The sequence below is a fragment of the Stenotrophomonas sp. WZN-1 genome (assembly GCF_002192255.1).
Taxonomy (GTDB): domain Bacteria; phylum Pseudomonadota; class Gammaproteobacteria; order Xanthomonadales; family Xanthomonadaceae; genus Stenotrophomonas.
Map to the genome: position 1 here is coordinate 4,234,561 of NZ_CP021768.1, position 56,753 is coordinate 4,291,313.

Annotated in this window: 49 protein-coding genes and 2 pseudogenes (1 of these 51 running past the window's edge); 24 read left to right on the forward strand and 27 right to left on the reverse strand. The window is 66.1% G+C overall.

The window, feature by feature from the left end; genetic code table 11:
* The first annotated feature begins 99 nt into the window (after positions 1 to 99).
* The 7 genes from CCR98_RS19770 (at position 100) to CCR98_RS19800 (ending at position 7,497) form a co-directional block, all read left to right on the forward strand.
* Positions 100 to 630: a gamma carbonic anhydrase family protein gene (locus CCR98_RS19770; protein ID WP_014038860.1), complete on the forward strand. Its 531-nt coding sequence runs from the start codon at positions 100 to 102 to the stop codon at positions 628 to 630.
* Between the two features lie 123 nt (positions 631 to 753).
* Positions 754 to 1,443 (forward strand): RDD family protein, encoded by a 690-nt coding sequence (locus tag CCR98_RS19775; protein WP_087923927.1) that lies wholly within the window; start codon positions 754 to 756, stop codon positions 1,441 to 1,443.
* A complete protein-coding gene (locus tag CCR98_RS19780) occupies positions 1,440 to 2,432 on the forward strand; it encodes a stage II sporulation protein M (RefSeq protein ID WP_087923928.1) in 993 nt (330 codons plus the stop codon). The genes CCR98_RS19775 and CCR98_RS19780 overlap by 4 nt, the downstream gene beginning before the upstream one ends.
* Positions 2,422 to 4,038: a DUF4129 domain-containing protein gene (locus CCR98_RS19785; RefSeq protein WP_087923929.1), complete on the forward strand. Its 1,617-nt coding sequence runs from the start codon at positions 2,422 to 2,424 to the stop codon at positions 4,036 to 4,038. The genes CCR98_RS19780 and CCR98_RS19785 overlap by 11 nt, the downstream gene beginning before the upstream one ends.
* On the forward strand, positions 4,035 to 5,219 hold the full coding sequence (locus tag CCR98_RS19790; RefSeq protein ID WP_087923930.1) for a DUF4350 domain-containing protein: 1,185 nt from the start codon (positions 4,035 to 4,037) through the stop codon (positions 5,217 to 5,219). The genes CCR98_RS19785 and CCR98_RS19790 overlap by 4 nt, the downstream gene beginning before the upstream one ends.
* Entirely contained in the window at positions 5,216 to 6,202 is a 987-nt protein-coding gene (locus tag CCR98_RS19795; RefSeq protein ID WP_005411535.1) for a MoxR family ATPase, read from the forward strand. Before CCR98_RS19790 ends, CCR98_RS19795 begins: the two co-directional genes overlap by 4 nt.
* On the forward strand, positions 6,199 to 7,497 hold the full coding sequence (locus tag CCR98_RS19800) for a DUF58 domain-containing protein (RefSeq protein WP_087923931.1): 1,299 nt from the start codon (positions 6,199 to 6,201) through the stop codon (positions 7,495 to 7,497). The genes CCR98_RS19795 and CCR98_RS19800 overlap by 4 nt, the downstream gene beginning before the upstream one ends.
* Before the next feature lie 139 nt (positions 7,498 to 7,636).
* Here CCR98_RS19800 and CCR98_RS19805 read toward each other — a convergent pair whose 3' ends face one another.
* The gene (locus CCR98_RS19805) at positions 7,637 to 8,815 is read right to left on the reverse strand and encodes a glutathionylspermidine synthase family protein (RefSeq protein WP_087923932.1); all 1,179 of its coding nucleotides are present in this window, start codon (positions 8,813 to 8,815) and stop codon (positions 7,637 to 7,639) included.
* Positions 8,816 to 8,822: 7 nt separating this feature from the next.
* A complete protein-coding gene (locus tag CCR98_RS19810; protein ID WP_014038869.1) occupies positions 8,823 to 9,395 on the reverse strand; it encodes a DUF1190 domain-containing protein in 573 nt (190 codons plus the stop codon).
* A 328-nt stretch (positions 9,396 to 9,723) separates the two neighbouring features.
* Between CCR98_RS19810 and ilvD the strand changes: the two are divergent.
* Positions 9,724 to 11,553, forward strand: a pseudogene (ilvD, locus tag CCR98_RS19820) (dihydroxy-acid dehydratase); the annotation flags it as partial.
* Positions 11,554 to 11,700: 147 nt separating this feature from the next.
* Complete coding sequence (locus CCR98_RS19825) at positions 11,701 to 12,357, forward strand: hypothetical protein (RefSeq protein WP_087924249.1); 657 nt, start codon at positions 11,701 to 11,703, stop codon at positions 12,355 to 12,357.
* Positions 12,358 to 12,402: 45 nt separating this feature from the next.
* On the opposite strand, the gene dinG is transcribed toward CCR98_RS19825, so the two are convergent.
* The 3 genes from dinG to aroE form a co-directional block, all read right to left on the reverse strand.
* Positions 12,403 to 14,505: an ATP-dependent DNA helicase DinG gene (gene dinG, locus CCR98_RS19830; protein WP_087923934.1), complete on the reverse strand. Its 2,103-nt coding sequence runs from the start codon at positions 14,503 to 14,505 to the stop codon at positions 12,403 to 12,405.
* Between the two features lie 167 nt (positions 14,506 to 14,672).
* Positions 14,673 to 15,026: a hypothetical protein gene (locus CCR98_RS19835; protein ID WP_087923935.1), complete on the reverse strand. Its 354-nt coding sequence runs from the start codon at positions 15,024 to 15,026 to the stop codon at positions 14,673 to 14,675.
* A gap of 3 nt (positions 15,027 to 15,029) precedes the next feature.
* Positions 15,030 to 15,875, reverse strand: coding sequence for a shikimate dehydrogenase (gene aroE / locus CCR98_RS19840; protein WP_087923936.1), 846 nt, complete (start codon positions 15,873 to 15,875; stop codon positions 15,030 to 15,032).
* A gap of 48 nt (positions 15,876 to 15,923) precedes the next feature.
* Here aroE and CCR98_RS19845 point away from each other — a divergent pair, with 48 nt between their 5' ends.
* Positions 15,924 to 16,787, forward strand: coding sequence for a PD40 domain-containing protein (locus CCR98_RS19845; RefSeq protein WP_087923937.1), 864 nt, complete (start codon positions 15,924 to 15,926; stop codon positions 16,785 to 16,787).
* 87 nt (positions 16,788 to 16,874) lie between these two features.
* Here the strand turns inward: CCR98_RS19845 and CCR98_RS19850 are convergent, their stop codons facing one another.
* The 4 genes from CCR98_RS19850 to CCR98_RS19865 all read right to left on the reverse strand — a co-directional run bounded on the left by CCR98_RS19850 (position 16,875) and on the right by CCR98_RS19865 (position 19,475).
* Positions 16,875 to 17,144, reverse strand: a complete 270-nt coding sequence (locus tag CCR98_RS19850; RefSeq protein ID WP_087923938.1) for a hypothetical protein — start codon at positions 17,142 to 17,144, stop codon at positions 16,875 to 16,877.
* Positions 17,145 to 17,176: 32 nt separating this feature from the next.
* Positions 17,177 to 18,166 (reverse strand): porphobilinogen synthase, encoded by a 990-nt coding sequence (hemB, locus tag CCR98_RS19855; protein WP_087923939.1) that lies wholly within the window; start codon positions 18,164 to 18,166, stop codon positions 17,177 to 17,179.
* 19 nt (positions 18,167 to 18,185) lie between these two features.
* Positions 18,186 to 19,103 carry a bestrophin family ion channel gene (locus CCR98_RS19860; protein WP_087923940.1) on the reverse strand — a complete coding sequence of 306 codons (918 nt, stop codon included), beginning with the start codon at positions 19,101 to 19,103 and terminating at the stop codon, positions 18,186 to 18,188.
* 123 nt (positions 19,104 to 19,226) lie between these two features.
* Positions 19,227 to 19,475: a hypothetical protein gene (locus CCR98_RS19865; RefSeq protein ID WP_005420185.1), complete on the reverse strand. Its 249-nt coding sequence runs from the start codon at positions 19,473 to 19,475 to the stop codon at positions 19,227 to 19,229.
* 186 nt (positions 19,476 to 19,661) lie between these two features.
* On the opposite strand from CCR98_RS19865, the gene CCR98_RS19870 reads away from it, so the two are divergent.
* The gene (locus CCR98_RS19870; protein ID WP_014038879.1) at positions 19,662 to 20,126 is read left to right on the forward strand and encodes a hypothetical protein; all 465 of its coding nucleotides are present in this window, start codon (positions 19,662 to 19,664) and stop codon (positions 20,124 to 20,126) included.
* Between the two features lie 85 nt (positions 20,127 to 20,211).
* Here the strand turns inward: CCR98_RS19870 and CCR98_RS19875 are convergent, their stop codons facing one another.
* From CCR98_RS19875 to CCR98_RS19890, 4 genes are all read right to left on the reverse strand, one after another.
* Positions 20,212 to 22,014 carry a DUF885 domain-containing protein gene (locus CCR98_RS19875; protein WP_087923941.1) on the reverse strand — a complete coding sequence of 601 codons (1,803 nt, stop codon included), beginning with the start codon at positions 22,012 to 22,014 and terminating at the stop codon, positions 20,212 to 20,214.
* 67 nt (positions 22,015 to 22,081) lie between these two features.
* The gene (locus CCR98_RS19880; protein ID WP_087923942.1) at positions 22,082 to 22,597 is read right to left on the reverse strand and encodes a cytochrome c oxidase assembly factor Coa1 family protein; all 516 of its coding nucleotides are present in this window, start codon (positions 22,595 to 22,597) and stop codon (positions 22,082 to 22,084) included.
* Between the two features lie 25 nt (positions 22,598 to 22,622).
* Positions 22,623 to 24,848 (reverse strand): S9 family peptidase, encoded by a 2,226-nt coding sequence (locus CCR98_RS19885; protein WP_087923943.1) that lies wholly within the window; start codon positions 24,846 to 24,848, stop codon positions 22,623 to 22,625.
* 153 nt (positions 24,849 to 25,001) lie between these two features.
* Positions 25,002 to 25,691: a glutathione binding-like protein gene (locus tag CCR98_RS19890; RefSeq protein ID WP_087923944.1), complete on the reverse strand. Its 690-nt coding sequence runs from the start codon at positions 25,689 to 25,691 to the stop codon at positions 25,002 to 25,004.
* Between the two features lie 112 nt (positions 25,692 to 25,803).
* Between CCR98_RS19890 and CCR98_RS19895 the strand changes: the two genes are divergently transcribed.
* Together CCR98_RS19895 and CCR98_RS19900 are read left to right on the forward strand one after the other, a co-directional pair.
* Positions 25,804 to 26,424, forward strand: a complete 621-nt coding sequence (locus tag CCR98_RS19895) for a TIGR00645 family protein (protein ID WP_087923945.1) — start codon at positions 25,804 to 25,806, stop codon at positions 26,422 to 26,424.
* Positions 26,425 to 26,623: 199 nt separating this feature from the next.
* The gene (locus CCR98_RS19900) at positions 26,624 to 27,637 is read left to right on the forward strand and encodes an energy transducer TonB (protein ID WP_049442832.1); all 1,014 of its coding nucleotides are present in this window, start codon (positions 26,624 to 26,626) and stop codon (positions 27,635 to 27,637) included.
* 83 nt (positions 27,638 to 27,720) lie between these two features.
* Here the strand turns inward: CCR98_RS19900 and CCR98_RS19905 are convergent, their stop codons facing one another.
* Positions 27,721 to 27,975 (reverse strand): hypothetical protein, encoded by a 255-nt coding sequence (locus CCR98_RS19905; protein ID WP_087923946.1) that lies wholly within the window; start codon positions 27,973 to 27,975, stop codon positions 27,721 to 27,723.
* Positions 27,976 to 28,053: 78 nt separating this feature from the next.
* On the opposite strand from CCR98_RS19905, the gene CCR98_RS19910 reads away from it, so the two are divergent.
* Positions 28,054 to 28,839 (forward strand): helix-turn-helix transcriptional regulator, encoded by a 786-nt coding sequence (locus tag CCR98_RS19910; protein WP_087923947.1) that lies wholly within the window; start codon positions 28,054 to 28,056, stop codon positions 28,837 to 28,839.
* A 65-nt stretch (positions 28,840 to 28,904) separates the two neighbouring features.
* Positions 28,905 to 29,333, forward strand: coding sequence for a hypothetical protein (locus CCR98_RS19915; protein ID WP_087923948.1), 429 nt, complete (start codon positions 28,905 to 28,907; stop codon positions 29,331 to 29,333).
* A 72-nt stretch (positions 29,334 to 29,405) separates the two neighbouring features.
* On the opposite strand, the gene CCR98_RS19920 is transcribed toward CCR98_RS19915, so the two are convergent.
* The 3 genes from CCR98_RS19920 to CCR98_RS19930 are packed head-to-tail and all read right to left on the reverse strand — an operon-like array spanning position 29,406 to position 32,856.
* The gene (locus tag CCR98_RS19920; RefSeq protein WP_087923949.1) at positions 29,406 to 30,590 is read right to left on the reverse strand and encodes an ABC transporter permease; all 1,185 of its coding nucleotides are present in this window, start codon (positions 30,588 to 30,590) and stop codon (positions 29,406 to 29,408) included.
* Complete coding sequence (locus CCR98_RS19925) at positions 30,587 to 31,333, reverse strand: ATP-binding cassette domain-containing protein (RefSeq protein WP_087923950.1); 747 nt, start codon at positions 31,331 to 31,333, stop codon at positions 30,587 to 30,589. The genes CCR98_RS19920 and CCR98_RS19925 overlap by 4 nt, the downstream gene beginning before the upstream one ends.
* The gene (locus CCR98_RS19930) at positions 31,330 to 32,856 is read right to left on the reverse strand and encodes an alpha/beta fold hydrolase (protein WP_087924250.1); all 1,527 of its coding nucleotides are present in this window, start codon (positions 32,854 to 32,856) and stop codon (positions 31,330 to 31,332) included. The genes CCR98_RS19925 and CCR98_RS19930 overlap by 4 nt, the downstream gene beginning before the upstream one ends.
* Positions 32,857 to 33,154: 298 nt before the next feature.
* On the opposite strand from CCR98_RS19930, the gene CCR98_RS19940 reads away from it, so the two are divergent.
* From CCR98_RS19940 to CCR98_RS19950, 3 genes are all read left to right on the forward strand, one after another.
* A complete protein-coding gene (locus tag CCR98_RS19940) occupies positions 33,155 to 33,640 on the forward strand; it encodes a DUF1203 domain-containing protein (RefSeq protein WP_087923951.1) in 486 nt (161 codons plus the stop codon).
* Between the two features lie 233 nt (positions 33,641 to 33,873).
* Positions 33,874 to 35,043 (forward strand): lytic polysaccharide monooxygenase, encoded by a 1,170-nt coding sequence (locus tag CCR98_RS19945; RefSeq protein ID WP_087923952.1) that lies wholly within the window; start codon positions 33,874 to 33,876, stop codon positions 35,041 to 35,043.
* Positions 35,044 to 35,221: 178 nt separating this feature from the next.
* Positions 35,222 to 36,397 (forward strand): lytic polysaccharide monooxygenase, encoded by a 1,176-nt coding sequence (locus CCR98_RS19950; RefSeq protein WP_087923953.1) that lies wholly within the window; start codon positions 35,222 to 35,224, stop codon positions 36,395 to 36,397.
* A gap of 1,017 nt (positions 36,398 to 37,414) precedes the next feature.
* On the opposite strand, the gene CCR98_RS19960 is transcribed toward CCR98_RS19950, so the two are convergent.
* Together CCR98_RS19960 and CCR98_RS19965 are read right to left on the reverse strand one after the other, a co-directional pair.
* On the reverse strand, positions 37,415 to 37,873 hold the full coding sequence (locus CCR98_RS19960; protein WP_232463130.1) for a protein-tyrosine phosphatase family protein: 459 nt from the start codon (positions 37,871 to 37,873) through the stop codon (positions 37,415 to 37,417).
* A gap of 830 nt (positions 37,874 to 38,703) precedes the next feature.
* The gene (locus CCR98_RS19965; protein WP_157721548.1) at positions 38,704 to 42,369 is read right to left on the reverse strand and encodes an autotransporter outer membrane beta-barrel domain-containing protein; all 3,666 of its coding nucleotides are present in this window, start codon (positions 42,367 to 42,369) and stop codon (positions 38,704 to 38,706) included.
* A gap of 373 nt (positions 42,370 to 42,742) precedes the next feature.
* Here CCR98_RS19965 and CCR98_RS19970 point away from each other — a divergent pair, with 373 nt between their 5' ends.
* From CCR98_RS19970 to CCR98_RS19980, 3 genes are read left to right on the forward strand one after another with little or no spacing between them, the layout of a single operon-like run.
* Positions 42,743 to 43,363 (forward strand): hypothetical protein, encoded by a 621-nt coding sequence (locus CCR98_RS19970; protein WP_157721549.1) that lies wholly within the window; start codon positions 42,743 to 42,745, stop codon positions 43,361 to 43,363.
* Positions 43,364 to 43,402: 39 nt separating this feature from the next.
* Entirely contained in the window at positions 43,403 to 43,618 is a 216-nt protein-coding gene (locus CCR98_RS19975; protein WP_087923957.1) for a hypothetical protein, read from the forward strand.
* A 58-nt stretch (positions 43,619 to 43,676) separates the two neighbouring features.
* A complete protein-coding gene (locus tag CCR98_RS19980) occupies positions 43,677 to 43,856 on the forward strand; it encodes a hypothetical protein (RefSeq protein WP_087923958.1) in 180 nt (59 codons plus the stop codon).
* Positions 43,857 to 43,858: 2 nt separating this feature from the next.
* Here the strand turns inward: CCR98_RS19980 and CCR98_RS19985 are convergent, their stop codons facing one another.
* Genes CCR98_RS19985 through CCR98_RS20015 form a run of 7 tightly spaced genes read right to left on the reverse strand, consistent with a single transcriptional unit; the run spans position 43,859 to position 51,202 of the window.
* Entirely contained in the window at positions 43,859 to 44,506 is a 648-nt protein-coding gene (locus tag CCR98_RS19985; RefSeq protein ID WP_087923959.1) for a response regulator transcription factor, read from the reverse strand.
* Positions 44,507 to 44,558: 52 nt separating this feature from the next.
* A complete protein-coding gene (locus CCR98_RS19990) occupies positions 44,559 to 44,933 on the reverse strand; it encodes a type IV pilin protein (RefSeq protein ID WP_232463058.1) in 375 nt (124 codons plus the stop codon).
* A 4-nt stretch (positions 44,934 to 44,937) separates the two neighbouring features.
* On the reverse strand, positions 44,938 to 48,669 hold the full coding sequence (locus CCR98_RS19995) for a PilC/PilY family type IV pilus protein (protein WP_157721550.1): 3,732 nt from the start codon (positions 48,667 to 48,669) through the stop codon (positions 44,938 to 44,940).
* Positions 48,670 to 48,679: 10 nt separating this feature from the next.
* Positions 48,680 to 49,240: a PilX N-terminal domain-containing pilus assembly protein gene (locus CCR98_RS20000; RefSeq protein WP_087923961.1), complete on the reverse strand. Its 561-nt coding sequence runs from the start codon at positions 49,238 to 49,240 to the stop codon at positions 48,680 to 48,682.
* The gene (locus CCR98_RS20005) at positions 49,237 to 50,193 is read right to left on the reverse strand and encodes a PilW family protein (protein ID WP_157721551.1); all 957 of its coding nucleotides are present in this window, start codon (positions 50,191 to 50,193) and stop codon (positions 49,237 to 49,239) included. Before CCR98_RS20005 ends, CCR98_RS20000 begins: the two co-directional genes overlap by 4 nt.
* A gap of 14 nt (positions 50,194 to 50,207) precedes the next feature.
* The gene (gene pilV / locus CCR98_RS20010) at positions 50,208 to 50,684 is read right to left on the reverse strand and encodes a type IV pilus modification protein PilV (protein WP_087923963.1); all 477 of its coding nucleotides are present in this window, start codon (positions 50,682 to 50,684) and stop codon (positions 50,208 to 50,210) included.
* Positions 50,681 to 51,202 (reverse strand): GspH/FimT family pseudopilin, encoded by a 522-nt coding sequence (locus tag CCR98_RS20015; RefSeq protein WP_087923964.1) that lies wholly within the window; start codon positions 51,200 to 51,202, stop codon positions 50,681 to 50,683. The genes pilV and CCR98_RS20015 overlap by 4 nt, the downstream gene beginning before the upstream one ends.
* 215 nt (positions 51,203 to 51,417) lie before the next feature.
* Between CCR98_RS20015 and CCR98_RS20020 the strand changes: the two genes are divergently transcribed.
* The 3 genes and pseudogenes from CCR98_RS20020 to CCR98_RS20030 form a co-directional block, all read left to right on the forward strand.
* Positions 51,418 to 53,787 (forward strand): transporter substrate-binding domain-containing protein, encoded by a 2,370-nt coding sequence (locus CCR98_RS20020; RefSeq protein ID WP_198361040.1) that lies wholly within the window; start codon positions 51,418 to 51,420, stop codon positions 53,785 to 53,787.
* A gap of 502 nt (positions 53,788 to 54,289) precedes the next feature.
* The gene (locus CCR98_RS20025) at positions 54,290 to 54,997 is read left to right on the forward strand and encodes a response regulator transcription factor (RefSeq protein WP_087923966.1); all 708 of its coding nucleotides are present in this window, start codon (positions 54,290 to 54,292) and stop codon (positions 54,995 to 54,997) included.
* Positions 54,998 to 55,338: 341 nt separating this feature from the next.
* Positions 55,339 to 55,577: pseudogene (locus CCR98_RS20030) on the forward strand (transposase); the annotation flags it as partial.
* A gap of 104 nt (positions 55,578 to 55,681) precedes the next feature.
* Here the strand turns inward: CCR98_RS20030 and CCR98_RS20035 are convergent.
* Positions 55,682 to 56,753, reverse strand: partial view of a S8 family peptidase gene (locus tag CCR98_RS20035; RefSeq protein ID WP_157721553.1) — the 3' portion only. It continues 755 nt past the right edge of the window; only the last 1,072 of its 1,827 coding nucleotides appear in the window; the start codon falls outside the window, past its right edge — the gene reads right to left on this strand; its stop codon occupies positions 55,682 to 55,684.

Genomic DNA, 56,753 nt, shown 5'->3' on the forward strand with positions numbered 1-56,753 from the left:
GGTTGCCGGCCAGCGGCCGACACTACCCCGTAGCACGCACGCGGCCTGCGGACCACGCGGGTATCATCGCGGTGAACGCCCTGATTTCCGGAGACACCGATGAACCCGCTGCGCCCCTTCCGCGACAAGATGCCCGTCCTCGGCGAGCGCGTGTACATCGATCCGGCCTGCACCCTCATCGGTGACGTGGAACTGGCCGAGGACGTGTCGGTGTGGCCGGGCACGATCATCCGCGGCGACGTCAACTACGTGCGCATCGGTGCGCGTACCAATGTGCAGGACGGCACGATCATCCACGTCAGCCACCACAGTCCGTACAACAAGGCCGGCTACCCGACCCTGATCGGCGAGGGCGTGACCGTCGGCCATGGCTGCATCATCCACGCGTGCACCATTGGTGATTACAGCCTGATCGGCATGGGCGCCTGCATCCTCGATGGCGCCCGCGTGGAACGTCATGGCTTCGTCGGTGCCGGTGCGGTGGTCGGCCCGGGCAAGGTGGTCGGCGAAGGCGAGCTCTGGGTGGGCAACCCGGCCCGCCCGGCGCGCACGCTGAGCGACAAGGAGATCGAGTCGCTGCACTACTCGGCCGACCACTACGTGCGGCTGAAGGACGAATACCTGGGCTGAGCGGCCAACGCCGCCATGCGGCTCTGCTAAAGTCTGGGCCCGACCAGGACCTGTCGAGACCCCCATGCCTGTGGCTGCCTGCCGGAGAGGACTCCGCCGCCCACAACCAAGGCCATCGCACTGATGGCCGTACCGATGCTCGATACCTACCGCGAGGTGGTGACGCCGGAGGGTGTGCCGCTGCAGTTGCCGGCGGCCGGCCCGGTGCCACGGGCGATGGCCTGGCTGGTGGATCTGGGCGTGCGCATCGCGGTCCTGGTGGTGATGTCGATTCCCCTGGCACTGCTGGATTCGTTCGGCTCCGGCCTCTACCTGGTGCTGATGTTCCTGGTCTACTGGACCTACCCGATCGTCTGCGAAGCACTGTGGGGCCGCACCCTGGGCAAGCGCGCACTGGGCCTGCGCGTGCTCGCGCGCGATGGCGCGCCGGTGGGCTGGATGGCCGCCATCACCCGCAACCTGCTGCGCACCGTGGACATGCTGCCGTTCGGCTATGCACTGGGCCTGGTCAGCAGCCTGTTCGATCCGCACGGCCGCCGCCTCGGCGACCTGGTGGCCGGCACCGTGGTGGTGCATGCACCGGTGCTGTACCTGCCGCCTCCGCCCACCATCGACAGCGTGCTGGCCCCACCGCAGCCGCTGCGGCCGGAGGAACAGGCCGCACTGATGGCCTTCGCCGAGCGCGCGCCGCGGCTGTCGGCGGCACGCCAGCAGGAACTGGCCGGCATTGCCGAGCCACTGACCGGCACCCACGGCCAGGTCGGCGTGCTGCGCCTGTATGCCATGGCCAACTGGCTGCTGGGGCGGCGATGAAGCAGGAACAGTTCGTCGCCCGCTACCAGCAGGAATGGCAGGACCTGGAACACTGGCTGCTGCTGCGCGCCGGTGTTTCGCGCCGCACGCGGCGCAAGGCCAGCGCGCTGGCGCTGGACGATACCGCTTTCCCGCAGCGCTACCGGCGCCTGTGCCAGCAGCTGGCGCTGGCCCGCGAGCGCGGCTACAGCCCACAGCTGGTGCAACGCCTGCAGCAGCTGATGCAGCAGGGCCACAGCGTGCTGTACCGCACGCCGCCGACGCGCTGGCGCAGTGCACTGGAATTCCTGGTCGCCGACTTCCCGCTGCTGGTGCGCAGCCAGGCGCGCAGCATGTGGGTGGCGCTGGCGATGTTCGCGCTGCCGGCACTGGCCTGCTTCGTGCTGGTACAGGTCTATCCGGACCTGATCCACATGGTGATGGACAACCGCCAGATCGCCGAAATGGAGCGCATGTACGATCCCGCCGCCGAGCGCCTGGGGCGCGACAGCGGCACCGACTGGATGATGTTCGGCCACTACATCCTGAACAACATCAGCATCGCCCTGCGTACCTTCGCCAGCGGCCTGCTGGCCGGCCTGGGCACGTTGCTGGTGCTGCTGTTCAACGGCGTGATCATCGGTTCGGTGGCCGGCCACCTGCAGCACATCGGCCATGGTGATCCGTTCTGGCGCTTCGTCGCAGGCCATGGTGCCTTCGAGCTGACCGCGATCGTGATCGCTGGCGGTGCCGGCCTGCAGCTGGGCATGAAGCTACTGGCACCCGGCCGGCGCAGCCGCCTGGATGCACTGGTCGAGGGTGGCCGCATCGGTGCGCGCCTGTGCCTGGGCGTGGCGTTCATGCTGCTGGTGGCCGCCTTCATCGAGGCCTTCTGGTCGTCGATTGCCGAAGTACCGGCGTGGGGCAAGTTCAGCGTGGCCGGCGTGCTGTGGGCCGGCGTGCTGCTGTGGCTGTGGCGCGGCGGACGCGGAGGCGGCAATGCGCATTGACCACCTGGACGTGGTGCTGCGCGCGCGCAGTGGCTGGGAAGCGATGGAGCTGGGCAGCGCCCTGTCGCGCCGCCACGCGCGCGCGGTATGGGGCAGCTGGCTGCTGGCCAGTGCGCCGCTGTTCGTGGTCTTCAACGCACTGGGCTGGTGGTTGGATGCGTTCGGCTGGGCCTGGCTGGCGTTGTGGTGGTGCAAGCCGCTGTTCGAACGTGCGCCGCTGTATGTGCTGTCGCGTGGCGTCTTCGGCGAGCCGGTCGGTGCGCTGGCTGCCCTGCGCGCGCAACGCAGCTGGGGCAATGCAGGATTCTGGGGCTACCTGGGCTGGCGCCGTTTCAGCGTGCTGCGCAGCCTGTGCCTGCCGGTGAACCTGCTGGAAGGCAACGCACCGGCCCAGCGCGGCGCACGCCGCCGCGCCGTGGTCGCCGGTGCAGCGGGCGCCGCTGTCGTGCTGACCGTGGCCTGCATGGCCTTTGAAGCGGTGCTGGTGTCCGGCGTGATCGGCGCGGTGTTCATGTTCATGCCACTGGAGCTGATGTCCGAATCGTGGCGCGCCGCATGGGACATGATCGGCCAGGACACACCCGCATGGGCGCGGCTGGGCTTCAACCTGGCGTGCTGGCTGGCGTCGGTGCTGATCGGGCCGTTCTACGTCGGCGCCGGCTTCGGCCTGTACTTGAACCGGCGCACCCAGATGGAAGCGTGGGACGTGGAGATCGCCCTGCGCCGCCTGCGCGAGCGACTGCTGCCGGCGGCGTCGACGCTGGCCCTGCTGCTGTGCCTGGCCCTGCCGCTGGTGTCCGCGCCAGTGCATGCGCAGGACGCGCAGACGGTCGCGGAGCAGGCGGACGATGCCGACGAGGACGAGGACAGCGCGGAGGAACCGGCCACCGCGGCGACCGATCCGGCCAATGCACCGGCCATGATCTTCGGTGCGGCGCCAGTGGACACCGCCGGCTTCCGCCAGGCGGTGAACCGCGCCTATGAAGATCCGCTGCAGCGCCCGACCCGCCAGGTCACGCGCTGGAAGCCGATCGAACAGGCCGAGGAAAAGAAGAAGGAAGACACGTCGCCGCAGGGCGACAGCAGCAACAAGGGCGAGCGCAGCAACCGCAAGGCCGGCATCGCCTGGCTGGCGCGCCTGGCCGAGTGGGGCCTGTGGGGCCTGCTGGGCGTCCTGCTGCTGGTGCTGCTGTTGACCGCACGGTTGTGGCTGCCGTGGCTGCGCGGCAGTGGCCGGCGCAAGGCCGAGGCCGCACCGCAGGTGGTGGAAGAACAGGTGGAGCTGCCGGTGGTGCTGCCGCCGGACGTGGCCACCCAGGCCGGCCTGCTGTGGGACCAGGGCCGGCCGCGGCAGGCGCTGGCCCTGCTGTACCGCGCCAGCGTGCGCACGGTGGGCGAACGCAGCGGCATCGCGCTTCCGCCCGGTGCCACCGAAGCGCAATGCCTGCGTGCGTCGCGGCGCATGCCCGATGCCACCGACCGTGACCTGTTCGCGCGCATCGTGCGCATGTGGCAGTACGCCGCCTACGGTGGCCGCCTGCCCAGCCGCGCCGATTTCGATGCATTGGCCGATACCCTGCGCCAGCAGTACAGGTGGCTGGCATGAGCCCGCGCCTGTTCTGGTCGCTGCTGCTGGGTGCGCTGGTGCTGTTCGGCGTGCCGCTGACGATCCTTTACCTGCGCACGCACGAACGCGTGACCGAGACCGTGCAGCTGCCGCCGCAGGGCGAAGCGGGCTACAACCCGCTGTACGTGCTTGGGCAGGCCCTGCGCGCTGACGGCATCGACGTGCACGCGCGGCCGCGGCTGGACCTGCAGCAGATGGCGCTGGGCCCGCACGATACGGTGGTGCTGCTGCAGGACAGCAGCGAGCTGCCGGCGCCAACGGCCAGGGCCCTGCTGGCCTGGGTCGATGGTGGTGGCCATCTGCTGGTGCGCACGCCGCCACCGGCCGAGGACGACGCCAGCAGCACGCAGGGTCCGCTGCTGGACCAGCTGGGCGTTGACAGCCTGTACCAGCAGAGCGACTGCCAGCCGTTCCACGTCATCGACGATCCCAGCCATGTGGAGTTCTGCGGCGGCCGTCGCTTCACGCTGGGCTTTGCCGCCAGTGCGCAGGCCGAACGACGCTGGGGCAACGAGCGCAACCTGGTGTTCGCGCGACTGCGCCATGGCCAGGGCAAGGTGAGCGTGCTGGCCGACATGGAATTCATGCGTGGCGAGGTGGATTCGCCGGCGGCCCGCCTGGCGTCGGCTGCGGGCAAGGCCAGCGACGGCCTGCACGATCTCTCGCACCGCGACCTGACCCGTTACCTGCTCGATCCGAACTACGGCAAGGGCGCTTTCTGGCTGGTCTACGCCAGCCGCCCGCCATCGCTGTGGGCGCGCGTGTTCTACCAGGGCTGGCCGGTGTGGGCGCCGCTGCTGCTGGCCCTGCTCGGCTGGCTGTGGAGCCGCTCGCAACGCTTCGGCAGCCGCCTGCCGTCGCCGGTGCTGGAACGCCGCTCGCTGCTGGAACACGTGCGTGCCAGCGGCGAGCTGCTGCTGCGATTCGGCCACGGCGCGCGCCTGTATGACGCCGTGCTCGCCCTGTTCCTGCATCGCCTGCGCCTGCGCGCACCGGTGGCCGCCGCACTGGATGGCGCACCGCGCGAACAGGCCATCGCCGAACTGCTGTCCTGGCCGCAAGTCCGCGTTGCCAGCGCGCTCACGCCCCCTCCGCCGCACGATTCCTCCGCCCTGCGCGAGCGCATCCGCTTGCTGCTCCAGATGAGATCCCTGCTATGACCGAAGTCCCCGAGCTGCCGGCGGCCGCCAACGCCCGCCTGATCGAACGCGTCGATGCCATCCGCGATGCCGTCGGCCACGCCTTCATCGGCCAGGCCGATGTACTGGACCAGATCCTGGTGGCGCTGCTGGCCGGTGGCCACGTGCTGATCGAGGGCGTGCCCGGGCTGGGCAAGACCCTGCTGGTGCGCGCACTGGCACAGGCCCTGGAACTGGACTACGGCCGCGTGCAGTTCACCCCCGACCTGATGCCCAGTGACGTCAGTGGCCATGCGGTGTACGACCCGAAGAGCGAGAGCTTCAAGATCCGCCGCGGCCCGGTGTTCACCAACCTGCTGCTGGCCGACGAGATCAACCGTGCGCCGGCCAAGACCCAGTCCGCGCTGCTGGAAGTGATGCAGGAAGGCCAGGTGACCATCGAAGGCAAGGCCTTCACCCTGGCGCCGCCGTTCATGGCGCTGGCCACGCAGAACCCGCTGGAACAGGAAGGCACCTACCCGTTGCCGGAAGCACAGCTGGACCGTTTCCTGCTGAAGGTGCTGATCGACTACCCGCAGCTGGAGGACGAGAAGCGCATGGTGACCGCGATCACCAGCGGCCGTGCCGCCAGCGATTTCGACCTGAGCCAGGTGCCGCGTGTGTTGGGCGCTGGCGAGCTGCTGGAACTGCAGCGTGCGACCGCGGCGATCACGGTTGATGACGAAGTGATCGACTACGCGGTGCGGATTGTGGCAGCCACGAGGCAGTGGCCCGGCATCGCGGTCGGCGCTGGCCCGCGCGGCAGCATCGCGCTGGTGCGTGCCTCGCGCGCGCAGGCGGTGCTGGCCGGCCGTGACTTCGTCACGCCGGACGATGTACGCGACATCGCGCGCCCCGCGCTGCGCCACCGCATCGCGCTGGCCCCCGAACTGCAGATCGAAGGCCAGGACGCCGACGATGTGCTGGGCGCTTTGCTGGCCAAGGTGGAAGCGCCGCGCCGATGAGGCCGGCCCCGCTGCTGCTGGTGCTGCTGCTGGCCTGGGCTGCCCTGGGTGGCCTGGTGCTGGGCGGGTTGCTGCCGCGTTGGAGCTGGGCGCTGGCGGCGCTGGCGATTGCCGTGCCGGCGCTGATGGATCTATGGCGCCAGTCGCGGCGTCCGTCGCCGCAGGTACAACGCGAACTGCCCGAGGCGCTGGCGCTGGGCGTGCGCCGCGAGGCAGCGCTGCGGCTGCAGGCCGAGCAATCAATGATGGTGCAGGTGTTCGACCTGGTGCCCGGCGGCTGGCCGCTGGAATCGCTGCCGCAGCGCGTGCACCTGCAGGCCGGTAGCGCCTCCACGCTGCACTACCACCTGCAGCCGCTGCAGCGGGGGCACTTCCGCTTTGAAGGCGTGCACCTGCGCATGCGCTCACCGTGGCGCCTGTGGTGGCAGCAACGCACGCTGCCACCGGCGCTGGACGTGCGGGTCTATCCGAACTTCGTGCCGCTTACCCGCTTCGCCCTGTTCAGTGCCGACCAGGCCTCGCGGCTGGTCGGCGCACACGTGAAGCGCCGCCGCGGCGAAGGCACCGACTTCCACCAGATGCGCGAATACCGCATCGGCGACAGCCTGCGCCAGCTCGACTGGAAGGCCACCGCACGCGCGCGCAAGCTGATCTCGCGCGAGTACCAGGACGAGAAGAACCAGCAGCTGCTGCTGATGCTCGACAGCGGCCGGCGCATGCTGGCCAGCGAAGGCGGGCTCTCGCACTTCGACCATGCCTTGAATGCCTCACTGGTGGTGGCCTACCTGGCGTTGCGCCAGGGTGATGCCGCCGGCCTGTTCGCTGCTGGTGGCGAACGCCGCTGGGTGGCACCGCAGCGCGGCATGGGCACGGTCGAGCACCTGCTGCGCGCCAGCTACGACCTGCAGCCGCGCGCGGTGGCCACCGATTACCTGGCCGCCGCCACCGAAGTGTCGCTGCGTCAGCGCCGGCGTGCGCTGGTGATGCTGGTCAGCAACGTACGCGACGAGGACATCGAAGACCTGCTGGCGGCAGTGCGCCTGCTGCAGCGGCGCCACCTGGTGTGCGTGGCCAGCCTGCGCGAACGCGAGCTGGACGGCGCGCTGGACAGCGAAGTGCAGACACTGGAAGACGCCACCCAGGCCGGTGCCGCGGCGCTGTACCTGCAGCAGCGCGCCAAGGCGCATGAGGCGCTGCGCAGCGAGAAGGTGATGGTGCTGGACGTCACCGCCGACGCCCTGCCCGGCGCGCTGGTGGAGCGCTATCTGGCAGTGAAGCGCGAAGGGTTGCTCTGATACCAGCGATCGCTCTGGTGGGTGCCAACCTTGGTTGGCACAAAATCCACAGCGCCGACCAAGGTCGGCCACTACCTACAGCGGTTGTTCTACGACCGGCGTCGGTCGCCCACGCCGGCCCTGAGGTGCCGCACCACCATCAGACGTAGATCCGCGTCGGCGCCTCATCAACGATCGCGTGCGGCACGAAGCGCGCACTGTCACGGGTGATCGCGCTGTCGTCCTCGCGGATGCCGATGCCGCAGGCGTGGTCACCCACCACCCAGCTGCCGATCAGCGGATAGCCGCCTTCGAAGCGGGTCAGCGGATGCGCGCGCTGGATGATCGCCGGGCCGTCGTAGGGACCGTCGCTGCGCTGGGTGCTGCCATCGGCCAGGTGCATCTCGATGTTGGCACCTTCGCGCGAGAACAGCGGCTTGCGCACCCAGCCCGACGCCAGCGTGCTGCCGTCGTCGAAGTGTGCCTCCAGCAGGTTCGGATGGCCCACGTTGCGCTGCCACAGCAACGGCAGGATACCCTTGTTGCTCAGCACCGCCTTCCACGCCGGCTCCAGCAGCTGCACGCCCGAGCCGGGCAACGCGCGGCCGAATTCCTCGGCCATCAGGTCTTCCAGCGGATACAGCTTGAACAGCGTACCGATCACCGAATCGTCCAGCGCGGTGAAGCGGCCGTCCTCGGACAGGCCGATATCCTCGATGGCGATGGCCTGGCCATGCAGGCCAGCCTGCGACGCACAGTCGCGCAGGTAGTCGACAGTGCCACGATCTTCTTCAGAGCTTCCCACGGCGCTGAAATACAGCGGCGGCGGCAGCCGCGTGGCCAGTTCGCCGAAGCGTTCGACCAGCGCCTCATGGATCGCATTGAACTGGTCGGCGTGCTGCGGCAGGCGACCGGCATTGCGCTGGTCTTCCAGCCACTGCCACTGGAAGAAGCTGGCCTCGAACAGCGAGGTCGGCGTGTCGTAGTTCAGCTCGTACAGCTTGGCGGGGCCGGTGCCGTCGTAGGCCAGATCCAGGCGACCGTACAGATGCGGCTGGCGCTGGCGCCAGCTGTCGGCGATCCAGTCGCGGTAGTGCGACGGAATCGCCAGCTGGTCCATCAGGCGTTCGCTGCCGACGACATCGCCGACCAGGTCCAGCGCCATCTGGTGCAGCTCGGCGCTGGGGTCTTCGATGTCCTGTTCGATCTGGCGCAGGGTGAAGGCGTAGTACGCGCTTTCATCCCAGTACGGCTGGCCGTCGATGGTGTGGAAGCGGAAACCCGCCTTTTCCGCGCGTGCCCGCCACTGGGCACGCTCGGCAATCCGGATGCGCTGCACGGGTCGATCAGCCGCCGTAGCTGCCGCTGGTGCTGCGGCGTGCGCTGGTGTTGCCGAAGCCACCACGGCTGGCGGTGACCGCACGGTTCGGCTCGCTGGTGACCGGGGCCAGGCCCGCCTTGCCGGCGCCGATGCCGCTGGCGGTGTTCAGGCCACCGCTGCCGCCCGGAGCCGGGCGCGCCCAACCGGCGCTCTTGTCCTGGTAGGCCGGCGACGCGGCCGGCGCCTGCGGGGCGAGGCCACCGCGGTTGCTCAGCATCTGCGACATGAAGAAGCCCATCATCATCGGGCCGATGAACGAAGTACCGGCCGAGGTGTGCTGCTGCACGCACTGCTCCGGCTTGTAGTCCTTCTCGCAGGCTTCCTTGCTGGCGTACTTCGGCGCCGCATCGGCGGCCTGCTTCTGCGCTTCGGCGAAGGCATTGCGGCACGACGACGGATCGCCGGTGGCCTCGGTGCAGGCCTCCACCGAGGTATACAGGCCTTCCTGCACCTTCACCTCCGGCTCCTTCTGGCAGGCGGTGAACAGCAGCGGCGCGGCGCTCATCAGCAGCAGCGCGGTGGTGCGGGAACGTTTCATGGCCTCATGCCCTGTCGACGGATCAATGCCCCAATGATGCCAAATCCGGGCCAGCAACCGGAATCGGCAAAGTGGGAAAGATGAACGGACTTTCATTTTCGTCGTTCCGCATCATCCACGCATGGCGTGGATCTACTGTGTCGACCAAGGTCGACACCCACCAACAGCTTGCAGCCGGCCATCCGACGGATAGCCCAGCCGTTGCCGTTGCTTCAGCCGGTGCCGGGCGCAGCCGGCCGGACCACCTCCGGTGGTTGCAGCAGCAACTGAAAAAATTGGCCATGATCGGGCGACCCCCACGTCGTACGGCCCGCCCGTTCCGCCAGCCATGCCCGAATACCGCTCCCGCACCTCCACCGCCGGCCGCAACATGGCCGGCGCCCGCGCCCTGTGGCGCGCCACCGGCATGAAGGACGGCGACTTCCACAAGCCGATCATCGCCATCGCCAACTCCTTCACCCAGTTCGTGCCCGGCCACGTGCACCTGAAGGACCTCGGCCAGCTGGTCGCGCGCGAGATCGAACAGGTCGGCGGCGTCGCCAAGGAATTCAACACCATCGCCGTGGACGATGGCATCGCGATGGGCCACGACGGCATGCTGTATTCGCTGCCCAGCCGCGAGATCATCGCCGACGCCGTGGAATACATGGTCAACGCGCACTGTGCCGACGCGCTGGTGTGCATCAGCAACTGCGACAAGATCACCCCCGGCATGCTGATGGCCGCGCTGCGCCTCAACATCCCGGTGGTGTTCGTCTCAGGCGGGCCGATGGAAGCGGGCAAGACCAGGCTGTCCGAGCACAAGCTGGACCTGGTCGACGCGATGGTGGTGGCCGCCGATGACAGCGCCTCCGACGAGAAGGTCGCCGCGTTCGAACGCAGCGCCTGCCCTACCTGCGGTTCCTGCTCGGGCATGTTCACCGCCAACTCGATGAACTGCCTGACCGAAGCGCTGGGCCTGTCGCTGCCCGGCAACGGCACCACGCTGGCCACCCACGCCGACCGCGAAGCACTGTTCCGTCGTGCCGGCCGCCTGATCGTCGAACTCTGCCACCGCTGGTATGGCGGCGAAGACGCGAGCGCGCTGCCGCGCGGCATCGCCACCCAGGCCGCGTTCGCCAACGCGATGACCCTGGACATCGCCATGGGCGGTTCCACCAACACCATCCTGCATCTGCTGGCTGCCGCGCAGGAAGCGGAGGTCGACTTCGACCTGACCCACATCGATGCGCTGTCGCGGCGCGTACCGCAGCTGTGCAAGGTGGCGCCGAACACACCGAAGTACCACATCGAGGACGTGCACCGCGCCGGCGGCGTGTTCGGCATCCTCGGCGAACTGGACCGCGCCGGCCTGCTCGAAACCACGGTGCCGACCGTGCACAGCGCCAGCCTGGCCGAAGCACTGGAACGCTGGGACGTGGTGCGCAGTGACAACGAGACCCTGCATACCTTCTTCAAGGCTGGCCCGGCCGGCATCCCCACCCAGGAGGCCTTCAGCCAGGCCACGCGCTGGCCGACGCTGGACGTGGACCGCGCCGAGGGCTGCATCCGCTCACTGCAGCATGCGTACTCACTGGAAGGTGGCCTCGCCGTGCTGCGCGGCAACCTGGCCGTCGATGGCTGCGTGGTGAAGACCGCCGGCGTGGACGAGTCGATCCATGTGTTCGAAGGCCCCGCGCGCGTCTACGAAAGCCAGGACGCCGCCGTCGCCGGCATCCTCGCCGACGAGGTGCAGCCGGGCGAGGTGGTGGTGATCCGCTACGAAGGGCCGAAGGGCGGCCCCGGCATGCAGGAAATGCTGTACCCGACCAGCTATCTGAAGTCGAAGGGGTTGGGCAAGCAATGTGCGCTGCTCACCGATGGCCGCTTCTCCGGCGGCACCTCGGGCCTGTCGATCGGCCACGTCTCGCCGGAAGCCGCCAGCGGCGGTGTCATCGGCCTGGTGGAAAACGGCGACCGCATCCGCATCGACATCCCGGCGCGCCGCATCGACCTGCTGCTGGACGAGGCCACGCTGGCCCAGCGCCGCGCCGACGCCGATGTCCGTGGCTGGAAGCCGCGCGCGCCGCGCCCGCGCAAGGTCACCAGCGCGTTGAAGGCTTACGCGCTGCTGGCCACCAGCGCTGACAAGGGTGCCGTACGCAACACCGCCCTGCTCGGCGATTGCCCCCCGTGCAGTAGTGCCGGCCGCTGGCCGGCATCTGCACTGCGACGCCCCACATCAATGAGGTTGCCGGCCAGCGGCCGGCGCTACCCCTCCTGATCCGTTATGGTGGTCCAGGAAGTCACCAACACGGAGGTTGAGATGATGTTGCTTTCCTTTGCGCTGGCCGCTGCCATGGGGACGTCGGCAGAACCGTCCAAAGCCCCCGACTGCAGCTACGACCGTGCAGCGATGCTGGCGATGGAACCTGGCCGATTCGATCAGGACCTGGCAGGTGGCTGGCGCCCGCTGGCCGACCGTGGCTGTACCCGCGAAGCGGCCGACCTGCTGTCCGCCTACGGCGCTCTGCCCAAGGCAGAAGGCAACGTCATCATCACCTGGCACGAGGGCCAGCTGCGCGCGGAGCTGGGGCAGACCGCGCGGGCGATCACGCTGATGGAGCGCAGCCACAAACCCGTGAACGCGGACGACCCGGGTTACTGGAATGCCTACGTGGACGGCATGGTCGCGTTCCTGCGCCAGGACCGCAGCGCCCTGGAGAAGGCTCGTGCGAGGCTGGTCGCGATACCGACGCCCACCGCGATGGCGGAGAACATCAAGGACGGTCGCTACCACTTCACCACCGAAGGCGGGCAGCAGGTGCAGATGCCGTGGCCACCGAACCTGGATGTGCTTGATGGGCTACTGCGCTGCTTCGGCAAACCCTACACGGAGGCTTATGGGCCAGGCTGCCGGACGCCTGAAACAGGCACCCGGAACCACCAAGCGCCGCTGTCCGATCGTCAGCCCGTGCGGTAGTGCCGGCCGCTGGCCGGCATCTGTACAGTGCTCGCAAAAAAGGGGTCAGCCGATCACGCGCTTGAACGGCGGCAGCGCGTCGATGATGCGCTTGCCGTAGCGGCGGGTCAGCAGCCGCGAATCAAGAATGACCACGCGGCCGGTGTCGGTGGAGGTGCGGATCAAACGACCGGCGAACTGGGTCAGCGTGCGCAGCGCATGCGGAATCGCGATCAGGTTGAAGGCATTGAGCCCGCGCCCCTCGAACCATTCGCTGAGGGTGGCAGTCTGCGGATCGGTCGGCACCGCGAACGGCACCTGGGTGATCACCACCGTGGTGCAGGCCTCGCCGGGCAGGTCGAGGCCCTCGCCGAACGAATTCAGCCCGAACAGCACCGAGCCTTCGCCTGCCGCCACGCGGCGCAGGTGCTCGTCGATCAGCCGGGTCTTGGACATCTCGCCCTGCACCAGCACCTGCTTGCGGCGCGCGGCCGACATCAGCCCGGCCACCTTCTCCATCTTCCAGCGCGAGGTGAACAGCACCATCGAGCCCTTGGCCCAGTCCAGTTCGGCGTCGAGGTAACGCGCCACTTCGCGCGGGTGGCCTTCGCGGTCGTCCGGCGTGACCGGGAACTTCGGCACGACCAGCTCGGCCTGGTTGGGCAGGTCGAACGGCGACGACAGCGAGACCATCTCGGCCTCTTCGGGAATGCCGTTGTCGATCGCCAGCGACTGGAAGTCACCGCCACCGGTCAGCGTCGCCGAGGTCATCACCACCGAATCCACTTCATCCCACAGCAGCTTGCGCAGCACGTGCGCGGCCGACACCGGCGAGCCGTGCAGCACCAGGTCGCCGTCGCGGGTGGCGGTGACCCAGCGTGCCATCGGCGGCGCGCCGTCCTTGTCCTCGCGGCGCCACGCCTGCCACAGGTTGTACTGCTGCTCGATCATCTCCAGCGCCATGCCCAGGTTGCGCTGCAGGCGCTCGCGCGCGGCATCGTCCGGCTTGCCTTTGGCCACCTGCGCAGTAGCGGCATGCGCCCAGTTGTAGAGGCTGCGGGTATCGTCGGCCAGCGCTTCGATCGGCTCGCGCCAGGCCTCGGGCAGGCGCCCATTGGCCGCGCGCCACATCGGTTCCTCGTCGGCCGGGGCCGGCATCCACACCCGTTCGATGTGGTCGCGGAACGCGCGCAGCTGCTTGGCCACGTTGCTGGCCACCTCGATCGCTTCATTCGGCAGCAGGTTGCCGAGGCGGTCCTTGTCGACCGCGCGATAGGCACCGGCGATCAGGATCTGCAGGCGGCCGGTGCGCTTGGCCATCTCGTCCAGCGCCAGGCTGGCCGCACCCTGGTCGATCGCCACGTTGCCGATGTGATGGCCTTCGTCCAGCACCAGCAGCATGTCCGACGGCGGCGCGATCAACGGCTGGCCGTTGTCGCTGTCACCGATCGACAGCGCCGACAGCAGCAGTGCGTGGTTGGTAACCACGATCTGCGCATCGCGCACCGTATTGCGCGAACGCAGCACCGCGCACTGCGCCGAATAGGCACAGCGGCGCCCGGCGCAGCCCGAAGCCGGCGTGGTGATGCGGCTGCGCAGGCCGGGGCTGATGGTCTCCGGCGCGTTGTCGATGTCGCCGTCCCAGCTGCCGCCGGTGAAGGCGTCGGTCAGGCGCTTGGCGATGTCCATCTCGATCGGCGCCAGCGGCCGGTCGAACAAGGGTGCGTCATCCTCGAACATGCCGCCCTGCGAACCCTCGCCCTGCGCCTCGGCGGCATTGCGCGTGCACAGGTAGCGGGTGCGGCCCTTGGCCAGCGCCACGGTCGCTTCCAGGCCGGTGGCCTTGAGGAAATTCGGGATGTCACGCTCGACCAGCTGCGACTGCAGCGCCACCGTGCCGGTGCTGATCACCAGCTTCTTCTTGCTGGCCAGTGCGATCGGTACGCCCGCGGTGAGATAGCCCAGGCTCTTGCCGACGCCGGTCGGCGCCTCGACCACGCCGACGCCGCCACTTTTCGACAGCGCACGCGACACCACGCCGATCATCTGGCTCTGCGAGCGACGGGTGGAGAAGCCGGGGGTATTGGCCTGCAGCGTCGTGTACGCCTTGCGGATCGCGTCCTTCAAGGTGTCATCGAGCGTGCGCGGAGCGGCGACGGTTTCGGTCACGCCGGGAACTACCGTAGCTGGATCAGGCCGGCCATTGTCGCATGGCCGGCCACGTCCGCCGCCGCTGGCTGCCTGAACGGGGCAGCGGCGACGCCCGGCGGCGGTCACGGTCAGGTGGCCGGACTGCTCAAGGGCCAGATACGCCGGACATGGCCCGGCGCGACCGGTCAGGCCGCCGGGATCGTGCGGGTACGCAGCAGGCGCACCAGCGCCCACACCAGCAGCACCACACCGATGGCCTCGACCATCGCCAGCGCGAAGTGCACCACGCCGAAGATGGCGCTCATGCCCGAGATGGCGCTGAAGTTGCCGCTGCTGACCAGCCACATCGGCAGCATGCCCGCCGCCAGGCCCCCCAGGCTGGACAGCAGCAGCAACAGCAGGCCGACCAGCGCACCGGTGCGGGTGGCATCGCGCGGCGCGCCCACCACCCAGACCAGACCTACGCACAGCGCGATCAGCACCGGCAGGCGCACGCCGACCATGCTCAGCACGGTCACCATCAACGTTGTGCTGTCCATCGGTCAGTCCTCGCCGGCCAGCACGGCCGAGCCCTGGCGCAGCGACTGGTAGACCTCGTCGGTCTGCGGGCGCACGCCATGCCACTGCAGGAAGCTCTCGGCCGCCTGCTCGACCAGCATGCCCAGGCCGTCGACGGTATTGCGGCACTGCGCCGCACGGGCCCAGGCCAGGAAGGCGATGGCGGCCTCGCCGTAGTTCAGGTCGACAGCGGTGGTCATCGAATTGACCAGTGACAGCGGCAGCTTGAATTCGACGTCGCGGTCGCGACCGGCCGAGGTGGCGTTGACGATCAGCTCGAAGTCGCCCAGGTCGCGCAGGTCTTCCCAGTAGCGGCTGATCGCGCGGCCCGGTTCACCCATGGCATCGATCAGTTCGTCGGCACGCTCCGGCGTGCGGTTGACCACCACCAGTTCGGTGATGCCGGCATCGAGCAGCGCCGGGGCGACGCTGCGCGCCGAGCCACCGGCGCCGATCATCAGCACGCGGCGGCCGCGCAGGTCCAGGCCGTGGCGGTCGGTCAGGTCACGCACCAGGCCGATGCCATCGGTGGTGTCGCCGTGCCAGCGGTCGCCCTTGCGCAGCAGCGTGTTGACCGAGCCGGCACGGCGCGCGCGCGCGGTCAGCGTGGTGCACACCGAGAACGCGGCTTCCTTGTGCGGCAGGGTGACGTTGGCACCGACACCGCCCTCGGCAGCGAAGGCCTCCAGGCCGGCCAGGAACGCATCCGGGGCCAGGTCGATCGCACGGTAGTCGATGGCGATGCCTTCCTGGCGACCGAACGTCGCATGGATCTGCGGCGACTTCGAGTGGGCAACGGGGTGTCCGAAGACGGCGTAACGGTCGGTCATGGAATCCTCAAGCTGGCTAGACTGATGCTCTTTCGTGCACGGAACCGGATGATGCGCATCACCCCGCCCCTGCTGGTGCTCGCCGCCAGTCTACTCTCTGCCCCCGTGGCGATGGCGTTGAACGAGTACGGCATCGAAGGCATGGGCGTGGTCTCGACCCGCGCCGACGAGGGCCGCGCCACGATCAGCACCGATGGCCAGCGCATCGTCTTCGCCCGCCGTGGCGAGGCCGGCTGGGGCCTGTGGGAGGCACGCGTGGTGGACGGTCGCTGGCAGCAGGCACAGGCGCTGCCGGTAGGCGTGGCTGGCGAGGCCCGCGATCCCTACTTCAGCCGTGACGGCCGCTGGCTGCTGTTCGCGGCCGGCCACGAGGGCGCGCTGGCGCTGTACCGGGCCGCGTTGGTCGCCGACGGCCAGCTGGGCCCGGCGCAGCCGCTGGCCGGTGACGGCGGGCGCCGGGAAGAGCGCGGGCCGGCCCTGAGCGCGGATGGCAAGCAGCTGTTGTTTGCCCGCCAGCAGGGCCGTGGCGCCGGCTGGGACCTGTTCGTGGCGACGCTGGATGCACGGGGCCTGCGCGGCCCGGCCAGCGCACTGAGCGCGTTGAACAGCGCCGACGACGAGACCAACGGTGACTGGCTGGGCCATGACGGCGCCGTGGTATTCAGCCGCGGCAGCGGCACGGCCGCGCAGGTCTGGAGCAGCGGCTGTGCGTGGAGCGGCGTGGCGCTGCAGCCGCTGGGGCTGTCGTTCAACCAGGCCGGCGGCTGGACCGGCACGCCGGTGATCGACAACGCCAAACCGGGCGAGATGATGGTCGCCAGCAGTGCGGCGAAGGCGCCGCGTGCCGGGGGCGTGGACGTGTACCGGTTGGCGGTGCCGAAGGTGGTGGCGGTGCCGGGATGCGTTCGGTAGATCCACGCCGCGCGTGGAGGGCCGTCTGGTAGATGCCAACCTTGGTTGGCATGCGGGAAAGCGCCAACCAACGTTGGCACCCACCCGTCAGCGCGACAGCACCTTCGCACGCTGCTGCTCGTACTCCATCTCGCTCAGCTGGCCGTTGTCCTTGCGCTGGTTCAGCGCGGCCAGCTCGGCCTGCACGCTGTCCGGCAGCGCCTGCTCACGGGCCACGTGACGGGCGGCGGAGAACTGTTCCGGCGGGCGCTTGCCGGCCCGCCAGGCCGCGATGAAAACACCGACGATGATGGCCCCGAACACCAGCGTACCGATGCCCCAGATCAACCATTGCACCCATCCCAGTTCGGGTCCCATCGCGTAGTCCTCCGTCTATCGTGGCGGTATTGTCAGCGCTCGCGCAGCCATCGCGCCACCTGCGGCGCGAAATAGGTCAGCACACCATCGGCGCCGGCCCGCTTGAAGCCCAGCAGCGACTCCATCACGCAGGCGCGTTCGTCCAGCCAGCCGTTGGCGAAGGCGGCCTTCATCATCGCGTACTCGCCACTCACCTGATAGGCGAAGGTCGGCACACCGAATTTTTCCTTCACCCGGCGCACTAGGTCCAGATAGGGCATGCCCGGCTTGACCATCACCATGTCGGCGCCCTCTTCCAGGTCCAGCGCGATCTCGCGCAGGGCCTCGTCGCCGTTGGCCGGGTCCATCTGGTAGGTCTTCTTGTCGGCCTTGCCGAGGCTGGCGGCGCTGCCCACCGCATCACGGAACGGACCATAGAACGCCGAAGCGTACTTGGCCGAGTAGGCCATGATGCGCACGTTGATGTGGTTGTCGGCATCCAGCGCACGGCGGATCGCGCCGATGCGGCCGTCCATCATGTCCGACGGCGAGACGATGTCCACACCGGCCTCGGCATGCGATACCGACTGCTTGACCAGTGCTTCGACAGTGATGTCGTTCAGCACATAGCCCTTGTCATCGATGATGCCGTCCTGGCCGTGAGTGGTGTACGGGTCCAGCGCCACGTCGGTCATCACTCCCAGTTCCGGGAAGCGCGACTTCAGCGCGCGGATCGCACGCTGCGCCAGGCCGTCCTCGGCCCACGCCGTCGACGCGTCCAGCGACTTCAGCGACGGGTCGATCACCGGGAACAGGTCGATCACCGGAATGCCCAGTTCCAGCGCTTCCTCGGCCACCTTCAGCAGCTCTTCGATCGACAGGCGCTCCACGCCCGGCATCGACGGCACCGCGGTGCGGCCGGCAAGCTCGTGCACGAACACCGGGTAGATCAGGTCGTCGGTGGTCAGCGTGTTCTCACGCATCAGGCGGCGCGAGAACTCATCGTGGCGCATGCGGCGCGGGCGATAAAGCGGGTGGGACATGGCAGGCTCCGAGGAGTGGCTATTGCAACAGGTAGCCCTGCGGCAGCAGGGGTTCGGGCAACGGGCGTTCGCCGAGCGCGTCGAGCTGGTCGATCTCGATCGTGCGCACCAGCGCGTCCAGCGGCAGGTCGTTCGGCTCCAGGCCGAACGGGTCTTCCATTTCTTCGCCCAGCTGGTCCAGGCCGAAGAAGGCATACGCGAGCACCGCCGACAGCACCGGCGTGCCCCAGCCCAGCGAACTGGCCAGGCCAAACGGCAGCAGCACGCAGAACATCCACGCGCAGCGGTGCAGCAGCAGGGTGTAGGCGAACGGCAGCGGCGTGGTGAGGATGCGCTCGCAGCCCGCCTGGATCGACGACATCGCGTGCAGGCGCTCTTCCAGCTGGGTGTAGAGGATCGGGTCGAGGTCACCGGCACGCAGGGCCTGGGCCAGCTCGGCAGCGATCATCGAGAGCAGCGCGTCGGGGACGTTCTCGCGCTGCCCGAGTTGCTCGCGCTGGCGCTTGTCCAGCCAAGGCAGGGCCATCAGCGCCACGATGCGCCCGCGCAGGCGTCCGGCCAGGGCATGGGCGAACGCGGTGGTGAGGTAGGCGATGCGGCGACGGCGGCCGGCGTCATCGGCCAGCAGCAGGTTCACCTGGCGGGCCAGCGAACGCGATTCGTAGACCAGCTGGCCCCACAGCTTGCGGCCTTCCCACCAGCGGTCATAGCAGGCGCTGTTGCGGAAGCTGAGGAAGATCGACAGGACCAGGCCGAGCAGGGTGAACGGCGTGACGGAAACGCGTTCGATGCCGGTCGGCGGCGCCAGTTCCACCACCGCGGCCACCGCGATGGACAGGATCAGGATGGCCAGCACCTTCGGCGCGATCGCTTTGACGATCGAGCCGCGCAGGATGTACAGCAGTTGCCAGCCGTGGGGACGGGGTCGGATGATCATGGGGCAGCCGCGCCGGGCGCGGATTCACAGGCACGCGGGGGGCTCGCGCAGCCGTTCATTGTACGCCCCTGCCCGGCCCGCGGCCGTGCACCTGCGACGCCCTGTCGCACCCGGCGACGCGGCTCAGATCACGCCGCCACCCAGGCCCAGGCGCAGGATGCCGACCACCACCACGATACCGTTCAGCACCAGCCCGGCCCAAGCCCGGCCGCGCTTGGTCGGGTGCGTGAACAGGATGCCCAGCGCGGCGATCACCGCGCCCACGGCGGCGAACGGGATCAGGAACCAGTTGCCCCAGCCCAGCAGCGGAATCAGCGCCAGGATCATCCACAACAGCGCCAGTACGCCCCACAACAGACTGATCACACCCATTCCGCTCTCCCGCAGTTGGTTCCTGTCTGTCCACCATAGTCGTTCCCGCGGTCGCCGCCTACTGCCGTTGGCGGGGCTGTCACCGGCACCGTGCTAGCGTGCTGCCGTGCGTGCTCTGGCCCGGGTGTTGGCGCCGATTCAGAGTGGCCCGCCGATGATCGCAACCAGTCCTACAGGGGTCGTGCCATGAACATCCGTTGGGCCGCGTTGGCGGCCATCCTGCTGGTCGCCGCCGGCTGTGCCAGCACCTCCAAGGTCATGTTGGGGCGCGCCCGCGCGCCGATCGATCCGGCACTGGTGCAGATCTATTCGACGCCGCCGGCCGGCTCCCAGGAAATCGCCCAGCTGGAATCGGCGTCTGCCGTGGGCTTCGGTACGCAGGGCCAGACCGATGCGGCGGTGGCGCGCCTGAAGCGCGAGGCCGCAGCGCTGGGCGCCAATGGCGTGGTGCTGATGGGCGTGGGCAGCAGCGGCTCGCCGGTGGGCATGTCGGTGGGTGCCGGCACGTTCGGTTCGCATGTCGGCGGTGGCGTCGGCATTGGTATTCCGACCACGCAGAAGCGCGCCGCCGGCGTAGCGATCTGGGTACCGAATCCTGCACCGCCGGCACGGCTGCCGACGCAGGTGATCACACCTCAGCCGCAGCGTTGACCCTCCCGGGACAACGCTGGTAGCGCCGGGCCATGCCCGGCGAGCGTAGCGGAGAAATGCCGCCGGGCATGGCCCGGCGCTACCGTTATTTCTTCTGGTACGTCGGCACGAACACCTTGTTCACCGCATCGGCCAGCTGGTCCGGCGGCAGCAGGCCCTGGTCGAGCAGGAAGTTGTTGAACGCCAGGCGGTCGAACTTCGCACCCAGTGCCAGCTCGGTCTGCATGCGCAGCTCCAGGATGCGGGTGTAGCCGTAGAAGTAGCTGCCGGCCTGGCCCGGCATGCGCACCATGTAGCGGTCCAGTTCCTGGGTGGCCATCGCCTTGGACAAGCCGACCTGCTCCATCAGTACGCGCTCGCCGTTGGCACGGTCGGTCAGGCCGAGGTTGAGCATCGGGTCGAGCATCGCGCGTGCGGCGCGCAGCAGGCGGAACTGCAGGGCGATCATCTGCCCGTCCAGCGGCTCGTACGGCACCATCTCGGCTTCGGCATACAGCGCCCAGCCTTCCACGTTCACCGAATTGAACGCGAACATGGTGCGTGCCAGCGACACGCCGCGCTCGACCATGGCGGTGAACTGCAGCTCGTGGCCGGGGCGGCCTTCATGCGCGCTCAGCGTCCACGCCGCCGCACCGAAGTTGAAGTCGTCGTACTGCGCACCCGGGCCCGCGGCCGGGTTGCCCAGCGGCAGCACGAAGGTGCCCTGCTGCCCGGTGTTGTTGACCAGCGGCGCCGGCAGGAAATGCGGTGCCGGGCTGGCCGCGCTCTCGGCCGCCGAGCCCAGGCGCATCTGCATCGCGCGCTTGGGCACGTCGACGATGGCGTGCTCGCGGATCAACGGATCGATAGCATCGATCACCTTGCGGTAGTGGCCTTCCAGATGGTCGTCGGCGATCTTGTCGGCCTTCAGCGCGCGGATCACCGCCACCGGGTCGCTCGGGTCGGCCACCTTCAGGCCCTTGTCCTTCACCACCAGCGGCGCCAGCTGCTGCATCGCCGAGCGGGTTTCCATGAACTCCAGCTGCGCGCGCTGCATCAGCAGCTTCGGGTCGATGTCGATGCCGACCTGCTTGAGCTGGTAGGCGTACAACGGCGCCGGCAGCCGTGCGTCGGTACGCGCCTTCGGCAGCACCTCCTTGCGGGTCCAGGCAGCGTAGTCCTTCATCTGCCCGGCCAGGGTCTTCATCGCCTCGTCGGCACCGGCGATCTGGTACTTCTTCAGCAGCGACTCGATACCGGTGATATAGGTCTCGACGTTGTCCAGCGACTGCTGCACTTCGATCTTCGTCGGCTGCAGCAGGCTGCTGTCCTTCAGGCGTTCCTCGTAGCGCTGGCGGGCCAGCGTGGTGAAGGCGGTGCCGCCCGCTTGCAGGCCGGCATAGGCCTTGAGGCGGTCGATCGCCTTGGCCCGGCGCTCGGCCGGCACCTGGTCGGACAGCAGCAGGTTGAGGCCGCTGAACACCGTCTGCGGCGCATCGCTCCACGGCAGCAGGTACTTCTCGTTGAGCTCGCTGCCTTCGATGTTCTGGTTGGCGGCGTGGATCATGATCTCCAGGTCCTGGCGGACGTTGGGATCCTTCTCAGCGGCCAGCTTCGCCTTCAGTTCGTCGCGGGCCTTGGCCATCGCGGCGCGGTAGCGCTTGCCGTTGTCCGGGCCGAGATCGGCCACCTTGTCGTCGTAGCCGGGCACGCCGAAGAAGCCAGTTTCTTCCGGCTGGAACGGACCCTGCGCATCAAGCAGGATCTGCGCCAGTGCATTGCTGCGGGCGACCCAGGCCGGGCTGGCCGGGGTGGCGGCCTTGGCGGCGGGTGCAGCCAGCGCCGGCGGTGCGGACAGCAACGGGGCGGCGGTCAGGGCCAGGGCAACGGCCAATGCAATCGGCTTCATGGGACACTCCAGCAAAGGGTTGTCCGCAACTTACGCGCTCAGCGCGATGGCGACAATCGGCCGGAGGTCACAACGCCGCAGTCAGCGGGCATTCGCCGCGATCACGGCAGGCCTGCAGCTCGCATTCCTGCGCGGCTTCATCGTCATCCAGCGCGGTCAGGTCGAAGGTCTGCTTGTTCTCGCCCAGCACGTACATCACCGGGTAGTCCCACACGTCGTCACTGCGGGTGCCCTTCACGAACAGCCTGCCGTGCGCGTTCGGTCCTTCCAGGGCCACGGTCAGGCCGACATCGCGCTGGCCGTTGAGCGCGGTCTGCATGCTGCCCAGCGGCATCGATTCGGTGCGCAACGGCTCGCCGAAGGCTTCCACCAGTTCGATGCTGCACCCCGCGCGGCGCATCGCTTCGCGCATCGGCGGGCTCTCGCGTGCCGCCTCGCTCCAGCGCAGCACGCTCCAGGCCACCACACCGCCGGCCCCGGCCAGCACCAGCAGCACGGTCAGCGGCATCGCCCAGCGCCAGTGACGGCACCACCAGCCGGCGGGCTTGGGGCCATGGGTGGGAATCGGCGGTGGCAGGGTCATCGGCGGGCTCCTTCCCGTTTGTCCATCAGGGCTTCAGGCAGCGTCCCAGGAAGGCTTCGGCCACACGGTAGCGATGCAGCGCATCGGCACCGGAGAGGCCATGCTTGGCACCCGGATAGGTCATCAGTTCGAATGGCTGCGCACGCTTCTGCAGCGCGCTCATCAGGCTGGTCGAGTTGGTGAACAGCACGTTGTCATCGGCCATGCCATGGATCAGCAGCAGCGGCGAACGCAGGCCATCGATATGGGTCAGCACGCGCGCTTCGCGGTACCCCGCTTCGTTGCGCGCCGGCAGGTCCATGTAGCGTTCGGTGTAGTGGCTGTCATACAGGCCCCAGTCGGTGACCGGCGCGCCGGCCACGCCACAGGCGTACTGGTTCGATGCCTTGGCCAGCAGCATCAGGGTCATGTAGCCGCCGTTGGACCAGCCCTGCACGCCGATGCGCGCCGGGTCCACCCACGGCTGCTGCTTCAGCCAGGTCACGCCGCGCAGCTGGTCGGTCACTTCCACCGTGCCCTGCCTGCCGTACAGCGCGCCACCGAAGTCACGGCCACGTCGCGGGGTGCCGCGGTTGTCCAGCGAGAACACCACGTAGCCCTGCTGGGCCAGGTACTGGTTGAACAGGTGGTCGCCACGGCCAGGCCAGCTGTCGGTGACGGTCTGGCTGGCCGGGCCGCCATAGACGTACACGGCCACCGGGTAGCGCTTGGACGGATCGAAGCCGGCCGGCTTGATCAGGCTGTAGTTCAGCGGCGTCTTGCCGTCGGCAGCCATCAACGTGCCGAACTCGACCGGGCGCTGCGCATCGCGGTAGCGCGCATACGGATGCTTGGGATCGGCCAGGTCGTTCTCCACCAGCGTAGCGATCTTCTGGCCATTGGCGCGGAACAGCTCGATCTGCGGCGGCGTGGTGCTGTTGGACCAGCTGTCCACATAGACGCTGGCGTTGCGGGCGAAGCTGGCGCTGTGCATGCCCGGAGCCTTGGACAGGCGCTGCGGCTCACCGCCCTGCAGCGGCACCGCGTAGATCTGGCTTTCTCGCGAGCTCTCGATGCCGGCGCGGAAGTAGGCCTTGCCGGCCTTCTCATCGACCGCCAGCAGCTCGTCCACCGGCCAGTTGCCGTGGGTCAGCGCGGTGGACTTGCCCTTGCTGTCGATGCGGTACAGGTGCTGGAAACCGGTGCGCTCGGACGACCACAGCACGCTGCCGTCTTCAAGGAAGCGCAGGCTGTTGTGCAGCGGCACCCAGGTCGGGCTGGTCTCGTGGGCGAGCACGCGCTGGCGGTTGGACTCGAGTGCCACTTCCACCAGGTCCAGCTGCTTCTGGTCGCGCGACTGGCGCTGGAAGCTCAGGTGCTGCGCATCGCGCCAATCGACGCGGGCCAGGTAGATGTCCTGTTCCTTGCCCAGGTCGACCCAGCGCGGCTGCGCGTCGGCGGCCGGTGCGATCACACCCAGCTGCACACGCACGTTGGCGTCGCCGGCGGCCGGGTAACGCTGTTCGATCACATCGGTGCGGTCGGCGTAGACCTCGTAGCGCTTCTGCACCGGCACCGGTGCCTCGTCGATACGGGCGAAGGCGATGGCCGAATCGTCCGGCGCCCACCAGTAGCCGGTGTGGCGGTCCATTTCTTCATCGGCGACGAACTCGGCCACGCCGTTGCCGATGGTGGTGCTGCCGTCGCGGGTCAGCTGCAGCTGCCTGCCACTGGCCAGGTCGATCACCCACAGGTTGCGGCCGCGGATGAAGCTGACGAAGCCGCCCTTGGGTGACAGCTTGGCGTCGGTGGCGAAGCCTTCACCGTGGGTCAGCTGGCGCACGGCCGCCGCTCCCTGCTGCTTGAGGTCGTACAGGTAGAGTTCGCCGCCCAACGGGAACAGCAGGCGCTGCGCGTCCGGCGACCACTGGTAATCGACGATGCCGGTCATCGCGGCGATGCGCTGGCGCTCGCGGCGGGCCTTTTCCTCATCGCTGAGGGTCTCGGTGCCGGGCAGCACCACCTTGGAATCGACCAGCAGGCGGGTCTGGCCGCTGCCGATGTCGTAGGTCCACAGGTCCAGCTGGTTGCGGTCGCTGTCCTTGCCGCGCAGGAAACTGACCTGCGAACCGTCCGGCGCCACCTTGGGCTTCATCAGGGTCGGGCCGGACAGCGGCAGCGGGCCGGTGATGGCTTCCAGGGTCAGCTTTTCGGCGTGGGCGGCGGTACTGGTGGCGAGCATGAGGGCGAGCGAAGCGAACAGGTGGCGCATGGAGGATCCCGTCAAACGGCAGGTCCGCCCCGCGGCGGGCGCCGGGCGGTCGTCCCCCATCCTAACCAAGCCCGTGCAGGAAGGCAGCATGACCTTCTGCCCATAAGGAGTGCCGACGAGTGCCGCCCCATGGTCGGCACCCACCGTACTGGATCAGCGCTGGCCGAACAGGTGCTTGCGCTCTTCGTCGCTGAGCGGCTTGCCGGCGTTCGGGTTCACCTGCTGGCGCAGGGCATAGGCGCGCTGGGTGGCCGGGCGCGCAGCGATGGCCTCGTGCCAGCGCTTGAGGTTCGGGAAGGCGGCGAAATCCACCGGCAGCTTGTCGTAGGCGCCGATCCACGGGTAGCTGGCCATGTCGGCGATGGTGTACTCGTCGCCGGCCAGGAAGGCGTGCTCGGCCAAGCGCTTGTCCATCACCCCATGCAGGCGGCGCACTTCGTTGTCATAGCGCTCGATCGCATACGGGATCTTTTCCGGCGCATACACATTGAAATGCCCCATCTGGCCGCTCATCGGGCCCAGGCCGGCCATCTGCCAGAACAACCACTCCAGGGTGGTGACGCGGCCACGCGGATCGCTGGGCAGGAACTGGCCAGTCTTCTCGGCCAGGTACAGCAGGATCGCGCCGGACTCGAACACGCTCTGCGGGGCACCGCCATCGGCCGGGGCCTGGTCGACGATGGCCGGCATCTTGTTGTTGGGCGAAATGGCGAGGAATTCCGGCTTGAACTGGTCGCCCGAGCCGATGTTGACCGGGTGGATGCGGTACTCCAGGCCGGTTTCTTCCAACAGCAGGGTCACTTTGTGGCCGTTCGGGGTGGGCCAGTAATACAGGTCGATCATGGCAGCGGCTCGGGGCGCGGAAAGGAACCTGGAGTCTAGTGCGAGAGTTGGGTTGGCACCGTCATGGCGGGCCGGTAACCTCGCCTCTCCCCCGAAACACAGCATCCCCCGCATGAGTGCAAACCGCCCGCCGCTCTCCCCGTTGTCCACGCTGATCTTCGCCTCACGCTGGCTGCAGCTGCCGCTGTACCTGGGCCTGATCGTGGCGCAGTGCGTCTACGTGTTCCTGTTCGGCAAGGAACTGTGGCACCTGATCTCGCATTCCGCCTCGATGGGTGAACAGCAGATCATGCTGATCGTGCTGGGCCTGATCGACGTGGTGATGATCTCCAACCTGCTGGTGATGGTGATCGTCGGCGGCTACGAGACCTTCGTCTCGCGCCTGCGCCTGGAAGGCCATCCGGACCAGCCGGAGTGGCTGAGCCACGTCAACGCCAGTGTGCTGAAGGTGAAGCTGGCGATGGCGATCATCGGCATCTCCTCGATCCACCTGCTGAAGACCTTCATCGCCAGTGGCGCACTGAATGGCATCCCGCTGTGCACGCCGGAACAGATGAGCGTGGCCGCCGCCAACATCGGCGTCGCCCGCTGCTCGATGCTGACCCCTGACGGCGTGCTGTGGCAGACCATCATCCACTGCGTGTTCATCCTGTCGGCGATCGGCATCGCCTGGACCGACAAGCTGATGTCCAACGGCCACAGCAAGTCGCACGACAAGGCGCACGACCACTGAGGTCGTCGCAGGCAACGGCGGTGGCCGTTGCCCCTCCCGGCCACTGCCCCTTGTACGCGGCGGTGGCCGGGATGCTAGATTGCACCCTCGCCGTTGCCGGCGGTGGCGTCGGGAAACGTCACCCTGCCGCGCCCGGACCGCAGGTCCCGGCCATGCATATCAATGATTTACGTCACGTCGTCTTCTAGAGGGGAGCAGGATGTCGCACGTCTCAACGATCACCGCCGCGCGCCGGTGGCTGCCGGTTGCTTTGGCACTGGCGCTGGCCGCCTGCTCGGGCAAGGAAGAATCCGCAGCACCGGCCCCGGCCGCCGCACCCACCGCCGCTGCACCGGCCGCACCGGTGGTCGCCGCCAAGGTGCAGTCGATGGGTACCGAGCAGCTGCGTGAGTCGGCCAGCCAGGCCCTGCGCGAGAACCGCATGTACGCGCCGGCCGGCGACAACGCCATCGAGTACTACCTCGCCCTGCGCGACAAGACCCCGGACGACGCCTCGGTGAAGAGCGCGCTGACCGACCTGCTGCCCTACACCCTGATCGCCGCCGAACAGCACCTGGGCCGCGAGGACTACACCGAAGCGCAGCGCCTGGTGGCGCTGATCGAGAAGGTGGATGCGTCCGCGCCGGCGCTGCCGCGCCTGAAGGACGGCCTGGCCAAGGGCGTGCAGAACGCTGCCAAGCGCACCGAAGCGGAAGCCGAGAAGGCGAAGAAGGACGCCGAGGACCGCAGCAAGCAGCAGACCGAACAGCAGCGCCTGGCCGAGCAGCGCGCCAAGGAAGCCGACGCGGCCAAGCAGATCGCCGCCCAGCAGGATGCTGCCCGCCGCGACAACGAACGCCAGGAAGCCGAGCGCCAGGCTGCGGCCCGCCGCGAAGCCGAGCAGAAGCAGCAGCAGGCTGCCGCCCAGCAGGCAAGCGCCGCACGCCAGGCTGCGGCCCCGGCGGCCGCTGCGGCGCCCAACCTGCGCCCGGTCAGCACGCCGGCGCCGCGCTATCCGTCCGAGGCGCTGCGTGCAGGCACCTCCGGCGAAGTGCTGGTGGAAATCACCGTCGGCACTGACGGTTCGGTGATCAACGCCCGCGTGCTGCGCGCAACGCCGTCGCGCGTCTTCGATCGCGAAGCCATGAACGCGGTCAAGCGCTGGCGCTTCGAGCCGGTCAGCGCGCCGGTCACCACCCGCCGCACCCTGGTATTCGCTCCCGGCGGCACCTGACCACGAAAAAGGGGACGGAGGGGATTAAGTCGTTTCCGCCCCGCAATGACGACACGGCCCGGCATGTCCGGGCCGTGTTCGTTTCAGGAGAGGCTGTCGATCAGGCGCTGCAGTGCTGGATCGCGCGCGGCCAGCACCTGGAACAGGCCCAGCGCATGCAGGCCCGGCAGCAGCGCACGCAGGTCGGCTTCGGCAGTGGCGCGGGTGGCGCCATCGCTGGCGGGGTCCTGCCAGTCACGGACGCTGGCGAGGAAGGCGCCGACGCTGCCCTTGCGCACGGTGAGGCCGTTTACCTGCACGTCGTTCTGGTGGTCGGGAAGGATGTCCTGCGGCTGCATCACAAGGTACTCGCTTGGAGGGGAGCTCCAGTGTGCACGCCTCGCAATAGCGATTCTGCCGTATAACTGCCATCTTATATGGCAGATCAGACATCCACTGCATTGATCGACCCGTCACTGGCCAACGCCAGCGACGGGCCAGTGCTGCTGGCGGCCCAGCTGCGACTGCATCGCCCGCGACGCACGGCCCGTCACCAGCACGTCCGCGGCCAGCTGCTGGGCGCGCACCAGGGCGTGCTGCGGATCGAGGTCGGCGATCTGCAGTGGCTGCTGCCGGCGGGGCACGTCGCCTGGATCCCACCCTCGCTGCCCCACGCGTTGGTAGGGGCAGAGGGATTCGATGGCTGGAGCCTGTACTTCTGCGCCGAGGCCTGCCTGGACCTGCCCGTCGTGCCGCGCATTTTCCAACCCAACGCGCTGTTGCAGGCCGCGATGACGCGCGCACTGAGTTGGCCACACCAGGCACTGGATCCCGCGCAGATACGCCTGGCCGGCGTGATCGCCGATGAGATCACCGCCAGCACGCCGCTGCCGCTTGCCCTGCCACAACCGCGGGATCGCCGCCTGCGGCGGATCGCGGCGGTGCTGGCACGTTCGCCGGATGACCTCCGCAGTGTCGAGGCGTGGGCAGCCACCTGCGGCCTGTCCAGCCGCAGCCTCGCCCGTCGTTGGCAGGCCGAAACCCACATGACGCTGAGCCAGTGGCGGCAGCGCCTGCGCGTGCTGCTGTCGCTGCCCCGTCTGCTGTCCGGCGAACCGGTGATCAGCGTCGCGCTGTCGATGGGCTACGACACGCCCAGTGCCTTCATTACCGTGTTCAAGCGCGAGATGGGGGTGACGCCTGCGCGGTATTCCAGCGGCTGACGCATTCGACGCTCCCGCTGTCTACTCGCGACCCAGGCTGTTTTCCAGACTCAGGAGGAGAAGAAATGAAGTACGACGACGCCAGCTGGCATTCCGGGGGTGACTTCCCTTCGGATCTTCCGGCTGAGGCCGGTGCCACTCACATCGGCATGTACCTGGCATGGTTGCTGTTACAGGGCATGGCAAGCGAAGCGCTCGCCGAGGACGCAGAAGAAGACCTGCTGGCGCTGCGGGAACGTAGTACGACGCCAGGCCTGTTCCTGCTTCAATGCAGCGATGGCAAATTCGTCGATGACCTGATCAGTGATGACGCCAACGCGTTCACTGCTGCGTATTACGACCTCGAGAATAGCCAGTATCTGGAAGACTATGAGGAACAGCTGGGGGCCGAGGTCCCTTCGCTGTACCACGTCGCCGATACCTGGGAAAACTTTGATCGATTGGCACCGGTGATCGCCCAACGCTTCGCCGCTTGGCAGGCGACGCAATCCTGAAAACAACGAGGCCCGGAATGACCGGGCCTCGTTTCAAATCCGCCGGGCATGGCCCGGCGCTACCAGTGGCGGTCAGCCGGAGATCGCCAGGCGCTCGTTGTGGTAACGACGCACGGCGGCGAACCACAGCACCGCGGCCAGGCCCAGGCTGGCGCCCAAGTAGATCGCCCAGACCGTTGGGGTGATGGTCTCGTGGCGGATCACCTTCAGCAGCATCTGGTTCTGCGACAGGAACGGCACGGCGTACTGCCACATCTCGCTCTTCAGCGGATAGGCCACCAGTGCATAGCCGGGCAGCATCGGCAACAGCATCAGCCAGGTCATGTGGCTCTGCGCTTCCTTCATGCTCTTGGCAGCGGCCGACAGGAAGGTCAACAGCGAGGTGCCGATCAGCAGCATCGGCAACATCACCAGCAGCATCTGCAGCATCGATCCGACGTTCATGTTGAACTGGCGGCCGATGTTGCCGGGCGCGATCTGCGCACTCACCTTGAACGCGACCAGGGTCAGCAGCAGCGATACGAAACCGACCACGCAGGCGGCGGCGATCTTGCCGCTGACGATCGCGCTGCGCGAGCCCGGCGTGGCCAGCAGTGGTTCCAGCGACTGCCGTTCGCGCTCGCCAGCGGTGGCGTCCATCACCAGGTAGGCGCCACCGATGAACGAGGTCAGCGTCAGCAGTACCGGCAGCAGCATCGACAGGATCATGCCGCGCTTGGCTTCGGCACTGGCCAGGTCCTGGCGCGCCACGTCCAGCGGGCGTGCCACCTGTGCATCGATGCCGCGCGCCATCAGGCGCAGTGCTCCGACCTGGCCGTTGTAGGTGGCCAGCGCCGCCTCCAGGCGGGCGCCGGGCACTTCGGCCGCGCGCCGCGTGCTGTCCTTGATCACCTCCACCAGTGCCGGCTTGCCATCGGCCCAGTCCTTGCTGAAGTCATCGCTGATACGCAACGCCACATCGATGTCCTGGGTGCGGATGGCCTCGGCCAGGTCCTTCGGTGCCGGTGCGGCATTGAGGCCCTGTGCGGCGAGGAAGCGCACCAGGTTCGGTGCGTTCTCCGCGCCGATGGTCGGGATCTGCAACGGCTCTTCGATCTGGGTGCGCACCCGGCTCTCGGCCAGCTTGCCCATGCCCAGCAGCAGCACCGGGTACAGCAGCGGCCCGAACAGCAGGGTCAGCAGCAGCGTACGGCGGTCACGCGACAGGTCACGCAGTTCCTTGCGCATCACCGTCATCAGGGTCGACATCATGCTCATGCGTGCAGGCCCTCTTCGCTCCCGATCAGTTTCACGAACGCATCTTCCAGGTTGACTTCTCCGGCCTGTGCACGCAGCTCGTCGGCGCTTCCGGCCGCCATCACCGTGCCCTTGGCGATGATCACGATGTGGTCACACAACGCGCCCACCTCCTGCATGATGTGGCTGGACAGGATCACGCAGCGACCCTCTTCGCGCAGGCCCAGCAGGAAGCGGCGCAGCGCGCGCGTGGTCATCACATCCAGGCCGTTGGTCGGTTCATCGAGGATGACGTTGCGCGGGTCGTGCACCAGCGCGCGGGCAATCGCGGTCTTGGTGCGCTGGCCCTGCGAGAAGCCATCGGTCTGCCGGTCGAGGATGTCGCCCATGTCCAGCGCGTGCGACAGCACCTCGATGCGTTCGCGGATGCGCTCGGCCGAAAGGCCATGCAGCTCGCCGAAATAGGCGATGTTCTCGCGCGCGGTCAGGCGCTTGTAGACGCCGCGCGCATCAGGCAGCACGCCGAGATGGCGACGCACCTCCACCGGATTGCGCGCCGCATCGATGCCATCGACGGTGATGCTGCCCTGATCGGGCGTCATCAGCGTGTAGAGCATGCGCATGGTGGTGGTCTTGCCGGCACCGTTGGGGCCGAGCAGGCCGGTGATCTTCCCATCCCCGGCGCGGAAGCCGACGTTGGCGACCGCCTGAATGCGGCCCGTGCGGGTATCGAAGGCCTTGTGCAGGTTGTCGGCGACGATCATGGTTCCCATCCGTTGAACGAGGTGAACGCCGGCACGTAGCTCAGCGTGTCCAGGCAGCCGGCATCCAGCGCCTTGGCATCGGTCTTGTCGATGAACTGGCCGAGCAGGCGCGGCATGCAGCCGGCGGTCAACGTGCCATGGCCCTGGCCACGGGCGACCAGCGCACGGCCATTGGGCAGGCCCTTGAGCACCTTCGCGGCATAGCGCGGCGGCGTCACCGGGTCCAGCTCACCGGACAGCAGCAGTGCCGGCACGTCGCTGCGCAGCGGCACGGCATCGGTTGCCGGCGCCGGACGATGCGGCCACACCGGGCAGGCGGCGAAGAAGGCACTGGCGACGTCGTTGCCGAACAGCCGCTCGGGGTCCTCGGCCGGCGCGTGGTAGCGCGGCGCATCCTCGCTGCAGATCACCGACCATTGCATGCCGCGGTTGATCTGGAAATCCATGCTGCGGTTCGCGCCCCGCGCCAGCGATGCCAGCGGTGCGTAGCGACCGTGTGCGGCCTCGTCCAGCACCAGTGGCAGCAGCGAAGAATACTGCGGGACGTAGGAGAAGGCGAAGGCCAGGCCGACCACGCTGTCCGGCGTCAGGACATCCTGCCGCGGTGCGTTGGTACCCGGATCGCGATACTCGACCGAGACCGGCGCACGACGCAGGGTGTCGACCACGCTGCGCAGCTGCGCGCGCGTGTCGGTCGGGAAGCGCTTGCTGCAGGCGGCATCCTTGCGGCACTGCGCCGACTGCAGGGCGATCGCATCCTCGAAGGTGGTCGCGAAGTCGCCACCGACCACCAGCTCGTTCGGCACCACGCCATCGATGACGATGCTGCGGGTGTGCTGCGGATAGGCGCCGGCATAGCGCTGGGCCACACGGGTGCCGTAGGAGCCGCCGACCAGGTTGACCTGATCCACGCCGAGCGCACCGCGCACCGCATCCAGATCGGCGATGGCCTCGGTGGTGGTGTAGAAGCGCGCGTCGGCACGCCCCTGCAGCGACGCCGCACAGCGCTGGGCATAGTCGCGCAGCGATGCCTCGGAGGGCGCGGCATCCTCGTCCATCTGCAGTGGCGTGCCGTCCGCGCCCAGGCAGCTGAGCGGGTTGGAGCCGCCGGTGCCGCGCTGGTCGATCAGGAACACGTCGCGCTGCTTGCGCACCTGGCGCAGTGCGGTATCGACGATGACCGCCACCTCGCTGGCCGCCTGGCCGGGGCCGCCGGCCAGGAAGAACACCGGGTCGGGTTGGCTGGCACCGCTGCTGCCCGATTCCAGCCAGGCAATGCGCAGGCCGATCCGGCGGCCATCGGGCTGGGCCCGGTCCTCCGGTACCTGCAGGGTGGCGCACTGCGCCTCCACGTTGGCACTGGCGCCTTCGGTGGACAGCGTGCAGGGCTGGAAGTCGATCGTGCCGAAACGACGGCTGGGTGCATCACTGGCACTTCCGGCGTCGGCCGGCGGCGGCTGGCTGCACCCGGCAATCATCAGGCTGGCCAGCATCCCGGCCAGCGCGAGGTGGTGTCTTTGCATCGTGCTCATTTCCCCTGGAGGACGTTCCTGTCGACCACGACGGGCTGCCGCGGAAGATGTGACCCAACTTACACGGGCAGCGCGCCGACGGCGATGGGCAATGACGAATCCGCCGCCGACGGCGCACAGACCAGGCGGTCCCGCCCCTCGGCCTTGGCCCGGTACAGGGCGGCATCGGCGGCGGCCAGCAGCAACCCATGGGCCAGTGTTCCGGCCCGATGCCGGTGTGGGGTCTGAAAACGGCGAGCACGGCGGCCGGCGCATGCGCACAATCCGCGGAAAACCCAAGGAGACGCCCATGCACGCGTGGTACCTCAGCGGCATCGACCACCGCCCGTTCCTGCACCTGTTCGAGATGAGTGACAGCGCGCTCGCCGCGCTCGGCATCCAACGCCGCTGGGCGGGCGACAGCGGCGGCCATCCCTGCCGGATCAGCCTGAGCGATCCCGCACCTGGTAGTGAACTGCTCCTGCTGTCCCACGCCCACCTGCCGCTGCACTCGCCGTATCGCGCCGCCGGCCCGATCTTCGTGCAGCGCGGCGTGACCCGTTGCGTCCTGCCGCCGGGCGAGGTGCCCCCGTATGTGCAGCGCCGGATGATCTCGGTGCGTGCCTATGACCACGCCGCGCTGATGAGCGGTGCCCAGGTCTGTGCCGGCACCGGGGTGGCCGACCACCTGGATGCACTGTTCGCCGACCCGTCGGTGGCGTTCGTCCAGCTGCACAACGCGGCGCATGGCTGCTTCTCGTGCCAGGCGGATCGGATGGGTGCCGAGGCCATGTAGTGCGATCTCCACGACGTGATCGATGCCACGCCGGTCACGTGACCTCCAGCGCATCCGTTCAGCCCTGCGTGAAGCCTGCGGGAAGGGGTTCACACCCACAGTCACGGATCGGCGCTTCGGTGGTTCCGCCCCCTGCGCTGCGACTCGATACTCGCCGTGGTGCCGCCGGAAGTCCGCCGCGCAGCGCAGCTCCTGCGGTCACCGCTCCCTTTCGACGACCACAAGGATGCGCCATGTCATTCCGATCCACACCGCTGCTGCTGGCTACCTCGTTCTCCGCTGCGGGCCTGTGCCTGGCCGGCAGCGCGTTCGCCCACGGCACCATGACCGCGCCGGTCAGCCGTGTCTATGCCTGCTTCCAAGGCAATCCCGAGAACCCGACCAACCCGGCCTGTGCCGCTGCAAAAGCGATTGGCGGTTCGCAGGCGTTCTACGACTGGAACGGCATCAACCAGGCCAACGCCAATGGCAACCATCAGGCCGTGGTGCCCGACGGCAAGCTGTGCAGCGGCAACAACCCGACCTTCCGCGGGCTGGATGTGAACCGCAGTGACTGGCAGACCACGCCGATCCAGGCCGATGCCAATGGCAGGTTCACCTTCGTGTTCAAGGCGACCGCACCACACGCCACGCGCGACTGGCGCTTCTTCGTCACCCGCGAAGGCTGGCAGCCGGGCAGCCCACTGCGCTGGGCCGACCTGCAGGAGTTCTGCACGCTGGGCAATACGCCGCTCTCGGCCGATGGCACCTACAAGCTGCAGTGCACGTTGCCGCAGCGCACCGGCCAGCATGTGATCTACAACACCTGGCAGCGCTCGGATTCGACCGAGGCGTTCTATACCTGCATGGATGTGCGCTTCCAGGGCGGCGGCGGAACCGCACCGGCACCGCAATGGCAGGATGCCGGCCCGGTCACCGCACGCGCTGAGCTCCCGGTGGGCACGACGCTGGCACTGCGCGTGTTCAACGCCAACGGCAATGACGTCGAACGGGTGGAAGCCACCCTGGCCAGTGGCCAGACCGCGCCCGCGCAGTGGCCGTTGGTGCTCGCCCGCAAGGTCAATGCCAGTGCCCAGCACGCGCGCATGGGCGTGCTTGCCAATGGCGTGATCACGCCGGCGGCCTCGGCCACCGACAACCGCGTGTACCTGAAGGACGGCAACCGCTTCCAGCTCGATACCAAGGTGCCCGACCCGGGCACGCCGTCGCCGGGCGGTGATTTCGACCACGTGTACCCGGCGGGCATCGGCAGCTATGTGCCGGGCCAGACCGTGGTGAAGAGCAGCGACGGCAAGCTGTACGCCTGCCGCCCGTTCCCGGAAGGTGCATGGTGCAACGTCAACGCCGAGGCGTACCGGCCGGGCGTGGGTGCGGCCTGGCGCGATGCGTGGATCGCATACTGAGGCGGTGATGCGGGAGGCGGTGCAGGGTGCACCGCCTTCTGCCTGGAAAGCGGCACAGTGAGCACCGTGTTGCAGATCGAACACGACCGCCATCGAATTCGAACTTATCCGATGTTGCCGGCGGGCCTGCATGTGAAGACTGCGCGAGGTTTCCCACACTTCGCAAAGGAGTTCCTGCATGCACCTGTCCCATCGGGCAGTCCTCGCTCTGTCCGTCGTTGCCGGCCTGGCCCTGTCCGGCAGCGCCCTCGCCCACGGCACCATGACCAAGCCGCTCAGCCGCGTGAAGCAGTGCCACGAGGGCAATCCGGAGAACCCGACCAACCCGGCCTGTGCCGCGGCCAAGGCCATCGGTGGCGCGCAGCCGTTCTATGACTGGAGCGCGATCGCCCATGGCAACGCCAATGGCAACCATCGCGAGCTGGTGCGTGACGGCGAGCTGTGCAGCGCCAGCATCCCCAAGTACCGCGGGCTCGATCTGAACCGCAGCGACTGGCCGACCACCCCGGTCCGCGCCGATTCGCGCGGCCGCTACACCTTCGAATTCCGGGCACCGGCGCCACACGCCACCCGCGAGTGGAAGTTCTACGTCACCCGTGATGGCTGGCAGCCGGGCAGCCCGCTGCGCTGGGCCGACCTGCAGGAATTCTGCACCCTGGGCAACGTGCCGCTGTCCGAAGGCGGTGTCTACAAGCTGGACTGCCCGCTGCCCAAGCGCAGTGGCCAGCACATCATCTACAACACCTGGCAGCGCTCGGATTCGCAGGAAGCGTTCTACACCTGCATGGACGTGCGCTTCGAAGGTGGCGGTGGCGTGGTTCCGCCGCCGCAGTGGCAGGACGCTGGCGCAGTAACCGCCAATGGCGCGCTGGACGTGGACAGCACCGTGACCCTGCGCGTGTTCAACGCCAACGGCAATGACCTGGAGCGTCTGGAAACCAAGCTGGCGACCGGCCAGACCAGCCCGACGCAGTGGCCGCTGGCGCTGGCCCGCAAGGTCAACGCCAGCGCACAGCACGCCCGCGTGGGCGTGATGAAGAACGGCGTGATCACGCCGGTCGCCTCGGCCACCGACAACCGCGTGTACCTGAAGCCGGGCAACCGCTTCCAGCTGGAAACCCAGGTGCCGGGTCCGGGCCCGATCGATCCGGTCGATCCGCCGGGCGGCGACTTCGACTTCGTCTACCCGGCCGGCCTCGGCAGCTACAAGCCGGGCGAGACCGTGGTGAAGGGCACCGACGGCAAGCTGTACGCCTGCCGCCCATTCCCGGAAGGCGCCTGGTGCAACATCAATGCCGATGCCTATCGTCCGGGCACCGGCTTCGCCTGGCGCGACGCCTGGATCGCCTACTGAGGCAGGGTACCGGGGGCGGCGCGATGCCGCCTCCGGTTCATGGGGTTGCCGGCCAGCGGCCGGCACTACCCTGGCTTACTTGCTGCTGACGTAGAGAAGTTCAACCGAAACACTAGCTGGAATAGCTCCTGTCGAGATATCGCTTACGAATAGCTAGTCGACAGTAGATAATCCTCCATTCAGAATTCAGTCAGCTAGAAGTAGTCGGCAACCTTTCGCGGAAGGACCTGACGATGGCGGCAGCCATGCCTCAGACCAATTGGCGTCACTAGCGCTGCGAGAACAAAGTAGTGATCTCCGAACTCGAGCGTACCCTCCGCGTCCCGTAAGCTGGGCCTTGAGGGAGGCACCTAGGTCCTGGATAGTCGCCTGGTGTTGGCGCAGCAGGGCCGAGAGAAGCCGGCCGCCGGCGACCTTTCGACCGGCTCGATCATTCAACCAGATGGCCTGAGCTCGAGCGGCGGCCAGGACATCTTCTGCTTGACTTGCCTTCTAGCGGTTTTCCCGGGGACGCGGCCCCCGACTAGCTCCTAGATTTCAGTAGGCCTGCTACCGTCGCTATTGACGCAGGCCGTTGCCATAAATTGCTCGTTCTGAGGCGACCAACCACCTAAGGCCAGCTGGGTACGCAGTAGCCCCTTGTGCGGGCTAGCCGCGAGAGCGCCACATTCGTAATTGGGCCATAGCTGGTCGATCACCAACACAAGCTCCCGCATGAGATGCTCCATGCGAAAGTCCGCGCGATAGATGACCTGCAGGGCCAGTTCGTAGACACGCAGAAAGAATTGAGTCGAGCCTCGCGTCGCAAGAATAGGGTTGTGCTGGGGTATCAGTAGGAGCTTCGCCCAAGGGGACGCTCTGCCGGAGAGAGCATCCTTTGCTAGGGTATCGACCGCGACCAAAAAGTACTCAGCACAGCGTCCCCTGCGGCTGGCTCATCTACAGGCCAACTGCGGGATGCCGTCTTCTTATACGTGAGCCAAAGGCAATGGAGGGTAGGTCAGCGGGGCATTGCAGCTACCGGGGACTTAGGGTCCTGCGAGCGGCCCAATTCAGGATGAATTCCTCCTGCTCCGCAGTCTCCACCGCACCAGGTCGCACTGACCGTACCTTGGCAATTGCATCGATGCCGTCCGAAGCACAGCCTGTGTCAATGAGAAGCATCGACGCCACGGTTCCTGCCCGACCCAGCCCACCCTTGCAGTGCACCACAACCCTGCTCCCAGACAAGAGCTCGGCTGCAAGGTGTGGTCCTAAGGATCGCCAAGGCTCTAGCAGTCGTGAATCAGGAGCAGCACCATCCGTGATCGGCAGGCCGTGCCATATCAAACCGTGAGTTCTGGCACATTGCGCCAAAGAGGTGATTCGCAGTTCTTCAAACTCCCATGGCTCAATCAACGTGACCAAATGCTGTGCTCCCCAAGCGATGATCGACGCGAGATCAATGTCCAAGTCCCTAGCCCAAGACCCGGTCATTGCGACGTCTTGATGTTTTCCCGGTGCAAAGGTGACGCCAATCCCACCGCCGCGCACTCCAACAGGCAAGCTGGCAATCTGCAGTGGGTGGGAGATACTTGTTCTGCTCACCTGCGCTCTCCGAATGAATGGCCCTTGAGGGCGAAAGCCAAACGCTGCACCCTTTTTATCTGAATGTCGAACTGTGAGCCTAATGGTGCGGCTAAGGTCTGGCCAGATGCCAGAAGCAGCGCCCAGCTCGGGTGGTTAGGACTAAGCCACGCTCGGCATTCCAACGCTGGTGTGGGCGCTCGAAAGGGCAGTGACCAAGTTCGGCCTCCGCCTCCCGGGGTACCCGCGCACCGGTCATCCCCATGCCACCGCAAAGCGCCCTGAAGGTCGGGTACCAGCAGCGGCAGGATCAAACAGAACCTGCTGACCTTGACGCTGGAAAATCCACTGAGAGAGCTCGGGCACTGAGCTAGATCCAGTCTCACACTGCGGAATGCCGTTGCAGTGTTCTCGCATTGACACCTGTCTGCTCTCGGCCAGAAGCAAACATACCCCCTTCCCGCGATAACCATCCCGGATCGTGTAGTGATGACCTGCGCAAGATGGAGCGCTGAGCCGCCGCAGCGCACAGCCTCGGGGTTTTGAACACAAATGGCCCGCCGACCAAAGCCCAACGAGGCATGCAAGACAAAGGCCGGCGGGCCGAAACGGATAGCTGCAGCAAGTATTGCGAGGAAACGCCCATGCCGGCTATGAGAATGGTCTGATTTTCAACAGCAACGGCCCGCCCTCCTTACGGAAAGCGGGCCACTGCCTTCAGGCCATGTTGCCTGCCGCTATTACCAAGCGTATTTCACGCCCAGCTGCCCACCTACGCTGCGGAAGCCGTAGTCGCCCTGCTGGACGTTCAATTCACCCCAGCCGGTCAGGTTCCGCGACAGCTGAAGCTGCGCACCGGCCTTGGCCTCATATACGTTCTTCGGCACAATGCCCTGCAAGCGCTGCTCGCCCAGCCAGACCGCGTTGGCATCATTGCCGTTGCGGATCCAGTTGACGCCCACGAAAGGCTGCACGCGGTTGCCAATGGGGGCAGTCGAATGGCCGTACAGGCGGGCACCGACACGGGTCTGCAGGCCACCGGCCTCGGCAGCCTTCACCACCGTGCCGTTCACTTCCTGGTGCTGGTCACCGTCCATGCGATAGTCAGTCCAGATGGCCTGCACCTGCGGCTCCAGATACAGCGCGCTGCTCTCGTTCTGGTGCAAACGCAGAGCGTAGCCCGCTTCCACTGACGCCGATAGGCTGCGCGACCGGTAGTGCTCGGGGGTCAATGCGTCACCCTGAACTCGGTTCTTAAACTGCGCCGCCTGCAGCCAGCCGTCGATGTACAGGCCGTCATCGTCCTCGGCATCCTGGATCCAGGTGGTGTAGACGCCGAGCGCACGGCCATCGACGCGACCTCCAGCCCCGTAGCCGGTCAGGGAAGAAGTAACGCGGTTAGTGGCTTGGCCGCTGGCGGCCATGACGCCGAACACCCCGCGATCCTGCTTACCCCAGGAGGTCACGTCGCTGCCGATCTGCACCACGTTCTGACGGCCATGCCCCACAAGCTGGTCGTTGACACTGTAGCGCGGCTGCTCGGTAATGACACGGGCCCAGGCAGCACCCAGGTCGCCATCGCCACGCTGGCGCTGGGCCAGGTTCGGTTCGCCCACACGCTCGTGCAAATCCATACTGAACATAGCCACGGCCGAAGCTTGGTTGGCCAGGTAGGCACCCGCTTCCGGCCGGAAGACAGGCACGGGCTTCACCGGCGGATCGATGGTGCAGTCGTTGCCATCGCACGGATCCACCTCCGGATCCACCGAAGACAGTTCTGAACGCAGATACCAGTCACCGTCATTCGGGTTGCTGTGGCCGCCCTCGTACAGGAAGTACTCGTAGGCACCGCCCACGGCGCGGCCGGCCAGCGCGTACTCGCCTGCCGACACGCCATCGACCTGCACCAGCTTGATGCCGTCCTCGGTCTGCGCGCCGCTGCCGCCGATGTTGTTGACCGCGATCTGCGCATTGCCCGAGGTATCGCCCTTGACGTGCAGTAGATCGGTCGGCGAGGCGTCGTCGCCAAGCGCGGTGTTCATCGCCAGCAGGCCGTTGTCGGCGTGGAAATCGCCGTCTACGGTCAGGGTCTTGTACTGGCCATCGGTATGGTCGAAGACCACGCTGGAGCCGACCAGGTTGAGCATGCCAACCCGCGAGTCGCTGGTTACGTCCCAGCGGCTGCCATTGGCCAGCGACAAATCGCCAATGGCATCGGTGGCGCCCTTCCAGTAGCTGTTGTTGTCCAACAACAGCGAGGAAGTGCGATCCAGCGCGCCATTACCATCCACATCGCTCGAACCTTCGGCAAATCGGACATCGCCCAGCGCAACCACATTGCGATCGAATACCAGGGAGCTGGCAGCGTCCGAGCCGAATTCCGCCAAGGTACCGTTACCTTCGATGGTTGTGCCATCAGTGGCGGTGAGGGTGCTACCGTCGAGCAACAGCGCCGATGCAGCATCGGCATGCAATGCACTGCCAGACAGCGCGATGCTGGCACCGTCGCTGGCGCGCGCGGCATTGGAACCCATGCCCTGCGTGGATACACTGGTGTCGGACACCGTCAGCTGTGCGCCACTACGCACTTCCAGACCATGCGCTGCATCGCCTAGCGTGGTGACCTGAGAGCCAGCGATGGTCAGCGCGCTGCCAATACCTACTGCTGCCGCGCCCTGGGCGCCCTTGCCCTCGGTGCGCACGCGCACGCCATCCAGCGAGATGCGATTGTTGCCACTGTAGGCAGCCGCACCCTTGGAATTTTCACCAGTGGTATGGATGCTGCCGCCGGTCATAGTCAAAGAAGAGCCATCGCCCTCGGCATCAAGACCATCGGCCCAGTAGCCGGTGGTGGACAGGTCCGATGACTGGATCTGCACCTGACCGCCCGAGGAGGCGACCACGGCGGCGGCACCGAACAGGTTGCCCGTAGAATCCAGCGTGCGGTCTCCTGCGGTCTCGATCAGCGAGTTGGAGATGAACGCTGTGCTGCCGCCAGCGGCCCACACGCCGCGGCTGCGGTCGCCTTGGGTCGACAAGTGCGAATTCTGTACATCCGCATGTGCGGTTCCGGTCAGCAGCAGGGAATTGGAGTCGACACCCAAGGTGGAAACATCCGAACCGGAGATCGCAACCTGCGTATCGGCATCGCGGCCGGTCACCCCGTTGTGCATATCGGAGGCGATGGTGGAGTCCGTGATGACCAAGGTGGCACCCCCAGTCGCCGCTGCACCATGCGCCGCACCACCATTGATCTGGATTGAGCTGTTGTTCATTTCGATGCGAGCATCAACACCATGTGCATATGCGCCAATGGCACCTACGCCTGCGGTCGAGATGTTGAGGTTGGCTGCGGTGATCGTGCCTGCGCTGGATTCCAGGCCGAAGCCACCCACGCCGGAGGTGGCGATGTTGCCACCGACCAGATCAACGCGGCTCGGCGCCGACAGCACGACGACACCGCTGGAATGATCGCCAGTGGTGGTGATATCGGTATTGCTGGCAAAGGCCGTGCCGCCGGTCTGGGCTTGGATGCCGTGGGACAGATTGCCTCCAGTGCTGATCGAGGAGTCAACGACATCTACGTGCGCAGCGTTGTGAACCTTGATGCCGGCGCCATCATCGCGCCCATTTTGGCCCGAGCGGATGGTCACGCCCTGCAGGTGCGCTTGGCTGCCTGCATCCGCGTAGATCGCAACGTTACGAGATTCGATGGTGCTGTCAGTGACGTTGAGGGCAGCATTGCTGCCTTGGGCCAAAAGACCGCTCAAGCCACGCACGGTAGCGCCGTCGATGTTCAGTGTGCCACTTCCAGTGTCACCACCGCCGACGATGCCGCCCCACGCGCCACCGGCGACAGTGATGGTTGTGCCGTTTCCGCCGCTATCACGGCCGATGTTGACGGTGCCACCGTTACTGGCGCGAACACCGTCAGCGAACTGCGCTGCGTTGGTGGTGATGCTGCCACCGTTGAAGTTGACGGTGCTCCCGGTGTTGCTGGCCGCGATGCCACGACCATTGTTGCCGCTGGAGGTGAACTGCACGCCTTCAGCATTGATCTGCCCGCCCTCAGCGGCGACCAAACCCGCTCCAACGTACCCGCTGGTGCTGATGGTGCTGTTGTCCAGATTGATAACGCTGCCGGCGCCGCTGGCGTAGGCAGCGTGTGCTTCGGCACCGGTGGTGATAAGAGTCATGCCTGAGGCGTTGATGGAGCCGCCGTTGAGCGCCTGCATGGCGTGGCCTTGGTACGCGCCGGCCTCACCATCAATGGTGTCGCTACCGATCGTGATCGCAGTGCCATCAGCAACAATGGGCGGGGCTGCAGCAGCAGCGAGCGGGGCGCTCAGGGCGACCGCCACGGAAAGAGAGAGCACGCGTCGCGCGCAGGAAAGAGTGGTTCGCATGGATTAGCCTCGTTTCAGAAATGGGCCAGTTGGCCGACGAGGGGGAATGCTAGAAACCGGCGAACGACCTTCCTATTTGAAAATTCGCAAAGTTCTGGACGCCTTCCACACAGTTAAGGGGGCCTTAATCTGCCTGAACCCTTGTACACAAGGCATTGCCGCCAGCTGATGCTAAGAAATGAGCGCACACCACTGGCTAACAGGGGCGCCATGCTGGGATTTCTGAATGGTTACATCTCTTTGGCTCCCGCCGAGCATGCCGATATGAGAACGCTTCGCCCTCTCATTCCACTGTATTTTGCAAGTTCTATTAGATACAGCCCCACATTCACGCTGCAATAATTCGCCACCCTGGTGACAAAAGCGGCTCGCAATGTCTGTGATCAATGTGGTCGTCCAGAAGGACAAAGGCGTGGTCGCCGTCGACACATTTTCAAGCGTCCCGGGCGCTGGCGGTGAACTACGAGGCATGTCCCGCGTACTACTGCTGCCGCACGGACAGATGCTGCTGGCCTGCCGCAGCCACCAGGACTTCTTCTTCACCATCTACTGCGAGCTGCTTAAGGTTTCAAATGCCCCACGCTTCGATATCGACAGCGCCGAAGGCATCGTGCCTCGCCTGCTGGATGTTCACTGGCGCACCTATACCCAGTGCGGCGAGGCCAACGCAGACGCTTCACCGGCTGCCACACAGCAGTTCGATCTGGTGGCAATGGGGTGGTCTGAGAAGAGCGGCAGCGTGATTGCACGGGTGTTTTCCAAGGTCAATGGTGCCCCAACGCGGTCCACCAAGGCCGAAGGCAGCATGGCCAGCCCTGGCCACCCTCTGCAGAAGTGGAAGGGTTCTACTGACGAAGACGAGATGGTGCGCGCTGCCCGCGTCCAAGTGCATTACCGCAATTTGATGGCCGGTGCCACGGTCGCCGGTGGCGACCTGCTGCTGGCATCGATCAGCCGCGAAGGTGTTTCGATGAAGAAGATGCAAGCGCTCTGAGGACCATGAAGTTCGTCATTCTGTGGTCAAGGGGTTGCCATGATTGTGTGTGATGGCTGGATCTTCCGTTCCGATGAGGTGGAATCCATCGGCTCCATCGTTGATGAAGGCAGCGTCTGCTGGTTCGCGATACGCACCGTTGCCGGCAGTGAATACGTGATCTGCCGACAGAGCATGGTGGAAATCTTCGCCCAGCAGGCCACACTGCTGGCAGAGCTGCACCAGCGTGACTGTGAACGCGAAGCGCGCCGGTAGACGCCCATGCAGCGGAGCGCCCAGGCCCGCACCCTCGCTGCTATCTGCAGGCGGATACGTGTTCGCCTCGCGCGATGTAGCATTCGTATCGAGCGTGCGCTCGACCGCGCGCAGCCACTACTTCCAGATCGGGCTGCGCTCTGGCCAGAAGATCTTCATTGTCCATGCGTGCCTCGAGGCAGCCAAGGATGAGAATGACCGCTTCAACAGCGAACTTCATCACGCGCTCGATCTTTGACACTACAACTTTGCTAGCAGCCTGAAGAGCTCGGCATCGCCATTGATGCCAAGCCGGCGCATCGCGCTGATTTTCTGATGGCTAACCGTGGCCACGGTCCGCTTTCGCAGCTGCGCGATCCCCGTCAGAGTCAAACCCTCTCGTAGCAACCGCAGCACGTCGGCTTCGCAGGCCGTCAGTACGTCCAGGGGCGATGCGCCCGGTGGGAGACGTTCGGCTAGGCGCAGGCGCGTGGCCTTGCACAGATAGCGGCGGCCCGCCATCACGCCCTGCATAGCATCAAGCAGCTCGGCAGAGCCCGAAGTTTTGTGCACGTAGCCGTCGATGCCGCAGGCGAACGCCAAGTCAATCTGTTCGGGATCGTCGTCAGCCGTAAACACGATGATCCGAAGCATGGGATGCTGCGCGCGCACACGAGCCAACATGGCCAGGCCGTCCGGCAGTTCTTCCTGCGGCATGTGCAAATCAAGCAGCAGCAGGTCACAGCTGCGGCTGCCCAGCAGAGCTTCCAAACTGCTTGGCCCTTCAGCGTGTCCAACAACTTGGAAGGCCTGTCCGGCATTGGTGACAACTGAGAGCCCAGCCCTCAGCAGGGCATGGTCATCGGCAATCACCACGCGGGTAGCTGTAGGGTAGGTAGTCATGCTCATGCTAGTTCTCTCCCCTGTCAGATATGGAAATACGCTTGGTCGGCGCTGCTAGCTACCAGCATTCGCTCCGCGTAGGCCAGGTGCGTCCAGCCTGGTCCAGAGTCAATTGGCCGCAGGCCCCATCGGCTTGGCCCGTCGCTGGATCGGCGATGACTAAATAGCCACCAGCAGTTGCCTGCACCTGCAGGCGGTAGCTGTCCAACTGGGCCACGCAGGCTGCCGCTGGTGCCTGCAGGTAGCTCAGTGCGCGTGTGTAGTGGCGTTCAAGGACATTGGCCTGATCGACCATGCACACCTGCGCGCGCACGCGATGGGTCTTGATAACGTGCTGCCGGTAGGACGGCAACGCGATGGACGCTAGGATGGCGATCACCGCGCAGGTGATCATCAGTTCCAGCAGGCTGAAGCCGCGGCTCTGCGGGTGCACCGTCTCATTCCTCCTTGTCGTCGACCAAGCGGACCTCGCGCCAGCTGACCCGGCGCACGCGATTGCCGATCGGGTTGGTGATCACACCGAACAGCCCGCCATCCTCCCCCGTACCGCCCAGCCAATCGCCAAGGAAGCCGGGCGCGTTTGGCCCTTGCTCAACTAGATAGCCCGACGAGGGCACCGGGCTGCCGTTCTCATCCAGCAGATCGCCGGGGTTGCCGACGTGGCCGTTTCCGTCCATATCGAAGAAGCTGTCGTCCAGGCGTCCGCCAGTAAAGGGGTCCAAGGCCATGTAGTAGCCCGAACCCGTTGGGTTGCACGGATTGCTCGCATCGGGAATGCGGGTAGTTCCCAGGAGCACTCGACCTCGGAACTGGCTGGGCACGATCATGCGCTCGCCCTGCGCGCCGGCCGCTGGTGATACCAAGTCCATCACCCAACCGTCTTCACCCGGCGCATCCTGTTTGTCGACCACGCGGCCACCATTGGGACTTTCTGCGGTAATACGGGTGGCAACCAAGCCTAAGCGCCCATTGATAGGATGCCCCTTGTCGCGCAGGCCGTACCAAGATTGCACACGGGTATCGCCCAGATCGGCCATTTCCAGAAGCGCGCCGGTGCCGACGAACACCCATGTTTCGGCGGTATCCGGGTTGCGTCCCACTAGCGGCGCGGCGGTGATGGGCTGCGCTTCGCTTCCGCTACGTGCGGAAAACAGCCTCTCCGCGCGACCGGCGTGCAAGCTCACCCGGAATACGCCCCCCCCAAGATCTCCCACGTAGGCCGTTTCAGCAAAGCCATCGCGGTCGCTATCCCAAGGGCGCGGACCGGATGCTCCCTTGCCTTGATCGTCCAGCGAAATGCTCTGTACCTGTCCGCCCGCCAGCCCTATGTTGACCAGCTGCGAACCGCCCGTACTGCCTTCTACGCCATTGCCTAGCATCACCCGCCAATCGCCATCGGCCACCTGAGCCACGAGCGGCTTGCCCAGCACACGACCAAGGCCGGGGATGGTGCGGTCGTCATGTTCCCAGAGCAAACTGGGGCTGCTCGGGTTGGTTACATCCAGCGCGAACACACCCCGACCGCCTCGACCCAAGGTACCAACCAGCACCGTCCGCCACGCACCGCCGATAAAAGCGTCGGCTACGGTCAACTCGCCGTCCACGTTGTACTGGTGCGTGTAGCCTTCGCGGGTGTACGCCCGCAGCGGCTCTCCGATGGCCGTGGCCGGCATGAAGGCGAATATCTCCTCACCGTTGGCGGCATTGAACGCATGCAGCAACCCATCATTGGCACTCACATACACGGTAGGGATGCGGCTGGCCTGCGCGGCAGCGAACGCCGCATAGCGGTCCGAGCCTTGGAAGCGTCGATTGCCGTACAGACGAGGATTGGGCGCGCCGGCATACACGGGTGAGGAATTCACAATATCGCCCAGCAAGCTTTCACGAATGCGCAGCCCTTGCCGACCCTCGTTGCTGCGATCACCCGACAGATAGTCAAGCACACTGCCATCACCGAGTACGTTCTGCGCGGCAGGTGGCAGATTGGACCACCGCAGTGGCAGCAGTCGCCCCCCGCTTGCGGTGTACAGAGCGCGCCGCTTCCAGTCGCGCGCGTCCAGCCGCGCCGCAGCGCTCCATTGCGCAGTTCCCGTGTTTGGTGCACCGCTTGTAGCGTCGACACCATAGGCCGCCAGATCGCCAGTCCAGCTACCGGTACGGTAGGATGCAGTGAAGATGCGGCCGTCGACATCCAGCGCGCCGCCATTGCTGGCCAGCGCCGAGCCCGCGCCCGGCCTGGGCTGAGCAATCATCTGGAAAGCATTTTCTAAGCTGGCGACCATCCGCGTGGCATCGGAGGCGGCAAAGAACGTACGTGGGCGCTTCTCGCGCCTGTCGCCGTTGACAAGATCGACACCGTTCCACCAACTGGCATCGGCCAGCTTAGCTGCGGACGGATCGAAGGGATTGAATCCGTCCGGCACGTTGAAGCCACCATACTTTGCTGCCAGCACGTACTGATTTTGGGTGATCTTATAGTCGCCCTTTTCAACCACATCCACCCAATAGGTGCGCATGGTCTGCCTGCCTGGCAGGCCGTTGGACGCGGTGTCTGGGCGCAGGTCGGTGGTATTACCCAGATACGCCAGCGCAGCGATATAGGCCGAGTTGTATTGCTCCGGCAGGTAGAATGATGCGGCGGTGGCCAGTCTGCTGGCCTCTGCAGCCGAATAGCCTTCCATACGCCAGATCTGGGTCATGGCTTTCACTACGTCATAGGTGGTGTCCGCGGCCACCGTGGCCGGCTTTGGGTGGTCCTCGCCAACCTTGCTGGTCGCACCCGGCAGGTTCTTGTCTTTCCAGGTATTGGTATCGCCAATGCCAAGCAGGGTGTTGCTCTGGCACTGGTAGGCGATGGGGTCTTCCCAGCGGCTGATGACCGGGAAGCCATCGGCCTGCCGGTAACGGGTGGTGGTATTGCTGGAAAGCGCACTGAACTCGGCGACATTGCCCAGCCCGCGCATGTAGCGCGTGGCGGCGTAGTACAACTCACTCACGTTGTCGTAATACTTGGGAGTACGGCCAGTCTTCATTTGACCGAACTTATTGAGGTAGTTGATGACACCGCTATCCTTCACCCCGCCGCCGGTTGCTGTGGCATCGGCGGGGTTAGGATTGGCAATCTGAACGCCGGTAACTGCGTTCCACTCCGCTGCAGCGTTCATCGAGGGCGGTTTAATAGGATCCGGCACCAGAGGGCCGATGAATTTCTGTCGCGCACGCAGCACGCCGCCTTCCGGCGCCGGTTCGAAGCCCCCTTGGTCGAAGGCGTTGGGACCACCGTTGTTTAGATAGCCGAAGATTGAGTAGCGCAGCCGGCCACTGTAGCGTTGCAGCAGGCCTTCCGGTTTTGCGCTGGACGCATAAGCGACGCAGTTCGTCTCCAGCCCTGCTGCGGCATCGCAGACTTTTACCCGCATGCTGACCTCATAAATCACACTCTGGTCGCCCGGCCGGCCATTCTGGTCCGGCACGAGCCGGTGTGCGGGGTCGTTCGGGTTGTAGGGCGTGCTTGCGCCGGTTACCTTGGCCGCGTCGATGGCGGCATCCCGGCTGCCAGCGAAGTACATGCGTGCTCCCAGGCCGTAGACACGCGCATAGATGGCGTTCCAGGATGCAGGCGTGGAGGCGGCCACCAGCGCCGCATCGGCTGCGTTGCCTGCCGGTATACGCCGCGTGGCAAAGTTGGCGGCGCGGTTCTGTACGGAGAAATCGGCCTTTTCCAACCACGTTTCCTGCGGTGTATCACGCACGCGATAACCGCCGGTCAGGGCCTTGCGGAAAGGGTCGATAGTCTGGGTTGCGACCCAGTTGAGGTAGCGCCCATCCCAGGCCTTGCCCTTGCAGGAGCCCTGCCGCAGGCCGACCGGCTCGAAGTGACGTTGCGGCTCACTGGCCGCGTACACATAGCGGTAGCACTTAGCGTTGTCGAAGTAACCTTCGTAGCTGGCCGACGTGGAATAGTCCCCCAAGTTGGCTGCGCTGATGAGCGTCGGGAATTCCACCGACGGCACCAGCACGAGGTTGCCTGGCACTTCGATCTGCGCCGTCAGCGGTGCCTGTGCGATCTCGGCACGAAGCGGGGGCGCCCCCAGTGCACCGACCGTGCCCAAGCATAGTCCCAGCAGGTGGGCGCGGCTGGGAAGACAGTAGGGCACGTGGGACATCGGTTGAACCTCATTCACGGACGATGGTCGCCTGCAGCAGAACCTGCGAACGGTCCGGTGCGGCCTGGTGGTCTGATCCGCGTGCAAGCACGCGGTAGTAGTCGGCTTCGACGCGCCCGGGCGATTCGCCGTAGTTGGGTTCATCGCCCAAGCCGAGTTCGATCTGTGATTCGCGCCGACCCATGTACTGCATTGCGAAGCCTGGTGCGCCGGCGCTCAGCGCCTGCGGCTGCAGGTCGTGCGCTTCGCGCCAGCCACGCCCTGGCGCGGCCGAGCCGGCCAGCGAGGGGTGTGACCAGCACAGAGCACTGGCGATATCAAACCGGCTCGAGCAATCGAGCCCACCCTCACCCTCACCGAAACGGCTGGCGCCAATGGCCGCCTGCGCTTGGTCCAAGGCCGCTTCGGCGTTCTGGAACGCCATGGCCCGATCGCGGGTGCCTGCGGTCATGCGTTCCTGCAGTAGGCTGGAACGCAAGCCAACCAGCACCAGCAGCGATACCAGCAGTAGCACGATGAGGACGGTGAACAGCGCAATACCGCGCTGGTTGGAAGCAGAAGAGAGGGTCATTGCAGGCGGCTCCGCACGCTGTAAGTCTGTCGAAATACTCGCGAGATGCCAGCTTCCGCCCCCGAGCCGGCCGGAGTCTCAATCTGCAGCTGCACGTGCACCGCGCGTACCTGACGCCATTGGCTGTCCGCGATCTGTTCGGCTGTCACGTAATCGGTCTTACCTTCCACCAGATAGCGCAAGCCGAAGTGGCTCACCCCGGCCAACACCGGGCCACCACTGGTCACCTGCCCGTCGACCAGTTCCTGCCGGTACAGCGACGACACGCCGTGTTCGTCATTGCCGAGGAACCAGCGAACTTGGCGCGGCAGGCCGAAGGCCGTATCGACACCGAACCGATGCCGGGCCGCTTCCGCCGGGGTTTCGGCCGGGCACGCCTCGCCGATGCTGAAGTAGTCCGTGCAGTTGGCCGGTGCGGCGTGGCCGATATTGCCGCCGTTCCCGGTAACTCTCACCAGCGTAGCCATCCTGAAGTCACACAGCAGCAGTGGCGCCCCAATGGGGGGCAGCTGGCTTCCGGCGACCGGGATCGGCTGGCTCGATGCCACCTGCCCGGTTGCGCCGATGGCAAGTGGCACCACAGTCCACAGGCGTAGCGCGGGGCCCTCGGGCAGGCGTTGCCCCGCACCACTGCCGGTGGTCAATACCGGGTCTTCGAAGCTGACGCCACTTCCGGCCAAGGAGCCTTTCAGCGGCTCGCCCAGTGTTCCCCAAAAGGGCCGGTCGCGCTCTGCCAGCAGATTGGTCACCGGGAGTCGGTTATCACAGAGCAGATCGCCTGCACCCCGGATGTCACGGCCAATCAGCTCCATTGCCAACCGCCCCGACTCCTGCACGCGCGATACGCTCAAGGTGGACTGGGTGCCGGTGAGGGACGCGAGGTAGAAGTACCCGCATGCACCGAGCAACAGCAACCCCAATGCCATTGCAATCATCAGCTCGACCAGACTCACCCCTCGCATACACCTCATGGTGCTATCCCCAGCACCAGCGAAGTGCGCGGCGCGCCCTCCTGCCCTGCGGCGCGGGCATCGTCCCAGCTCACCGTCAACTGGCAAATCCCCGCCTGACAATCGACACTGCCGCAAACAGCAGCGCGAGCGTCCATGCCCGCCGCCAGGCCCTCCATCCAACGGCGCAGATCCTGCTGGGCCAGATTGCCAGCAGGCCCACCCGTCGCCGCACACAGCTCCCCAGTCGTGTTGTAGGCGCCGTCAAGCACGGCCTGGTGGTTGGCCCGCATCGCATCGGCGAGGCTGGCGCTGGCATGCACGGCCGTAGTGCTGAGCATCGCACCCTGCGTCCGCCGCGATGCCGTTGCCTGGGCAAATGCCACCGACAAGCCCCCGATGGCGAGCAGTAACACCGCCACTAGCACCTCAATCAAGCCAGCACCAGCCATCGAGCGCGCGCCCCCGGGCACACAGCGATGCCCACCGCTCATGCGCAACTCCCCTGCGCACTGGGGGCAAACTGTATGCGAATACCGGACGAGGCTTCGAGCTGCAGGCGGCGTTCAGTCCTGGCGCTGCACAGCACTAAATGGCCCTGCCGGTCTTGGCTTCGGCGGCCATGGAACAGGCCAGTGGTGTCGAATTGCAAACCGTGCTGGAAAGCCCCCTGCGGTAGCACCGTCACCACCGCGGGAATCTTCCCAGACCGTAGCACAACGCCACTGCTGGTTCGCACGATCCAGCGGTTCCAGTCCACGTCGGAACACGCCCGTCCATCCGCAGAAGCACAGACCTGCACAGCGGTATTGCGGCGAATAGCTTCGTGACGGGCGAGCTGCAGCCCGGCTATGAGATCGTTGCCAGCGACGGCGATCTGGTTACGAGCGATCATCGCCGAAAACGAAGGCAAAGCCACTGTGACCAGAATGGCGAGCACGGCCACCGTGACCATCAGTTCCAGCAGCGTGAAACCGGATGAAGTGGCAACAGTTGAGGCGGGCGCGCTCATCGCGAAGGTACTTCACAGGCTGCGAAACGGGAAGCAAGGATGCCCCGCACAGCTGACTATTTTCTATTTGAATAGTTGCAAAATGCTCGCCAAATACGCTGAGTCGCGTGGAGGCAGGTCTTCTACTCGCCACGACGAATTTCGGGTTACCCTCGCTCTAGGTGGCCCCCACCCCCGTCATGACAATTTCTGCCAGCTCTATTGGATCCCCTTCGATGCCGCTCGCTCTGCCCGGCTCTGCCTATCTACGCGGCTGGATCGACATGGTCTGGCTCGTCCTGCTGGCCGTATGCACGACCAATAGTGCATCGGCCCAGCCCATTCAGCTCACAAGGGCAGAATGGGAATGGATTGCAGCCCACCCAACCATACGGGTGACCTCCGATGCCCAGTTGCCTCCACTAGAGTATCTTCGCGATGGCAAGCTCGGCGGTTTGTCTGCCGAGTATCTGGAACTCATCAGCAAGCGCACCGGGCTGCATTTCGAATTCACCCCTGCTAATAGTTGGGATGCCGCGCAGAGCTTAGTCATCGATCACCAAGCCGATATGTTGGTCAATGCGATGCCCGACCGTCTGTCAGAGCCGACCAAGCAAGCAGTACAGCTCTCGCGCCCTTACTTGGTGGCCTACAGCGTGGTGTTCAGCAGGCCGCAGCATCCGAACGTATGGAGCATGGCCGATCTGGCGGGGAAAAGGGTTGCTGCGCGCACCCAAGGGCAATACGCCGATGTCTTGCAGATGAAGTTTCCGGATATCAAGGTAGTGAAGGTGCCAACACCTCGGGATGCCTTCCAGATGGTGATGGATGGCAAAGCGGATGCAGCCATGGGCACGACCATGACGTTTGTGCCTTTCATAACCCGCCGCGAAGAAAGCGAGCTCTATATCTCCCGCCCGGAGATCGGAATGGCGATGACGGCCCAGTTCGCCACGCGGAAGGACTGGCCGGAGTTGCATGCGATCATTGAGAAAGCACTGTCGTCGGTGTCCACCGCAGAAGAATCCAGCATCCGCGAAGAGTGGCTACGTAGCGAGGACTTCGGTGCCCCTACGCTAAAGGCCGTATTGCAGTACAACTGGCCATGGGTCGCTGCCATCTCCATGTTAATTCTCACCCTGGCCGTCGTCGCCCGTTGGGCCATGCGCGCGCGTCGCGCTGCCCTCGAGGGGGAGCGCGTCAAGGCGCGGTTCCTGGCGACTATGAGCCATGAAATTCGCACACCTATCAACGTCGTGCTGGGTGCTATCGAGGTGCTGGCGGACGAGGCGGTCGAAGACCGTCAAAGAGCGCTTGTGAAAGCTGCTGAGCAGGCTGCTGAGGCACTCACCGGGCTGCTCGACAATGTGCTGGACCTGTCCAAGCTGGACGAAGGTAAGATGCAGCTGGAAAGGGTGCCGGTGGAGATCGGCGCGCTGGCCCGCAGCCTCGCGTCCCTGTTCAGCCGCGATCTGCAGCAGCGCGGCATTGACCTGCACCTGGATTTGCCTGCGGGCGAACACTGGCTGATGATCGACCCTACCCGCCTGCGCCAAGTGTTGATGAATTTGCTGGGCAACGCCCGCAAGTTCACCGAACGCGGCAGCATCACCCTTGCCATTGCTGTAGTCAGGGAGCACGGCACGACGTGGTTGGATTCGGTAGTTAGCGATACCGGTTGCGGCATTCCAGCCCCCCTCCAGGCCGGCATATTCGACCCTTACACCCAAGCTGACGGCAGCGTGTCTCGCCGGTACGGTGGCACCGGGCTAGGACTCGCAATTTGCAAGGAATTGGTGGTTCTAATGGGCGGGAGCATCGAACTGTACAGCGAAGAAGGCGAAGGTACCACGGTAAGCCTGCGCATTCCGGTGGAACCTGCGCAGCCAGCGCCGGTCGCTGCAGCAACCCACGCCGGCACCGGCATCGCCCGGCTACGCGTCCTGTTGGTGGATGATCACGCGCCGAACCGGCTTGTGCTGAGTGAGCAGCTGTCTCGGCTTGGCATCACCGCCGAAACTGCCGACAGCGCGGAGGCCGCAATGGCGCGCCTTCGCAAAGGTCGCAGCCTCCCCGATGTCGTGCTAATGGATTGCTTCATGCCAGAAGTGGATGGCTACACTGCCTGCCAAATGATCCGGTCATCAGGCATTGCGGGCTGCGACCGCTTGCCGGTGATCGCGATTTCCGCCGCGACCGATGCTGCGCATCTAAAGCGCTGCCACGACAGTGGCATGAACGGCGTGCTGAAGAAGCCGATTCGCCTGACTGAGCTGCGCGGCATGTTGGCCTTATGGAGCGGTGGTGCGGTAGATGCAGGCGATGATGCTGCTACTGAGGCGCTGCAGCGCCAAGTGGAGGCCTCTATGGCGGTTGATCTCCATCAACTACTGGCAGATGACGTGCAGCAACTGCTGAATGCGCTGCAGGCAGCGGATCAGGACCAGATCGTGTTTTATGCGCATAGACTGCACGGCGCCGCGGGCTTGGTTAGTAGGCACGCGCTTGCCGCAACGGCGGCGGCTATCGAGGAAGATCCGATGGACGATCGGAGTGGTTCCATCAAACGTCTATCAGACATGCTTGAGGAACTGCGTCAGTCCTGATCACCTGTACCGTAGACGCCAATGCGCGATCGACGCGCCAACCGCGGCCGGATCCCACTTGCTGGAGAATTTTTCGAACGGCGGCTCAGAACAAGTAGTGCAGATCCGCAGCGGGTAGGACAACGGACTGGCTGCTATCACGCTTCGTGGAAGAGTCCGCACTAGCTAGAGGCAGCGCCGTCGCCTAGTAGTGGGCACCCAGCCAAAGGTCTGTTGTCTAGCCGACCTGCTCGTAGACTGAGTAGCGCGACGGTTTGGAGCCCAATCCTCAACGACAAGGAGATTGAACGTTGCCGACCACATCACGTCTGACGATTGATCGGTGTCCGCAATCGCGCCATTCTTAATCTTCAGCCATCAATTGATGAGCGTATTGAAACCCGGGCTGGCAAAGGCTTTCGTCGAATGATCGGTGCCGCCACCGCCGCTCCCTGCCCACGCGGCCCCATGATCGCTACGCACAGCGCCTACGCCCTGACCGCTTCAACGAGATAGAGCGATAATGCGACTCGACACCCAACATACGGTGGCCCTGCTAGATGATCACGAATTCGTCCGTCATGCCTTGGCCAGCTGCCTCGGGGCCATAGATGGTCTTCAGGTGCTGGGTTCCTACAGCAGCGGCGCCGAGCTGATCGCTCACCTATCCGCGCGCCGAGTAGATGTGGTGCTAATGGATTTCATGCTGGGCCCATCAGAGATAGACGGCTTCAACTTGATCCGCGCGCTCAGCGTGCGCTTTCCCGGCATCAGGTTACTGGTGATGTCTGCGCACTACACACCGGCCACCGTATCGCTGTCACTGCAGGCGGGTGCGGCAGGTTTCATCGGCAAGCGTCAACCGCTTGCCGAGCTGCTGAAGGCGGTCCGAAGCGTAGCCGGGGGCGGTGTCTACCTGCACCCGGACATGGAAGAGGCGCTGAAGATCTATCGCGGTCATGAGGCCACTTGCCCCCTGCCGGCCGAACCGCCGACGGCCGAGGCCATGCCGGGCCACGCTGCGCACCGGCTCTCCAAGCACAAGCTATCGCCGCGTGAACAGGAGGTCATCCGATGTTTCCTGGAGGGCCTGTCGGTGAATGAGATCGCGGCCAAATTCTCGCGCAATGCCAATACCATCAGCACCCAAAAAAAGTCCGCCTTCCGCAAGCTGGGCATTAAGAATAACAACGAACTGTTCCGCATCCATCTCCAGACGAACAGCGACTGATGCACTGCCGGTGATAGGAAACCGCAGCGCACGCTGCGCCCAGCCGCGCGGCGGGCACCGTACCAAGCATCAATCAGATTATCCAGCGTGGCCGCATCCACCGACAGCCGCAGTATGCTCTTCGGGCCCATATCAAGGCAGCTATTGGCCGCCGCAATGATCTACCGCTGCGATCGCTGCGGGCAGCAGGTTGAAGCTAGCCACGACGCATAGGCACGCGCGGCCGGACAATCCAGCGCCTACTTGGGGAGCAATGAACAAATCCGCACGAGATCCGATGGTAGTGCCGGCCGCCGGCCGGCAAGCTTGAACCCCATCGGACATGCATTGAATGACCCACCATGCAGTTGACATTCGGTGATGCCGAAGGCCTAGTTCAGCGCAAGAAGACGCGCCGAGAGCTGTTCCGCAACGAGATGGGTCAGGAGGTGCCCCGGGAGCGGCCGCTGGCGCTGATTGAGGCGCATTACCCGAAGACAGGCCGCGGCAGCCGTATCCGCTGGTGACCATGCTGCGCATCCACTTCCTGCAACAGTGGTTCGCCCTCAGCGACCCATCGATGGAAGAGGCGGTGTACGACACGGTGGTGATGCTACGAGTGATCTGCTCGGAACATCCCTAGCGGTGAACGTCCTCGAGTGCTGAGAGTCGGGGCGGCCTTGCACCGCCCCGATCGCCTTGCGTTTACTGCTGCACGCCCAGCACGCTGACGCCGCTGAAGCCCTGCTCGCCGACCAGGCGCAGGTACCAAGTTCCGGCAGTGGGCAGATTGACCACGATGGCCTCGCCGTTGCCCGGCTTGAGCGACTTGCGCTGGTACTTGTCCAAGGTCGGTTTTTCGCCGGCGGACGCATACAGCGAGACGTTGCCCACACCGCCGAAACTGCGCAGCTGCAAGCTTCTGCTACCGGAAGGCACCTCTATCTTGTACAGCAGGCTCTGGCCGGCACCGCCGCTCTGGCCGCCGACCGTCTGGCCACTGACCAGCACCTTGGCGGGATCGTCGATGATGTCCTCCATAGCCGCCTTCACCGCCGCACCGGCATCAACGATGCCCGCGCCCATCGGCGTGGTCGGCGACGGCACCACCAGGAACGGCTGGGCGGTGCTGCGCAGCAGCTGGGTGACCTGCGCAGGGGTCAGCGGAGCGCGACCAGCAGCAACCGCGGCGGCTTGCATCAACGCCACCACGCCGGCCACGTGCGGACTGGCCTGCGAGGTACCGATCATGCCAATCAGAGCATTGTCGTTGGTCGCCACGGTGGCACCGGAGTCACCCAGCGACCAGATCCAGCGATCGATCGGATCGTTGCCGGCGCTGGCATTGCCACCTGGTGCGGACAGGGTGACGCCCAATCCGTAGTTGGAGAAGTACGAACGACCGCCATTGACTCCGCTGGCACCGACAGCGACCACACCGTTACAGCTTGCTGGCGAGAAGTTCTTCACATCGGCGCTACTGTTGCCGGCGGCGACCACTACCGCGACCCCGCGCGAAATCGCGAAATCGATTGCCTCTTGGGTTGCCGAGTCCCCCTTGCAGACACCGGAGCCCCCCAAGCTCATGTTGATTACCTCGGCCGGCGTCGCATTGTCCGGCACACCTTCGACATGGCCTCCTGCGGCCCAGACGATGGCATCTGCGATGTCCGAGGTCAGTCCGCCGCAATGACCGAGCACACGCACCGGCTGCACCCTGGCCTTGTAAGCGACACCGGCAATATCCACGCCATTGTTGCCGACCGCCGCCACCGTG

Bases quoted from the DNA above. Each gene is read 5' to 3' on its own strand.
- CCR98_RS19770 (WP_014038860.1), top strand. From the start codon at position 100: ATGAACCCGCTGCGCCCCTTCCGCGACAAGATGCCCGTCCTCGGCGAG.
- CCR98_RS19775 (WP_087923927.1), top strand. From the start codon at position 754: ATGGCCGTACCGATGCTCGATACCTACCGCGAGGTGGTGACGCCGGAG.
- CCR98_RS19780 (WP_087923928.1), top strand. From the start codon at position 1,440: ATGAAGCAGGAACAGTTCGTCGCCCGCTACCAGCAGGAATGGCAGGAC.
- CCR98_RS19785 (WP_087923929.1), top strand. From the start codon at position 2,422: ATGCGCATTGACCACCTGGACGTGGTGCTGCGCGCGCGCAGTGGCTGG.
- CCR98_RS19790 (WP_087923930.1), top strand. From the start codon at position 4,035: ATGAGCCCGCGCCTGTTCTGGTCGCTGCTGCTGGGTGCGCTGGTGCTG.
- CCR98_RS19795 (WP_005411535.1), top strand. From the start codon at position 5,216: ATGACCGAAGTCCCCGAGCTGCCGGCGGCCGCCAACGCCCGCCTGATC.
- CCR98_RS19800 (WP_087923931.1), top strand. From the start codon at position 6,199: ATGAGGCCGGCCCCGCTGCTGCTGGTGCTGCTGCTGGCCTGGGCTGCC.
- CCR98_RS19810 (WP_014038869.1), bottom strand. From the start codon at position 9,395: ATGAAACGTTCCCGCACCACCGCGCTGCTGCTGATGAGCGCCGCGCCG.
- CCR98_RS19825 (WP_087924249.1), top strand. From the start codon at position 11,701: ATGATGTTGCTTTCCTTTGCGCTGGCCGCTGCCATGGGGACGTCGGCA.
- CCR98_RS19835 (WP_087923935.1), bottom strand. From the start codon at position 15,026: ATGGACAGCACAACGTTGATGGTGACCGTGCTGAGCATGGTCGGCGTG.
- aroE (WP_087923936.1), bottom strand. From the start codon at position 15,875: ATGACCGACCGTTACGCCGTCTTCGGACACCCCGTTGCCCACTCGAAG.
- CCR98_RS19845 (WP_087923937.1), top strand. From the start codon at position 15,924: ATGATGCGCATCACCCCGCCCCTGCTGGTGCTCGCCGCCAGTCTACTC.
- CCR98_RS19850 (WP_087923938.1), bottom strand. From the start codon at position 17,144: ATGGGACCCGAACTGGGATGGGTGCAATGGTTGATCTGGGGCATCGGT.
- hemB (WP_087923939.1), bottom strand. From the start codon at position 18,166: ATGTCCCACCCGCTTTATCGCCCGCGCCGCATGCGCCACGATGAGTTC.
- CCR98_RS19860 (WP_087923940.1), bottom strand. From the start codon at position 19,103: ATGATCATCCGACCCCGTCCCCACGGCTGGCAACTGCTGTACATCCTG.
- CCR98_RS19865 (WP_005420185.1), bottom strand. From the start codon at position 19,475: ATGGGTGTGATCAGTCTGTTGTGGGGCGTACTGGCGCTGTTGTGGATG.
- CCR98_RS19870 (WP_014038879.1), top strand. From the start codon at position 19,662: ATGAACATCCGTTGGGCCGCGTTGGCGGCCATCCTGCTGGTCGCCGCC.
- CCR98_RS19875 (WP_087923941.1), bottom strand. From the start codon at position 22,014: ATGAAGCCGATTGCATTGGCCGTTGCCCTGGCCCTGACCGCCGCCCCG.
- CCR98_RS19880 (WP_087923942.1), bottom strand. From the start codon at position 22,597: ATGACCCTGCCACCGCCGATTCCCACCCATGGCCCCAAGCCCGCCGGC.
- CCR98_RS19885 (WP_087923943.1), bottom strand. From the start codon at position 24,848: ATGCGCCACCTGTTCGCTTCGCTCGCCCTCATGCTCGCCACCAGTACC.
- CCR98_RS19890 (WP_087923944.1), bottom strand. From the start codon at position 25,691: ATGATCGACCTGTATTACTGGCCCACCCCGAACGGCCACAAAGTGACC.
- CCR98_RS19895 (WP_087923945.1), top strand. From the start codon at position 25,804: ATGAGTGCAAACCGCCCGCCGCTCTCCCCGTTGTCCACGCTGATCTTC.
- CCR98_RS19900 (WP_049442832.1), top strand. From the start codon at position 26,624: ATGTCGCACGTCTCAACGATCACCGCCGCGCGCCGGTGGCTGCCGGTT.
- CCR98_RS19905 (WP_087923946.1), bottom strand. From the start codon at position 27,975: ATGCAGCCGCAGGACATCCTTCCCGACCACCAGAACGACGTGCAGGTA.
- CCR98_RS19910 (WP_087923947.1), top strand. From the start codon at position 28,054: ATGGCAGATCAGACATCCACTGCATTGATCGACCCGTCACTGGCCAAC.
- CCR98_RS19915 (WP_087923948.1), top strand. From the start codon at position 28,905: ATGAAGTACGACGACGCCAGCTGGCATTCCGGGGGTGACTTCCCTTCG.
- CCR98_RS19920 (WP_087923949.1), bottom strand. From the start codon at position 30,590: ATGAGCATGATGTCGACCCTGATGACGGTGATGCGCAAGGAACTGCGT.
- CCR98_RS19925 (WP_087923950.1), bottom strand. From the start codon at position 31,333: ATGATCGTCGCCGACAACCTGCACAAGGCCTTCGATACCCGCACGGGC.
- CCR98_RS19930 (WP_087924250.1), bottom strand. From the start codon at position 32,856: ATGCAAAGACACCACCTCGCGCTGGCCGGGATGCTGGCCAGCCTGATG.
- CCR98_RS19940 (WP_087923951.1), top strand. From the start codon at position 33,155: ATGCACGCGTGGTACCTCAGCGGCATCGACCACCGCCCGTTCCTGCAC.
- CCR98_RS19945 (WP_087923952.1), top strand. From the start codon at position 33,874: ATGTCATTCCGATCCACACCGCTGCTGCTGGCTACCTCGTTCTCCGCT.
- CCR98_RS19950 (WP_087923953.1), top strand. From the start codon at position 35,222: ATGCACCTGTCCCATCGGGCAGTCCTCGCTCTGTCCGTCGTTGCCGGC.
- CCR98_RS19960 (WP_232463130.1), bottom strand. From the start codon at position 37,873: ATGACCGGGTCTTGGGCTAGGGACTTGGACATTGATCTCGCGTCGATC.
- CCR98_RS19965 (WP_157721548.1), bottom strand. From the start codon at position 42,369: ATGCGAACCACTCTTTCCTGCGCGCGACGCGTGCTCTCTCTTTCCGTG.
- CCR98_RS19970 (WP_157721549.1), top strand. From the start codon at position 42,743: ATGTCTGTGATCAATGTGGTCGTCCAGAAGGACAAAGGCGTGGTCGCC.
- CCR98_RS19975 (WP_087923957.1), top strand. From the start codon at position 43,403: ATGATTGTGTGTGATGGCTGGATCTTCCGTTCCGATGAGGTGGAATCC.
- CCR98_RS19985 (WP_087923959.1), bottom strand. From the start codon at position 44,506: ATGAGCATGACTACCTACCCTACAGCTACCCGCGTGGTGATTGCCGAT.
- CCR98_RS19995 (WP_157721550.1), bottom strand. From the start codon at position 48,669: ATGTCCCACGTGCCCTACTGTCTTCCCAGCCGCGCCCACCTGCTGGGA.
- CCR98_RS20000 (WP_087923961.1), bottom strand. From the start codon at position 49,240: ATGACCCTCTCTTCTGCTTCCAACCAGCGCGGTATTGCGCTGTTCACC.
- pilV (WP_087923963.1), bottom strand. From the start codon at position 50,684: ATGAGCGGTGGGCATCGCTGTGTGCCCGGGGGCGCGCGCTCGATGGCT.
- CCR98_RS20015 (WP_087923964.1), bottom strand. From the start codon at position 51,202: ATGAGCGCGCCCGCCTCAACTGTTGCCACTTCATCCGGTTTCACGCTG.
- CCR98_RS20020 (WP_198361040.1), top strand. From the start codon at position 51,418: ATGCCGCTCGCTCTGCCCGGCTCTGCCTATCTACGCGGCTGGATCGAC.
- CCR98_RS20025 (WP_087923966.1), top strand. From the start codon at position 54,290: ATGCGACTCGACACCCAACATACGGTGGCCCTGCTAGATGATCACGAA.